Source organism: Streptomyces sp. NBC_00461 (assembly GCF_036013935.1).
Lineage (GTDB): Bacteria > Actinomycetota > Actinomycetes > Streptomycetales > Streptomycetaceae > Streptomyces.
The window spans coordinates 4,952,218-5,009,888 of the sequence record NZ_CP107902.1; the positions used below are offsets into that span (position 1 = coordinate 4,952,218).

The 57,671-nt window shown below is 67.6% G+C and carries 50 protein-coding genes (2 of these 50 only partly in view); 29 read left to right on the forward strand and 21 right to left on the reverse strand.

Annotation, left to right across the window (positions count from 1 at the left end; genetic code table 11):
* From OG870_RS23250 to OG870_RS23270, 5 genes are all read left to right on the forward strand, one after another.
* Nucleotides 1–54 carry the 3' end of a phage holin family protein gene (locus tag OG870_RS23250; protein WP_266517687.1) on the forward strand. 324 nt of this gene lie to the left of the window's left edge, so 54 of the gene's 378 nt are visible here — the last part of the coding sequence; its start codon lies off the left edge, out of view; its stop codon occupies nt 52–54.
* Between the two features lie 7 nt (nt 55–61).
* Nucleotides 62–553, forward strand: coding sequence for a low molecular weight protein-tyrosine-phosphatase (locus OG870_RS23255; RefSeq protein ID WP_266517690.1), 492 nt, complete (start codon nt 62–64; stop codon nt 551–553).
* A complete protein-coding gene (locus OG870_RS23260) occupies nt 550–1,701 on the forward strand; it encodes a cystathionine gamma-lyase (protein ID WP_266583134.1) in 1,152 nt (383 codons plus the stop codon). The genes OG870_RS23255 and OG870_RS23260 overlap by 4 nt, the downstream gene beginning before the upstream one ends.
* 240 nt (nt 1,702–1,941) lie before the next feature.
* Entirely contained in the window at nt 1,942–2,847 is a 906-nt protein-coding gene (locus tag OG870_RS23265) for a LysR family transcriptional regulator (RefSeq protein ID WP_266517696.1), read from the forward strand.
* 88 nt (nt 2,848–2,935) lie between these two features.
* Entirely contained in the window at nt 2,936–3,418 is a 483-nt protein-coding gene (locus OG870_RS23270) for an NUDIX domain-containing protein (protein WP_266517699.1), read from the forward strand.
* Between the two features lie 11 nt (nt 3,419–3,429).
* Here OG870_RS23270 and OG870_RS23275 read toward each other — a convergent pair whose 3' ends face one another.
* Complete coding sequence (locus tag OG870_RS23275) at nt 3,430–4,881, reverse strand: globin domain-containing protein (protein ID WP_266583132.1); 1,452 nt, start codon at nt 4,879–4,881, stop codon at nt 3,430–3,432.
* A 284-nt stretch (nt 4,882–5,165) separates the two neighbouring features.
* Nucleotides 5,166–5,798, reverse strand: a complete 633-nt coding sequence (locus tag OG870_RS23280) for an HAD family hydrolase (RefSeq protein ID WP_266583130.1) — start codon at nt 5,796–5,798, stop codon at nt 5,166–5,168.
* Nucleotides 5,799–5,994: 196 nt separating this feature from the next.
* On the opposite strand from OG870_RS23280, the gene OG870_RS23285 reads away from it, so the two are divergent.
* Together OG870_RS23285 and OG870_RS23290 are read left to right on the forward strand one after the other, a co-directional pair.
* Nucleotides 5,995–6,861, forward strand: a complete 867-nt coding sequence (locus OG870_RS23285) for a GNAT family N-acetyltransferase (RefSeq protein WP_266583128.1) — start codon at nt 5,995–5,997, stop codon at nt 6,859–6,861.
* 39 nt (nt 6,862–6,900) lie between these two features.
* Nucleotides 6,901–7,353, forward strand: a complete 453-nt coding sequence (locus OG870_RS23290; RefSeq protein ID WP_266583126.1) for a GNAT family N-acetyltransferase — start codon at nt 6,901–6,903, stop codon at nt 7,351–7,353.
* A gap of 59 nt (nt 7,354–7,412) precedes the next feature.
* On the opposite strand, the gene OG870_RS23295 is transcribed toward OG870_RS23290, so the two are convergent.
* From OG870_RS23295 to dnaB, 3 genes are all read right to left on the reverse strand, one after another.
* Nucleotides 7,413–8,798, reverse strand: coding sequence for a serine hydrolase domain-containing protein (locus tag OG870_RS23295; RefSeq protein WP_266583124.1), 1,386 nt, complete (start codon nt 8,796–8,798; stop codon nt 7,413–7,415).
* Between the two features lie 199 nt (nt 8,799–8,997).
* The gene (locus OG870_RS23300; protein WP_266583122.1) at nt 8,998–9,831 is read right to left on the reverse strand and encodes a PIG-L family deacetylase; all 834 of its coding nucleotides are present in this window, start codon (nt 9,829–9,831) and stop codon (nt 8,998–9,000) included.
* A gap of 324 nt (nt 9,832–10,155) precedes the next feature.
* Nucleotides 10,156–11,634, reverse strand: a complete 1,479-nt coding sequence (gene dnaB / locus OG870_RS23305) for a replicative DNA helicase (protein WP_266517722.1) — start codon at nt 11,632–11,634, stop codon at nt 10,156–10,158.
* Between the two features lie 452 nt (nt 11,635–12,086).
* Between dnaB and OG870_RS23310 the strand changes: the two genes are divergently transcribed.
* Nucleotides 12,087–13,433 (forward strand): MATE family efflux transporter, encoded by a 1,347-nt coding sequence (locus tag OG870_RS23310; RefSeq protein ID WP_405624597.1) that lies wholly within the window; start codon nt 12,087–12,089, stop codon nt 13,431–13,433.
* 128 nt (nt 13,434–13,561) lie between these two features.
* Here OG870_RS23310 and rplI read toward each other — a convergent pair whose 3' ends face one another.
* From rplI to rpsF, 4 genes are all read right to left on the reverse strand, one after another.
* Nucleotides 13,562–14,008 (reverse strand): 50S ribosomal protein L9, encoded by a 447-nt coding sequence (gene rplI / locus OG870_RS23315; protein WP_266517732.1) that lies wholly within the window; start codon nt 14,006–14,008, stop codon nt 13,562–13,564.
* 18 nt (nt 14,009–14,026) lie between these two features.
* Complete coding sequence (gene rpsR, locus OG870_RS23320) at nt 14,027–14,263, reverse strand: 30S ribosomal protein S18 (RefSeq protein WP_003949403.1); 237 nt, start codon at nt 14,261–14,263, stop codon at nt 14,027–14,029.
* A 44-nt stretch (nt 14,264–14,307) separates the two neighbouring features.
* Nucleotides 14,308–14,907 carry a single-stranded DNA-binding protein gene (locus OG870_RS23325; protein WP_266517734.1) on the reverse strand — a complete coding sequence of 200 codons (600 nt, stop codon included), beginning with the start codon at nt 14,905–14,907 and terminating at the stop codon, nt 14,308–14,310.
* A gap of 78 nt (nt 14,908–14,985) precedes the next feature.
* Nucleotides 14,986–15,276 (reverse strand): 30S ribosomal protein S6, encoded by a 291-nt coding sequence (gene rpsF, locus OG870_RS23330; protein ID WP_073787253.1) that lies wholly within the window; start codon nt 15,274–15,276, stop codon nt 14,986–14,988.
* A gap of 286 nt (nt 15,277–15,562) precedes the next feature.
* Here rpsF and OG870_RS23335 point away from each other — a divergent pair, with 286 nt between their 5' ends.
* The 3 genes from OG870_RS23335 to OG870_RS23345 all read left to right on the forward strand — a co-directional run bounded on the left by OG870_RS23335 (nt 15,563) and on the right by OG870_RS23345 (nt 18,311).
* The gene (locus OG870_RS23335) at nt 15,563–15,877 is read left to right on the forward strand and encodes a hypothetical protein (protein ID WP_266517738.1); all 315 of its coding nucleotides are present in this window, start codon (nt 15,563–15,565) and stop codon (nt 15,875–15,877) included.
* A gap of 179 nt (nt 15,878–16,056) precedes the next feature.
* Nucleotides 16,057–17,178, forward strand: coding sequence for a peptidoglycan bridge formation glycyltransferase FemX (gene femX, locus OG870_RS23340; protein WP_266517741.1), 1,122 nt, complete (start codon nt 16,057–16,059; stop codon nt 17,176–17,178).
* A 101-nt stretch (nt 17,179–17,279) separates the two neighbouring features.
* Nucleotides 17,280–18,311, forward strand: a complete 1,032-nt coding sequence (locus OG870_RS23345; RefSeq protein WP_266517743.1) for an alanine racemase — start codon at nt 17,280–17,282, stop codon at nt 18,309–18,311.
* 116 nt (nt 18,312–18,427) lie between these two features.
* Here OG870_RS23345 and OG870_RS23350 read toward each other — a convergent pair whose 3' ends face one another.
* Together OG870_RS23350 and OG870_RS23355 are read right to left on the reverse strand one after the other, a co-directional pair.
* On the reverse strand, nt 18,428–19,936 hold the full coding sequence (locus OG870_RS23350; protein WP_266517746.1) for a glycosyltransferase family 87 protein: 1,509 nt from the start codon (nt 19,934–19,936) through the stop codon (nt 18,428–18,430).
* 131 nt (nt 19,937–20,067) lie between these two features.
* Entirely contained in the window at nt 20,068–22,731 is a 2,664-nt protein-coding gene (locus tag OG870_RS23355) for a transglycosylase domain-containing protein (RefSeq protein ID WP_266583120.1), read from the reverse strand.
* A gap of 353 nt (nt 22,732–23,084) precedes the next feature.
* Between OG870_RS23355 and OG870_RS23360 the strand changes: the two genes are divergently transcribed.
* From OG870_RS23360 to OG870_RS23375, 4 genes are all read left to right on the forward strand, one after another.
* Nucleotides 23,085–23,768, forward strand: coding sequence for a PadR family transcriptional regulator (locus OG870_RS23360; protein ID WP_266583118.1), 684 nt, complete (start codon nt 23,085–23,087; stop codon nt 23,766–23,768).
* A gap of 44 nt (nt 23,769–23,812) precedes the next feature.
* On the forward strand, nt 23,813–24,895 hold the full coding sequence (locus OG870_RS23365; RefSeq protein ID WP_266583116.1) for an inositol-3-phosphate synthase: 1,083 nt from the start codon (nt 23,813–23,815) through the stop codon (nt 24,893–24,895).
* Nucleotides 24,896–24,982: 87 nt separating this feature from the next.
* On the forward strand, nt 24,983–26,245 hold the full coding sequence (locus OG870_RS23370) for an MFS transporter (RefSeq protein ID WP_266517758.1): 1,263 nt from the start codon (nt 24,983–24,985) through the stop codon (nt 26,243–26,245).
* Nucleotides 26,246–26,373: 128 nt separating this feature from the next.
* The gene (locus OG870_RS23375) at nt 26,374–26,895 is read left to right on the forward strand and encodes an LppU/SCO3897 family protein (protein WP_266517761.1); all 522 of its coding nucleotides are present in this window, start codon (nt 26,374–26,376) and stop codon (nt 26,893–26,895) included.
* Nucleotides 26,896–26,991: 96 nt separating this feature from the next.
* Here OG870_RS23375 and OG870_RS23380 read toward each other — a convergent pair whose 3' ends face one another.
* Nucleotides 26,992–28,434 (reverse strand): CCA tRNA nucleotidyltransferase, encoded by a 1,443-nt coding sequence (locus OG870_RS23380; RefSeq protein WP_266583114.1) that lies wholly within the window; start codon nt 28,432–28,434, stop codon nt 26,992–26,994.
* 258 nt (nt 28,435–28,692) lie between these two features.
* Here OG870_RS23380 and OG870_RS23385 point away from each other — a divergent pair, with 258 nt between their 5' ends.
* From OG870_RS23385 to trxA, 7 genes are all read left to right on the forward strand, one after another.
* Nucleotides 28,693–31,083 carry a DUF6049 family protein gene (locus tag OG870_RS23385; RefSeq protein WP_266583112.1) on the forward strand — a complete coding sequence of 797 codons (2,391 nt, stop codon included), beginning with the start codon at nt 28,693–28,695 and terminating at the stop codon, nt 31,081–31,083.
* A gap of 45 nt (nt 31,084–31,128) precedes the next feature.
* Complete coding sequence (gene murJ, locus OG870_RS23390) at nt 31,129–33,402, forward strand: murein biosynthesis integral membrane protein MurJ (RefSeq protein WP_266517770.1); 2,274 nt, start codon at nt 31,129–31,131, stop codon at nt 33,400–33,402.
* A gap of 137 nt (nt 33,403–33,539) precedes the next feature.
* On the forward strand, nt 33,540–35,240 hold the full coding sequence (locus OG870_RS23395; RefSeq protein ID WP_266517773.1) for a serine/threonine protein kinase: 1,701 nt from the start codon (nt 33,540–33,542) through the stop codon (nt 35,238–35,240).
* A gap of 195 nt (nt 35,241–35,435) precedes the next feature.
* Nucleotides 35,436–36,158 carry an RNA polymerase sigma factor SigM gene (gene sigM / locus OG870_RS23400; RefSeq protein ID WP_266517775.1) on the forward strand — a complete coding sequence of 241 codons (723 nt, stop codon included), beginning with the start codon at nt 35,436–35,438 and terminating at the stop codon, nt 36,156–36,158.
* Nucleotides 36,155–37,081 carry an anti-sigma factor family protein gene (locus OG870_RS23405; protein ID WP_266583111.1) on the forward strand — a complete coding sequence of 309 codons (927 nt, stop codon included), beginning with the start codon at nt 36,155–36,157 and terminating at the stop codon, nt 37,079–37,081. Before sigM ends, OG870_RS23405 begins: the two co-directional genes overlap by 4 nt.
* Before the next feature lie 168 nt (nt 37,082–37,249).
* On the forward strand, nt 37,250–38,218 hold the full coding sequence (gene trxB, locus OG870_RS23410; RefSeq protein WP_266517780.1) for a thioredoxin-disulfide reductase: 969 nt from the start codon (nt 37,250–37,252) through the stop codon (nt 38,216–38,218).
* 41 nt (nt 38,219–38,259) lie between these two features.
* Nucleotides 38,260–38,592, forward strand: a complete 333-nt coding sequence (trxA, locus tag OG870_RS23415) for a thioredoxin (protein WP_103545205.1) — start codon at nt 38,260–38,262, stop codon at nt 38,590–38,592.
* 94 nt (nt 38,593–38,686) lie between these two features.
* On the opposite strand, the gene OG870_RS23420 is transcribed toward trxA, so the two are convergent.
* The 9 genes from OG870_RS23420 to rpmH form a co-directional block, all read right to left on the reverse strand.
* Nucleotides 38,687–39,304, reverse strand: coding sequence for a GNAT family N-acetyltransferase (locus OG870_RS23420; protein ID WP_266517784.1), 618 nt, complete (start codon nt 39,302–39,304; stop codon nt 38,687–38,689).
* Between the two features lie 329 nt (nt 39,305–39,633).
* A complete protein-coding gene (locus tag OG870_RS23425) occupies nt 39,634–40,734 on the reverse strand; it encodes a ParB/RepB/Spo0J family partition protein (protein WP_266517786.1) in 1,101 nt (366 codons plus the stop codon).
* Nucleotides 40,731–41,804: a ParA family protein gene (locus tag OG870_RS23430; RefSeq protein ID WP_323179426.1), complete on the reverse strand. Its 1,074-nt coding sequence runs from the start codon at nt 41,802–41,804 to the stop codon at nt 40,731–40,733. Before OG870_RS23430 ends, OG870_RS23425 begins: the two co-directional genes overlap by 4 nt.
* 301 nt (nt 41,805–42,105) lie before the next feature.
* Entirely contained in the window at nt 42,106–42,822 is a 717-nt protein-coding gene (gene rsmG / locus OG870_RS23435; RefSeq protein ID WP_266517789.1) for a 16S rRNA (guanine(527)-N(7))-methyltransferase RsmG, read from the reverse strand.
* A 118-nt stretch (nt 42,823–42,940) separates the two neighbouring features.
* The gene (locus OG870_RS23440) at nt 42,941–43,453 is read right to left on the reverse strand and encodes a Jag family protein (protein ID WP_266517791.1); all 513 of its coding nucleotides are present in this window, start codon (nt 43,451–43,453) and stop codon (nt 42,941–42,943) included.
* A gap of 15 nt (nt 43,454–43,468) precedes the next feature.
* Nucleotides 43,469–44,749, reverse strand: a complete 1,281-nt coding sequence (gene yidC, locus OG870_RS23445) for a membrane protein insertase YidC (protein ID WP_266517793.1) — start codon at nt 44,747–44,749, stop codon at nt 43,469–43,471.
* A 3-nt stretch (nt 44,750–44,752) separates the two neighbouring features.
* Complete coding sequence (gene yidD, locus OG870_RS23450) at nt 44,753–45,106, reverse strand: membrane protein insertion efficiency factor YidD (RefSeq protein WP_266517796.1); 354 nt, start codon at nt 45,104–45,106, stop codon at nt 44,753–44,755.
* Nucleotides 45,103–45,474 (reverse strand): ribonuclease P protein component, encoded by a 372-nt coding sequence (rnpA, locus tag OG870_RS23455; protein ID WP_266583108.1) that lies wholly within the window; start codon nt 45,472–45,474, stop codon nt 45,103–45,105. The genes yidD and rnpA overlap by 4 nt, the downstream gene beginning before the upstream one ends.
* Before the next feature lie 21 nt (nt 45,475–45,495).
* A complete protein-coding gene (gene rpmH / locus OG870_RS23460) occupies nt 45,496–45,633 on the reverse strand; it encodes a 50S ribosomal protein L34 (protein WP_005482975.1) in 138 nt (45 codons plus the stop codon).
* Nucleotides 45,634–46,017: 384 nt separating this feature from the next.
* On the opposite strand from rpmH, the gene dnaA reads away from it, so the two are divergent.
* The 7 genes from dnaA to gyrA all read left to right on the forward strand — a co-directional run.
* A complete protein-coding gene (dnaA, locus tag OG870_RS23465; protein ID WP_323179349.1) occupies nt 46,018–47,970 on the forward strand; it encodes a chromosomal replication initiator protein DnaA in 1,953 nt (650 codons plus the stop codon).
* A gap of 891 nt (nt 47,971–48,861) precedes the next feature.
* A complete protein-coding gene (gene dnaN / locus OG870_RS23470; RefSeq protein WP_266520453.1) occupies nt 48,862–49,992 on the forward strand; it encodes a DNA polymerase III subunit beta in 1,131 nt (376 codons plus the stop codon).
* 176 nt (nt 49,993–50,168) lie between these two features.
* Nucleotides 50,169–51,044: a phosphogluconate dehydrogenase (NAD(+)-dependent, decarboxylating) gene (gene gnd / locus OG870_RS23475; RefSeq protein WP_266517801.1), complete on the forward strand. Its 876-nt coding sequence runs from the start codon at nt 50,169–50,171 to the stop codon at nt 51,042–51,044.
* Nucleotides 51,045–51,126: 82 nt separating this feature from the next.
* Nucleotides 51,127–52,248 carry a DNA replication/repair protein RecF gene (recF, locus tag OG870_RS23480; protein ID WP_266583102.1) on the forward strand — a complete coding sequence of 374 codons (1,122 nt, stop codon included), beginning with the start codon at nt 51,127–51,129 and terminating at the stop codon, nt 52,246–52,248.
* Nucleotides 52,245–52,787 (forward strand): DUF721 domain-containing protein, encoded by a 543-nt coding sequence (locus tag OG870_RS23485; RefSeq protein ID WP_266583100.1) that lies wholly within the window; start codon nt 52,245–52,247, stop codon nt 52,785–52,787. The genes recF and OG870_RS23485 overlap by 4 nt, the downstream gene beginning before the upstream one ends.
* A gap of 390 nt (nt 52,788–53,177) precedes the next feature.
* Nucleotides 53,178–55,262 (forward strand): DNA topoisomerase (ATP-hydrolyzing) subunit B, encoded by a 2,085-nt coding sequence (gene gyrB, locus OG870_RS23490; RefSeq protein WP_266517810.1) that lies wholly within the window; start codon nt 53,178–53,180, stop codon nt 55,260–55,262.
* A 42-nt stretch (nt 55,263–55,304) separates the two neighbouring features.
* Nucleotides 55,305–57,671, forward strand: the 5' portion of a protein-coding gene (gyrA, locus tag OG870_RS23495) for a DNA gyrase subunit A (RefSeq protein ID WP_266517813.1). It continues 228 nt past the right edge of the window; the window shows 2,367 of its 2,595 coding nt (coding positions 1–2,367); the start codon lies at nt 55,305–55,307; the stop codon falls past the right edge of the window.

The window sequence follows — 57,671 nt, forward strand, 5'->3', positions numbered from 1 at the left end:
ATCATCTCCATTGTGTCCTGGGCGCTGCACGTCGTCCTGCCCGACGAGGACTGAGCACGCGATGAGCTACCGCGTCTGCTTCGTCTGCACCGGCAACATCTGCCGCTCCCCGATGGCCGAGTCCGTCTTCCGCGCCCGCATCGCGGACGCCGGGCTCGGCGGCCTCGTCGAGGTCGACAGCGCCGGCACGGGCGGCTGGCACGAGGGCGACGGCGCCGACCCGCGCACCGTCGCCGTCCTGGAGGAGAGCGGCTACGACAGCGGTCACTCGGCGCGTCAGTTCAAGCCGTCCTGGTTCTCCCGCCTCGACCTCGTCATCGCCCTCGACTCCGGCCACCTCAGGGCCCTGCGCCATCTCGCGCCCACCCAGGAGGACGCGGCCAAGGTGCGGTTGCTTCGCTCCTACGACCCCGCGGCGGGCGACGACCTCGACGTACCGGACCCGTACTACGGGGGCCTGGACGGATTCGAGGAGTGCCTTGAGATGGTGGAGACGGCGAGCGAGGGCCTCCTCGCCGCGGTACGCGAGCAAGTGGAAGGACGGGCGGCATGAGTGATTCCGCTACGGACAGGCCGTCGGGCGACGGGGACGGCACACGCGCGGTACGGGCCGGCCTGCCCGAGGCGGTCAAGAACGAACCGACCCTGCCCGGACCGGTGTTCGCCGCCCATTTCCACCTGCCGGGCGACGTCGACGGCCCGTACACCTACGGTCGCGACGACAACCCCACTTGGACGCTGCTGGAGCGCGCCGTGGGCGAGCTGGAGGCGCCGGGGCGGGACGACGTGGAGACCCTCACGTTCGCCTCCGGCATGGCCGCCATCTCGTCCGTGCTGTTCTCCCAGCTCCGCGCCGGCGACACGGTCGTGCTGCCCGGCGACGGCTACCAGGTGCTGCCCCTGGTGCGTGCGCAGCTGGAGGCGTACGGCATAGAGGTGCGCACGGTGCCGACCGGCGGGGACGCCCAGCTCGAAGTCCTCGACGGCGCACGGCTGCTGTGGCTCGAGACGCCCTCGAACCCCGGTCTCGACGTGTGCGACGTGCGACGCCTCGCCGAGGCGGCACACGCGCGCGGTGCGCTCGTCGCCGTCGACAACACCCTTGCGACGCCCCTCGGGCAGCGTCCGCTGGAGCTCGGTGCCGACTTCTCCGTGGCCAGCGGCACCAAGCAGCTCACCGGGCACGGCGACGTGCTGCTCGGCTACGTGGTCGGCCGCGACGCCGAGGCCATGGCCGCCGTACGCCGCTGGCGCAAGATCGTCGGTGCGATCCCCGGGCCCATGGAGGCCTGGCTCGCGCACCGTTCGATCGCCACGCTCCAGCTGCGCGTCGACCGGCAGTGCGCGACGGCTCTCACCGTCGCCGAGGCGCTACGGGAGCGGCCCGAGGTGACCGGGCTGCGCTACCCGGGGCTGCCCGACGACCCCTCGCACAAGATCGCCTCGCAGCAGATGCGTCGCTACGGGTGCGTGGTCTCCTTCACGCTGCCCACGCGCACGCGTGCCGACCGTTTCCTCGATGCCCTGCGGCTCGTGGACGACGCGACGAGCTTCGGCGGTGTGCGGTCCACGGCCGAGCGGCGCGGGCGCTGGGGCGGGGACGCCGTGCCGGAGGGCTTCATTCGCTTCTCGGTCGGCGCCGAGGATCCCGAGGACCTGGTGGCGGATGTGCTCCGCGCGCTGGACGAGTCGGCTCAATGACCGTCGCGGGGCCTACTTCACGGACGCCCTGCCGGTGACCTGGTACGCCCAACGGACGGTCCGAGCCTCCCCCCTCGTGGCTCGGACCGTCCTCGGTTCCGCGCGCTAAGAACCGCGCGAACAAGGCTAGTTGACTCTGTGTCAGTGTCCAATCACAGTAGCGACAGCGACCTATCGACTTATTTATAGTTGGACCCTGCCCGGGGACCGGGAGAAGGGCAGCGAAGGGGTGGGCACGCCATGGATCTGGCCTTGCTGCGCACTTTTGTGACGGTGCACCGGGCCGGCTCCTTCACCCGCGCCGCCGCGCTGCTCGGCCTGTCTCAGCCGGCCGTGACCTCGCAGATCCGCACGCTGGAGCGACAGCTGGGCCGCCCCCTGTTCCTGCGACAGGCTCGCGGTGTGACCCCGACGACGATCGGGGACGAACTCGCGCACAAGGCCGCGCCGCATCTCGACGCCCTGGTGGAGATCGCCGAGACCGGCCTGGACGACGAGTCCTCCTTACGCACGCTGCATCTCGCCGGTCCCCCCGAGTTCACGGCTGAACGGGCGTTGCCGGCCCTCACCGAGCTGACCGGCGAGGACGGCCAGGGCTTCGCGCTGCGCGCCTCATTCGGGAATGCCGAGGAGGCTCTGGAGGGGCTGTCCGCCGGGCATCACGATCTGGCCATCAGTACGGCCCGTCCGCGCGGTGCTCTGCTGACGGCGACTCCGCTGTGCGACGAAGAGCACGTCCTCGTGGCCGCCCCTCACCGGGCCGAACAGATCGGCCATGGGAAGCCGCACCGCAAGGGAGCGCCGGCCCTGGAGGACGTGCCCGTGATCGAGGTGCACGAGTCCCTGCCCTTCGTCTCCCGCTACTGGGCCTCGGTCTTCGACTCCCGCCCGGCCGCCCCCGGCACGGTCATCGTTCCGGACCTGCGCGCGGTCCTCGCCTGTGCCGTCGCGGGCGCGGGGCTCGCGGTACTGCCCCGCTATCTGTGCGGGGAAGCGCTGGAACGCGGAGACGTCGTCGCCCTGCACAATCCCGCGGTGCCCCCTCTGCGGACGTACTTCCTCGTGGTGCGCACCGGCACCCTTGCGATGCCGCACATCGCACGGGCTCACGAATGGCTGCTGCGAGCGGCAACCGACTGGTGCTGACCAGGGCTTTTCCAGCAGTCACGGGGAGATGTCGGCCGGTGACGCCCCGCGATGTTTCACGTGGAACCAACCGGGCCACATTTCCCCCATGACGGTCCGACCCGTGGTCAAGCGCACCGCTCGTGCTGTTCTGCTCGAGGGCGACAACCTGATCCTGATCAAGCGCACCAAGCCAGGTGTCGATCCCTACTGGGTCACTCCCGGTGGCGGGGTCGAGCCCGCGGACACGACCGTCGTCGACGCCCTGCACCGCGAGGTGTACGAAGAGCTGGGCGCCAAGATCACCGATGTGGTGCCCTGCTTCGTGGACACCGTGGAGCACATCGGAGAGGACGGCGGCGCGACCGGCGTGAAGGTGCAGCACTTCTTCGTCTGCCGCCTGGAGTCCATGGACCCGTCCCTGCGACATGGCCCCGAGGTGGACGAGCCCGCCGGCGAGTACGAGATCGTACGAGTGCCGTTCACCCGCGTCGGGATCGCCTCGGTGCATCTCGTGCCACTGTCCTTGCGGCACTACTTGGACGGGAACATCGAGGGCGTGCGCGCCATGCACGCTCCTGACCTGGGGTGAGGGCCGCCGGGTCAGGGGCCGGCGACGGCGAGTTCCTCCACCGCGTCGTGCCGTATGCGTTCCGACGGGATGCCCACGTGTCTCAGGGCATCCACACCTCTGCGGATCATGCCGGGCGGGCCCGAGAGGTAGGCGTCGAACGCGTGCCACGGCCCGTACTCACGTATGGCATCCGGAAGGTGGAGGTGCGCCCGCTGGTCGATGACCGCGCGCACCGAGAGCCAGGGATGTGACTGCTGGAGTCTGAGCATCGTGTCGATCTCGTACAGGTCGTGGTCGGTACGGGCGCCGTAGAACACCTCGACCGGCCGCCACTCACCGTGCTCGGCCACGTCCTCGATCAGTGCCTTGATCGGCGCTATTCCGGTGCCGCCGCCCAGGCACAGCAGCCCGCTGTCGGTGGTGTGGTCGACGGTCATCGAACCATCCGGCGGACCCAGGCGGATGATGTCGCCTGGGCGAGCACGGTGCACCAGCGCGTTCGAGACCCAGCCCGCGGGGACGGCCTTCACATGGAACGTCAGCAGACCGTCGGACCGGGGCGCCGAGGCGAACGAGTAGTGCCGCCAGATCCGCGGCCACCACGGCGTCTCCAGGCTCGTGTACTGCCCCGCCAGGAAGGGATAGGGCTGATCGGGACGCACCGTGACGACCGCTACATCCGGGGTTCTGAGGTCGTGCGCGACGATCTCGGCGAACCACCAGGCAGGGGCGCGCAGTTCGTCAGCAGCCGCTGCGTCGATCATGATCTGCGAGATCGTCGTGTACGTCCGAACCCAGGCCGCCTCCATCTCCGCGTCCCAGATTCCGGCGGTGTACTTGCTCAAAGCGCCGATGAGGCATTCGCCGACGGCCGGATAGTGCTCGGCCCTGGTGCCGTACTTGCGGTGACCCCGTCCGAGGTTCTGCAGATAGGTGACGAGGGCCTCGCTGTTGTCGATGTGCTCGGCCGCCGTGAGCAGGGCTCTGAACAGTCGGTCCCTCTGGGTGTCCATCGCGGCGGGGAACAGTGACCGCAGGTCCGGGTGGCGGACAAAGAGCATCGCGTAGAAGTACGAGGTGACCTTGTCGGCGATCGGCGCCACCTCGGCCACGCTGCGACGGATGAGAAGGCCGTCCGGGGACACACACTCGACCCGGGCCCGGGCGTGCGGCCGCCGTGCCTGCGTTGCGGGCACGGTGGAGCGCTGGATGGGCACGCGCCGGTCGGCGGGGAAGTTCTCGACGGCGGCTGGCCCCACTGCTGGAGGCTGTGCGCCGAATTCGGCCCGTGGCGCTTCCTGTGTGCTGTTCCCCCCGTCGGGGTCCCTCGTGGTGCCGCTCTCGATCGCCTCACGCTCCTCTTCCAAGGGCGTCGCCGACTGCGTGTACGGCGTGAACCAGCCGTCGCCACCGCCGCCGGAAGTGCCGTTGTCGGCCGACGCGGTGGTCGGAGCGTCCATGGTGTGCCTCGCCTCGAACATCTTTCGGTCGGTCTGCGCACTTCCTCGGCCGGAAGTTGCCTTTCCCCCGCAGACGTCTTGCTTTCCCCGTTCCATGCCGCAGCCAATGCGGCCACATTCAACCTGGATTCACACGTGTACGGACAAGTAGGCGAGAATGTGACATTGGCCGCAGTGCTCTTCACTGCAGAATCCCATCGCGCATGGGCACCTCGGCCGTATAACCGCAAACGCGGGTCTTCGATCTCTCTGTCCCGTTACGCTGCATCGCCCAGCCCCGGTCCGCACGGGATGTCTACGCCTATTCACCTGACGTGGCGCACCAATTCATAGGCTTCCCACAGATCCCCGCCCAGGTACGAGTGGGTCGCGAGACCGGCGAGGTGGCGGTCCGCATTGACCGCGACGGAGACCGGAACCGCACCGAACAGATCTTTGTCCGACAGCGAGTCGCCATAGGCAATGCAGTCGGCCAGTTCGACACCGAAGTCCCTGCACAGCCGGCCGGCGATCTCGACCTTGGCCGCAGCGCTGAGAACTCCGGTCGGATCCACGGGCTCGGTGAACGGCACGGCGGGAAAACGGGACCCTAAAGCCGCATGCGCGCCCCAGCCGGTGAGCCGCTCCACGAAGAAAGAAGGCGAGAGCGAAACGGCGGCGCAGTAGTCGCCCACCTGCCGGATCTCCGCCCAGACCTCATGGATGCGCTCGAGCCAAGGGGCAGCTTCGAAGGCCGCCGACACATGCGCTTCGGTGAGTTCCGCCCAGAGCGCATAGACCTGCGCCGCGTACTCCGGCGGCCCTATGAGCCCCGCCGAAATCGCCTGATCGAGCGCCACCGTCTCGGCTTCCAGGCCCAGCTGCCGTGAGATCTCCACCGGCGCCGAAGTGCCCTGCAGCAGCGTGCCGTCCAGATCGAAGAGATGAAGTCTCGCCATGGGGCACGAGGCTAGTGCGGCGGCCGGCTAACTCCTCCCGCAAGACGACCGGATGCCCTGCGTTCGCCCGTGTTTCACGTGAAACACCCCACTGCTGTCCGCCCGCTGTGCACTTGCCCACGACATGGCCAAAAGCCCTTGTCTCTCACGAGAAAGAGGTGGACGGCGAGGGCACCTGTCGGACAGCCTGACCTGCGTGTCGACTCCTTCCCGTGCCCCTCTTCCCATCCGCCGTCTGACGCTTCGCGATCTCACCGCCTGCGCCGACTTGTCCGAGGACCGGGGGTGGCCACGCGAGGAGCACAAGTGGGGTTTCCTCCTCACGGCAGGGAAGGGATACGGGATCGACGACCCCGACGGCGGACTCGTGAGCGCCTGTGTCGTCACCGAGTTCGGGCCACATGGCCGGCCTGCTCTCGGAGCCATCGGGATGGTGCTGGTGGCCGAACGGCACGCCCGTCAGGGCATCGGCCGCCGGCTGATGCAACACGTCGTCTCGCTGATGGGCACCACCCCGCTGACGTTGCACGCCACCCCATACGGTCGCCCGCTCTACGAGGAACTCGGCTTCAAGGTCACCGGCCGGGCGGAGATGCTGCACGGGCACTTCACGCCCAGCGGCTCTGAGCCGGCGGTTGTCACACGCGCGGCCACCGCCGAGGACCTCACTTCGATCCTCCAGCTCGACGAAGAAGTGTTCGGTGCCGACCGCACGCCCATCATCACGCGGCTGCCCGCCTTCGCCGACCGACTGCACGTGGCCGAGGAGAACGGCCGGCTCATCGGCTACGCAGCCACCTGGCCCAACATGGAAACCCAGGTGGTGGGTCCTCTGATTGCCCGGGACACGGAGACGGCGAAGGCGCTCATCGTCTCGCTCGCCACGCACACCGACCGCCCCCTGCGCACCGACATCGACGTACGCCACGAAGAGTTGCTGGCATGGGCAAAGGAGCGGGGGCTGGCGTCCATCGCGTTCAACGCGGTCATGACGTACGGGATCCCGGAACTGCCCGGCGACTGGACCAGGCGATTCGCTCCGCTGACCGTGGCAGCGGGCTGAGCCCTGCCCCCTGAGAACGACCGTACGTAGAGTGCAGACATGGGAGATCTTGAAATAAGGGCCGCCACGGCGGACGACGTGGCCGCGATGGCCGCCCTGCTCGCCGACGACCCCTTGGGCGCCCAGCGCGAGTCACCGGACGATCTCACCCCGTACCTGTCCGCGTTGGAGCGCCTCACGTCCGACCCGAACCAGTATCTGGTCGTAGCGGTTCGGCAGGGACATGTCGTCGGGACGCTGCAGCTCACGATCATCCCCGGCCTATCGCGTCGCGGTGCCACCAGGTCGATCATCGAAGGTGTCCGGATCCACGCCGATGAACGAGGCGGCGGTCTGGGCACACGGCTCATCCAGTGGGCGGTCGACGAATCCCGGCGCCAGGGCTGCCAGTTGGCCCAGCTGACTTCCGACACCACGCGCACCGACGCCCACCGCTTCTACGAGCGGCTCGGCTTCACGGCCTCACACGTCGGGTTCAAGATCCAACTGTGAGGCCGCGAAGTGAAGCGTCATGTTTCACGTGAAACACGGCCCCGTGCGGGCAAGGGTGATCAGCCGATCCCCCGCCAGCCGTCCGGATCCACCCCACCCGGCACGGAGGCCTCCTCGTCGTACGGCTGACGCGCGAACACGAACGACCCGAGGTCCAGATGGCTCACCGTCCCGTCCGGGCGCCGTACCGCCTTCAGGGGCTCTCCGGCGTAGTAGCCCTCCAGTCCGGTCCAGGTCCCGTCACCGTTCGCCCTGAAGCGCGAGCGGCGGCCACTGCCGGACAGCGGCTCCATCGAGACACCTCCGTCGGCCGCGAGCCGCAGGGCGAACGCATGCGTTCCCCAATACCAGGGTCCGGTCAACTCCAGTACGCGCGGCGCGACTTGAGCCAGCGGCCGCCACGGATCGGGAATGCGCGGCTCGGCCTCGGCGACGATCCGTACGAGATCCGCTCCGACGGTGCCCAGCAGAGGACCGGAGGTGCAGTTGGCCAGCACCACTGCCGCGACGTCGTCCTCGACGCTGATGGTGAGGTTCGCCAGAAAGCCCGGCAGCGATCCGGAGTGCCCCACGAGCAGTCGGCCGGCCCGGTGCTGGATCTGCAGCCCCAGTCCGTACGTGGCTCCGTCCACGACGTCTGCGGCTTCGGCGGGCGCAGCGGGCGTGCGCATCTCTCTCACGGTCTCGGCACTCAGCACCCGGTCGTCGCCCTGTGCCAGGAAGACGGCAAAGCGCGCCAGGTCGGCTGCCGTGGACCAGAGCTGACCGGCAGGAGCCATCCGGCCGAGGTATTCGGCGGGTTCGGGCAGCAGGGCATCTGCCCAGGGATGCACGGCCCAGCCACCCGCATGGGGTGCCTGTGGGTGAGCGCTCGTACGGTCGAGGCCCAGAGGTTCGAGCACTTCACGCCGAAGTACTTCCTCCCACGGCGCTCCACGCAGCTTCTCAACGAGCGTGCCGAGCACGGTGTAGCCGGGGTTGGAGTAGTGGAATCGGCGGCCGACCGGATGGAGAAGAGGCTGTTCGCCCAGGACATCGGCGAGTTCGGGGCGCAGGGACCCCGGGGTGCGCTCCCACCACGGGGCGGGCGACTCCGCCGCCAATCCGCTCGTGTGGGCGAGGAGGTCGGCGATGGTCGCCTCCCCCGCGCCGGTTCCGGACACGTGCTTCTCCAACGGATCACCAAGGTCGAGTGCGCCCTCGTCGCGCAGCCGCAGCACCAGAACAGCGGTGAAGGTCTTGGTGATGGAGCCGATGCGGTACTGAACGTTCTCGTCCGGGCCATGCCCGTCCACCGAGGTCCGCGCACCGTGCCACACGGCCCGCCCACCTCTCACGACCGCCGCGACCACCGAAGGCGCACGCCCTTCGGACTGGGCCACAGCGATCCTGTGCAGCAGTGCCCGGCGCGTTCCGGGGAGCAGCTCTTCCTGAGGTGTCGTCATGGCCTCAGTCCATCCCGCAAGGCCCTCGACCGTCGAGTCAAATTCGGCGGGTCCCCGGCGGTCTGTCTTGATCGGAGCAGACCGCCGGGCTCGTGACCTGGGGCGCGGGCTGCCGGAGCGGAACTCGCGTGGACAAGCCTCCGGGTGTGTGACCCGCCCGATGCCTCCATGCGCCTTCCCGGCCGGGCGGACGGTCAGATCAGCGCAGGCCGGCGAAGAGATCGTTCTCGGGTAGGTCCGCGCCGGTGGCGTCCTGGACGCGTACGAAGGTCTCCATGCCCATCAACTCGCCGAACCTCTCCTTGCCCATCTTGAGGAAGAAGATGTTCTCGCCCTGGCTGGCGTGAGCGGCCAGCGCGTCGAACTTCTGACCGCTGAACGCGGTGGTGTCCACCCAGGTGGTGATTTCATCGTCGGGAAGGCCGATCTTGGCCATCGCGGCGGCCTCGGCGGGGTCCGGCTCCGGCATGTCCGGATGAAACTCGCGCATGATCTCACCGAACCGCTGCATGCTCGAGCGGGGCATCGTGGTCCAGTACACCTTCGGTTTCAGTGCGGTCATCTCCAGCGCCGCCATCGTGATGCGGTGGGCCTGGATGTGGTCGGGGTGGCCGTAGAAGCCGTTCTCGTCATAGGTGACGACCACATCAGGTCGGTAGTGCCGCATGAGTTCCGCGAGCTGGGCCGCGCCTTCCTGCACGGGGGTCTGCCAGAAGGATCCGGGGACGTCGTTGCTCGGCCAGCCCATCATCCCGGAGTCGGCATAGTCCAACATCTCCAGATCGCTGATCTTCAGGACGTCACAGCTCGCCTCAAGTTCTTGACGGCGCATCAGTGCGACCGCCGCCGGATCGTGGCCGGGATCGCCCGGCTTGACACCCCCCGGTCCGTCACCGCAACCGCCGTCGGTACACGTCACGAGAACCGTGCGGATGCCCTCCGCCGCGTACCTTGCGAGGACCCCTCCGGTTCCGGTGGCCTCGTCGTCGGGGTGGGCGTGTACTGCCATGAGCGTCAAGGGCCGGTCAGTCATGGAACAGTCCTCCTGCAGAAATACGTCTTGGTCCGAGTGCGCGGCGGGCGTACCGCGCTCCTGGGGCCCGGATCCTGGTGGGGCGGACGACCTTGTGGTCTCCGTGTTCCCCGCAGTGCGGCGCCGGTCCCCTCGGTCGATGCAACCGCGCCGACCGGACCGGCTGTTCCCGGCGGGGCCGCTCGGTCTTCCACGCCTCGGCGTTTCAACGCGAACGAGGTACAGGCGCGACCTGCATGTCTCAGTGCCACGTCGGATCCGACTTCCGTCCGGCGCCGACCGTGAGATTCCGACACGAAATTTCAGACCGCCCCCTGACGCAGGTCAGGTCTGCGCCATGTCCACGAAGCGCGAGTAGTGGCCCTGGAAGGCGACCGTGATCGTCGCGGTCGGGCCGTTACGGTGCTTGGCCACGATCAGGTCCGCCTCGCCCGCGCGCGGCGACTCCTTCTCGTAGGCGTCCTCACGGTGCAGCAGGATGACCATGTCGGCGTCCTGCTCGATGGAGCCGGACTCACGCAGGTCGGAGACCATCGGCTTCTTGTCGGTGCGCTGCTCGGGACCACGGTTCAGCTGGGACAGCGCGATGACCGGGAGCTCCAGCTCCTTGGCGAGGAGCTTGAGGTTACGGGACATGTCCGAGACCTCCTGCTGGCGGTTCTCGGCACGCTTGGAGCCGCCGGACTGCATCAGCTGGAGATAGTCGATGACGACCAGTCTGATGTCGTTGCGCTGCTTGAGACGCCGGCACTTGGCGCGGATCTCCATCATCGACAGGTTCGGGGAGTCGTCGATGAACAACGGTGCGGCCGACACATCCGGCATCCGGCGGGCCAGACGCGTCCAGTCCTCGTCGGTCATCGTGCCGGAACGCATGTGGTGCAGGGCGACTCGAGCCTCGGCGGACAACAGACGCATCGCGATCTCGTTGCGACCCATTTCGAGGGAGAAGATGACACTCGGCAGGTTGTGCTTGATCGATGCGGCGCGGGCGAAGTCGAGTGCGAGGGTGGACTTACCCATGGCGGGACGCGCGGCGATGACGATCATCTGACCCGGATGCAAGCCGTTGGTGAGCGAGTCGAAGTCGGTGAACCCCGTGGGCACACCGGTCATCTCCCCGGAACGGGAGCCGATCGCCTCGATCTCGTCGAGCGCACCCTCCATGATGTCGCCGAGCGGCAGGTAGTCCTCACTGGTGCGCTGCTCGGTGACCGCGTAGATCTCGGCCTGGGCGCGGTTGACGATCTCGTCGACGTCGTCGTCGGCCGCGTATCCCATCTGGGTGATACGGGTCCCGGCCTCGACCAGCCTGCGCAGGACCGCGCGCTCGTGCACGATCTCCGCGTAGTACTCGGCGTTGGCCGCCGTCGGCACGGTCTGGACGAGGGTGTGCAGATAGGACGCGCCGCCGACCTTGTTGATCTCTCCGCGTTTGGTGAGCTCGGCGGCGATCGTGATGGGGTCGGCCGGCTCGCCCTTGGCGTAGACGTCGAGGATCGCCTGGAAGATCGTCTCGTGTGCGGGTTTGTAGAAGTCGTGGCCCTTGAGGATCTCCACAACGTCGGCAATGGCGTCCTTGGACAGCAGCATGCCGCCGAGAACGGACTGCTCGGCATCCAGGTCCTGGGGCGGCACGCGCTCGAAGGATGTGCCTCCGCCGTCCCATTCGCCGCTGTCCCGGCCTCGGTCATGTTGTTCGTCTCGGCCCCGGCCCCCTTCGCCGCGGCGGCGGGAGGCAGGCAGACGATCACTTGGACCGCTGTCGGCCCAGGGGTCGTCCAAGGGCTCGGAAATGCTCACCGAGCCACCTCCTCCCGTCCGCCGACGAGCGGACCTAGCCGTGCTCTCTTTTCTACGGCACGGCACTGACAAATGAGAGGCCCAACTCCGGTTACTGCGCGTCTGTTTTGAGCTGGATTCCCTGCCGACGAACGGAGTGGGCGCCGGACCACGGTAGGCCTGCCGGCACCGTCAGCCAATCTGGTTATCCACAGGCCATGTGGACGACGGCCCGGATGCTGTGGAGAACTCCGCAAAACCTGTGCACGATGCGGTGGACAGCCCTGTGAACAAGCTCAAGCCTTTCTGACGCAACCTACTCTGACCTGCACTTTTCCCATCCACCGGCTGTGCAGAAGAAAAACTTTCCCAGTCGGACCAAGATCGCCTCGAACGACGCACGAACGAGCACACGGAGAGTCAGGAGGTAAGGGTCACAAAAGCTTTGCATCTCTTACCTGTGGACGATTAGATTGGTGCTCATGACACAGGCTCCCGTGACCTCCAGGGCCACCCGGCGGCAGCACGATCGAGAGATCGTCGCACTGGCTGTCCCGGCCTTCGGCGCACTCGTCGCCGAGCCCCTCTTTGTCATGGCCGACAGCGCAATCGTGGGGCACCTCGGCACGGCGCAACTCGCCGGACTCGGCGTCGCCTCGGCCCTCCTCATGACAGCAGTCAGCATCTTCGTCTTCCTCGCCTACGCCACTACGGCGGCCGTCGCCCGACGTGTCGGTGCGGGCGACCTCCAGGCCGCCATCCGCCAGGGAATGGATGGCATCTGGCTGGCACTCCTGCTCGGTGCTGCCGTCATCGCCGCCGTACTCCCCACGGCGCCGACCGTGGTGGAACTCTTCGGCGCCTCTGACACCGCGGCCCCCTACGCGACCGCATACCTGCGCATCTCGGCGCTCGGTATCCCGGCCATGCTCGTCGTGCTCGCCTCCACCGGTGTCCTGCGTGGCCTGCAGGACACAAAGACGCCCCTCTATGTCGCCGTCGCAGGCTTTGTCACCAACGCCGCCCTCAACGCCGGCCTCGTCTACGGCGCCGATCTCGGCATCGCCGGTTCCGCCTGGGGCACCGTCATCGCACAGTGCGGCATGGCAGCCGCCTATCTCATAGTGGTCGTCCGCGGAGCCCGCAGACACGGAGCCTCACTGCGTCCCGACGCGGCGGGGATACGGGCCTCGGCACAAGCCGGCGTCCCCCTGCTGGTCCGCACGCTCTCGCTCCGGGCGATCCTGATGATTGCCACGGCCGTCGCCGCCCGCCTCGGCGATGCCGATATCGCGGCACACCAGATCGTGCTGTCCCTGTGGAGTTTGCTTGCCTTCGCCCTTGATGCCATCGCCATCGCGGGTCAGGCCATCATCGGACGCTACCTAGGCGCAGACGACCCCGAGGGTGCCCGCCACGCCTGCCGCCGCATGGTCCAGTGGGGGATCGCGGTCGGCGGCGTACTCGGCGTACTGGTGATGATCGCCCGGCCGGTGTTCCTGCCCCTGTTCACCAACGACACCGTGGTGAAGGACGCCGCCCTGCCCGCTCTTCTCGTGGTCGCTCTCTCCCAGCCGATCTGCGGCATTGTCTTCGTCCTGGACGGGGTGCTGATGGGCGCGGGCGACGGCCCGTATCTGGCCTGGGCCATGGTGGCCACTCTGGCTGCCTTCGCCCCACTGGCGTTGCTCGTCCCGACGCTGGGTGGCGGCCTCACAGCGCTCTGGGGAGCGATGACGCTGATGATGGCGATGCGCATGCTGACCCTTTGGCTGCGGACCCGTTCGGGCCGCTGGATCGTCACAGGCGCCACCCGCTGACTGTTTCACGTGAAACCGGCGTTTCACGTGAAACATGCGCGGTGCCGTACTGAACCGGAACGCGAAGAAGGGGCGGCACCCGCGACGGGTGCCGCCCCTTCTCTCAGCAGTTCAGCCGAGCGCAGCGATCAGGCCGCGACGACCTCGATGTTGACCTTGGCGGCAACCTCGGGGTGCAGACGCACAGACGTCTCGTGGGCGCCCAGGGTCTTGATCGGCGCACCCAGCTCGATGCGGCGCTTGTCGACCTCGGGGCCACCGGAAGCCTTGATCGCCGAAGCGACGTCGGCCGGGGTGACGGAACCGAAGAGACGACCGGCGTCGCCGGAGCGGACAGCCAGACGGACCTTGACGCCCTCGAGCTGGGCCTTCACCTGGTTGGCCTGCTCGATGGTCTGGATCTCGTGAATCTTGCGAGCACGACGGATCTGCTCGACGTCCTTCTCGCCACCCTTGGTCCAGCGGATAGCGAACTTCCGCGGGATCAGGTAGTTGCGAGCGTAACCGTCCTTGACGTCGACGACGTCGCCCGCGGCACCGAGGCCGGAGACCTCGTGGGTGAGGATGATCTTCATGTTTCGGTCACCCTTCCCTTATCGCGCGGTAGACGTGTAGGGCAGCAGCGCCATCTCACGGCTGTTCTTGACGGCCGTGGCGACGTCACGCTGGTGCTGCGTGCAGTTGCCGGTCACGCGGCGGGCACGGATCTTGCCGCGGTCGGAAATGAACTTCCGCAGCATGTTCGTGTCCTTGTAGTCCACGTACGTGACCTTGTCCTTGCAGAAAGCGCAGACCTTCTTCTTAGGCTTGCGCACAGGCGGCTTCGCCATGGTGTTTCTCCTGTGTGATCAAGAAGTTTGGGTACGAACCCGCCCTAGAAGGGAGGCTCGTCCGAGTAGCCGCCGCCAGCGCTGCCGCCGGAGTTTCCACCCCAGCCGCCGCCACCGCCGCCGCCCTGGTTGCCACCGGCAGGAGTGCCGGTCGCCCACGGGTCGTCGGCGGGAGCGCCGCCGCCTTGCTGGCCGCCGCCGGAGCCACCGCCCCAGCCACCGCCACCCTGGCCGCCGCCACCGCCGCTGTAACCGCCCTGGCCCTGCTGCCCACCGCGGCCGGCGGTCTTGGTGACCTTGGCCGTGGCGTTGCGCAGGCTGGCGCCGACTTCCTCGACGTCCAGTTCGTAGACCGTGCGCTTGACGCCCTCACGGTCCTCGTAGGACCGCTGCTTCAGCCGGCCCTGCACGATGACGCGCATGCCTCGCTGGAGCGACTCCGCGACGTTCTCCGCCGCCTGACGCCAGACCGAGCAGGTCAGAAAGAGGCTTTCGCCGTCCTTCCACTCGTTCGTCTGGCGGTCGAAGGTGCGGGGAGTGGACGCGACACGGAACTTCGCGACCGCCGCACCGGAGGGGGTGAAGCGCAGCTCGGGGTCATCGACAAGATTGCCGACGACCGTGATGACGGTCTCGCCTGCCATGGGGGAACCTCTCGGCGGGTTTGCTGCTGGCTGCTTGTGCTGCTACTCGAAATCCCGAGATCAGCTGAGCTGGAGAGCTCAGTGGGTCTCGGGACGGAGGACCTTGGTCCGGAGGACCGACTCGTTCAGGTTCATCTGGCGGTCGAGCTCCTTGACGATCGCGGGCTCAGCCTGCAGATCGATGACCGAGTAGATGCCCTCGGGCTTCTTCTTGATCTCGTACGAGAGACGACGACGGCCCCAGGTGTCGACCTTCTCGACCTTGCCGTTGCCCTCACGGACGACGGAGAGGAAGTTCTCGATCAGGGGGGAGACAGCGCGCTCCTCCAGATCGGGGTCGAGGATGACCATCACCTCGTAGTGACGCATGTGGAACCCACCTCCTTTGGACTCAACGGCCACGGTCGTTCCGTGGCAGGAGGGTTGTGATGCGTACGCAACGGTATCGGCCGCCACTGACAATCGAGGGTCGGCGAGCGACATCCCTCGTCTGGCCTGGGCGGTTCCCTGGCACTGCCTGGGCAGACACCGGTGCAGAGGGTACAGAGTACCTGCACACGTGCTTCCGGTTGAAATCCGCCCGCGGTGACCGTCAGTCTGTACACATCGGGTGTGCATGGCGCTACGATGCGCCGTCTTCCGCAGGAGGTGCCCCATGGCACAGGCATTGCGACCCAACACCGCCGGAGGCCTTTTCGCCACGGACGGAAAACCCCACCCCCTCCAGGACACGCTGCTCGCGGTGACCCTGGTGCTCGGAGTGGTGGCGTTCGTGACGGGCTTCTTCCACAGCCTGCACCTGCTCAGCTCCTGGGCCGGTCTGGTAGGGATCCTCACCGGCGCGTACGGCCAGTGGATCTCGGAGACGACCCGCGAACGCTTCGGGCTCATCCTGGGCCTCGGCGCTTCTGCAGTCGGCTTCTTCCTCGGCATGGCGCATGGGGGTCTCTTCGGCGGGGTCATCAACTGACGCCAGGGACACTGTCCGCTTAACTGCACACAAAGCCCCGCGGAACGCCTTGGCGGGCCACAAGCCGGGGCGCAGGTTCCGTATGCCCAGTCGGGGCGCTCGCGAGGCGCAGTAGGCTTCGGCGCGAGAGCCGGAGCCCCTGTACCCATGGGGACACACCAGCCCGAGGAGCGCCCCGAATGAGCCTGACCCTGAGGACGATCAGCCGTGAGCAGCATCTGGCGTACATCCAGAGCCTGCCCTCGGCGAGCCACATGCAGGTTCCGGCCTGGGCCGACGTCAAGGCGGAGTGGCGCTCCGAGAGCCTCGGCTGGTTCGACGAGCGCACCGGCGAAATGGTCGGTGCGGGCCTCGTCCTCTACCGTCAGCTGCCCAAGATCAAGCGCTACCTGGCCTATCTGCCCGAGGGTCCGGTCATCAACTGGTTCGCGCCGAATCTGACCGAGTGGCTGGAACCGATGCTCGCCCACCTCAAGCAACAGGGCGCCTTCTCCGTGAAGATGGGCCCGCCGGTGATCATCCGGCGCTGGGAGGCCGGCTCCATCAAGCAGGGCATCCAGAACCCGGACGTGAAGCGGCTGCGCGACATCGAGGCCGACTTCATCGAGCCGCGCGCCTTCGAGGTCGCCGACAAGCTGCGCCGCATGGGCTGGCAGCAGGGCGAGGACGGCGGGGCCGGCTTCGGCGACGTGCAGCCCCGCTATGTCTTCCAGGTGCCGCTCGCCAATCGTTCCCTGGAAGAGGTCCACAAGAACTTCAACCAGCTGTGGCGACGCAACATCAAGAAGGCCGAGAAGGCAGGCGTCGAAGTCGTCCAGGGCGGCTATCAGGACCTCGACGAGTGGCAGCGGCTGTACGAGATCACCGCCGTGCGCGACCACTTCCGGCCTCGCCCGCTGTCGTACTTCCAACGCATGTGGACGGCCCTCAACACCGAGGACCCCAACCGGATGCGGCTGTACTTCGCACGGCACAACGGCGTGAACCTGTCGGCGGCGACCATGCTGATCGTCGGCGGTCACGTCTGGTACTCCTACGGCGCCTCCGACAACATCGGTCGTGAGGTCCGGCCCTCGAACGCGATGCAGTGGCGGATGCTGCGTGACGCCTACGCGCTCGGCGCGACCGCGTATGACCTGCGGGGCATCTCCGACTCGCTGGACGAGACGGACCACCTCTTCGGCCTGATCCAGTTCAAGGTGGGCACCGGCGGTCAGGCCGCCGAGTACCTCGGCGAGTGGGACTTCCCGTTGAACAAGCTGCTCCACAAGGCGCTCGACATCTACATGTCGCGCCGCTGAGCCCCATCGGCCCCGGCTGTTTGCTTCGATAAGTCCGACAGTTTCGTTCGCTTCCATACCTCTGATACACCGCAGCCACGAGAAAGGTTCCAGGTCCGGCCATGGCGCTCACGCTCTACGTCGACACCGCGCGCTGGCGGGCGCACCACAAGCACGTGCAGGAGCAGTTCCCGGGGCTCGTCCCGGTCTGCAAGGGCAACGGCTACGGCTTCGGACACGAGCGGCTGGCGGAGGAGGCCACCCGGATGGGTTCCGACATCCTCGCCGTCGGCACCACGTACGAGGCCGCGCGCATCAAGGACTACTTCGGCGGTGACCTGCTGGTGCTGACGCCGTACCGGCGCGGCGAGGAGCCCGTCCCGCTGCCCGACCGTGTCATCCGCTCGGTGTCCTCGGTGGACGGCGTGTACGGCCTGGTGGGCGCCCGTGTGGTTATCGAGGTGATGTCCTCGATGAAGCGGCACGGCATCAGCGCACAGGACCTGTCGCAGCTGCACTCCGCCATAGAGAACGTCCGCCTGGAGGGCTTCGCCATCCACCTGCCGCTGGACCGCACGGACGGCTCGGACGCCGTCGAAGAGGTCATCGGCTGGATGGACCACCTGCGCGCGGCTCGTCTGCCGCTGCACACGATGTTCGTCAGCCATCTCAAGGCCGATGAACTCCACCGGCTGCAGCAGCAGTTCCCGCAGACACGCTTCCGCGCCCGCATCGGCACCCGCCTGTGGCTGGGGGACCACGAGGCCACGGACTACCGCGGTGCGGTCCTGGATGTGACGCGTGTGGCCAAGGGGGACCGTTTCGGCTACCGCCAGCAGAAGGCGGCCTCCGACGGCTACCTGGTCGTCGTGGCGGGTGGTACGTCGCACGGGGTGGGCCTGGAGGCCCCGAAGGCGCTGCACGGCGTCATGCCGCGCGCCAAGGGCGTTGCCCGGGCCGGCCTCGCCACGGTGAACCGGAACCTTTCTCCGTTCGTCTGGGGCGGCAAGCAGCGCTGGTTTGCGGAACCGCCGCACATGCAGGTCTCCATCCTGTTCGTGCCGACGGACGCGCCCGAGCCGAAGGTCGGTGAGGAGTTGGTGGCTCATCTGCGGCACACCACCACGCAGTTCGACCGCATCGTCGACCGCTGAGCGACGCGACAGGCAACCGAAAAGGCCGTACACGGAATCTCTGTGTACGGCCTTTCGCACGGCATGAGTCGACGTGGAGTTCGTGGGTCGCCCACCGCCGCCTGCGCGCTGTTCGCTCAGAGCGAACTCTCTGTGGAGGAAGTCGTTCCATGACTGCCCCACTCCACCTGCGGTCCGTCGAAGTGGGCCGCGTGCCGCGGCGGATGGGCCGCCGCGCCAAGGGCGAACACGTCCTCCGCGCCGTCCAGCACACCCCCTGACGGGTCGTCGTCGCCGGCCCGCCGTACCGGGTCCCGCTCCGGCATGAGGATGTCGCGCACGACGATCACACACAGGTACAGCGTCCCCAGCAGATGTACGGCGATGGCCCAGTGGTAGCCGTCCTGCGGCAGACCCTTGTGAGCCTCTCCGCTGGTCGTGTACGCCAGGTACATCCAGATGCCCAGAAAGTACGCGATCTCGCACGCCTGCCAGATCAGGATGTCCCGCCACTTCGGCCTGGCCAGCACAGCGAGCGGCACCAGCCACAGGACGTACTGCGGCGAGTAGACCTTGTTGGTGAGGATGAACGCCGCGACGATCAGGAAGGCGAGCTGGGCGAAACGCGGTCGGCGCGGAGCGGTCATCGTGAGCACGGCAATGCCCACACAGCACAGCACCACCAGCGCCGTGGCCAGGTTGTTGACGGTGTCGGTGCTGAGCGGGTTGGTCGAGTTCTGGGCCATGATCAGCCAGAAGGACCCGAAGTCCACGCCCCGGTCGTGGCTGAACTTGTAGAACTGCGACCAGCCGTCCCAGGCGAAGAGCATCACCGGCAGGTTCACGGCGAGCCAGGCGACGACCGTGCCTCCCAGAGCCTTGCCGAAGTCCCGCCATTTGCCCGCACGCCAGCACAGCAGGAGCAGCGGGCCGAGCAAGAAGACGGGATAGAGCTTGGCGGCCGTAGCAAGCCCCAGGAGGACTCCGAAGGCGACGGAGCGCCCCCGGGACCACATCAGCATCGCCGCGGCCGTCAGAGCGACCGCCAGCAGGTCCCAGTTGATGGTCGCGGTCAGCGCGAAGGCGGGCGCCAGGGCGACCAGCAGTCCGTCCCACGGGCGCCGGGCGTGCGTGCGGGTCACGCAGACGGCGATGACGGCCGCGCACGCCATCAGCATCCCGGCGTTGACCATCCAGTACCACTGTTCCTGGTCCTGGATGCTGCCGCTGCCCGGCGTGAGCCAGGAGGCCACCTCCATGAACACACCGGTCAGGACCGGGTATTCGAGGTACGGCATGTCACCGGAGAGCTTGTCGAAGTACGGCACGAGACCGTCGGCGAAACCGCGCCCCTGATAGAGGTGCGGGATGTCCGAATAGCACGCCTTCGTGTACTGCGAGCTGGCGCCGAAGAACCAGGCGCCGTTGTAGCAGGGTGCCTTCTGGATCAGTCCGAGAGCGAACATGCCGATCGCCACGAGCACGATGACCCGGACGGGAGTCCACCAGGACGTCCCAAGCAGGGCCCGCCGCCCGAGGGGACCGCCGATCAGCTCACTGCCGGACGCGGCGACCTCATCCTCCTTGGTCGGCCGCACCGGGTCCGGCTCGTGCACGCTCGCTTGCGTCGATTCTGCGCTGGGCATGCCGCACATCCTGCCGTACGTGTCTAGGAATACGCCGGGGGCCGCCACAACCACTCAGGTGCGGCGGCCCCCGTTTCACGTGAAACATCGACATGTTTCACGTGAAACACCCTTCCCGGGCATTCTGGCAGCTAGCCGGTCGACCCTCCGAAGAGGCCACCGTTGCCGTTGCCATTGCCTCTGCTGTTACCGGTCCCTGACGTGTCCGTGGCCGTTGGCGTCGGCGTCACGCCCCCGTCGGTCCCGCCGGTGTCCGTGCCACCCGTGTCGCTGCACTGCCAGCTGAACCGGCAGGACTCACTCGACGACGGCGACGGACTCGTCAGCGTCTCACTGGGAGTGGGACTCGGGCTCGGGCTGGCTTCCTGGGTGTCACTGACGGTCGGAGTGGGAGTGGGACTCGGCACGTCGTTGACGATCTCACCGATGGGCTCTGGGGTCGGGAACGGCAGCGCCTTCTGGTCCTTCAACGCCTCTTCCATGTAGTCGTGCCAGATCTCGGACGGGAACGAAGCGCCATGGATCTTCTCCTGGCCACCGGTCCCGTACATCTCCAGGAAGGTGCGGTTCTTCTTGGTCTCGTCATCGTCGTACCGGAACATCGTGATCGACGTGGACAGCTGCGGGGTGTAGCCCACGAACCAGGCCGACTTGTTGCCGTCGGTGGTACCGGTCTTGCCGGCCACATCACGTCCGGGCAGTCGGGCGTTGGTGCCTGTGCCCTTCTCGACCACGGTCTTCAGCACGTCGGTGACGTTGTCGGCGACCTTGGGGGTGAAGGCTTCCTCGGGCTGGTCCTGGTGAGTGAAGACCGTGCCGTCCCTGCTCGTGACCCTTGAGACGGAGAAGGGGTCACGCCGTTCACCGCTGGCTGCGAAGGTTGCGTACGCACCCGCCATCCGGATCGCGCTCGGGTCGGAGATACCGATGGAGAAGGACGGGTAGTTGGTACCGGCCAGGCTGTCCTTCTTGAGACCGGCGTCCATGGCCGCTTCCTTCACCTTGTCCAGCCCGACATCCATGCCGAGTTGCACATAGGCGGAGTTCACCGACTCCCGCATCGCCTCACGCAGATCGATCTGGTACTTGGGCGGACTGCCGTACGACTCGTTGCCGTCGTTGGTCTGCAGCCACTCCTCGCCCTTCTCGTTCTTCCAGACCGTCTTGTCGTAATCCTCGATCTTGAGCTTGTTCTTGCCGCTGTACAGGCTCTTCGGCGACACCTGAGTCCGCTCGTCCTGCGCCTGCTCCGGGCCGAGGCTCCTGTCTCGCACGCCCCACTTCATCGCCGCCGCGAGGACGAACGGCTTGAACGTCGAACCGACCTGGGCGCCGGTCACGTCGGCGTTGTTCGTGAAGTGCTTGGTCGCATCCTCACCGCCGTAGATGGCCTTGATGGCGCCGGTTCTCGGGTCCACGGAGGCCCCGCCGAACTGGACGTGCGTGTCCGTCTTCGGACGTTGCTTGGGCTTGATGTTGGTCTTCTGGACGTTCTTGACGGAGGCCTCGAGCTCCTTGACCTTCTTCTTGTCGAAGGTCGTGTAGATCGAGTAGCCGCCCCGCTGCAAGTCGTTGGCGGAGATGTTCGTGTTGTTGACCAGGTACGCCTTGGCGAGGTCGACGAGGTAGCCGACCTGCCCGCTCAGCGCGTTGTTCGAGCGGGGGTTCTGCCATGCGGGAAGCGTGGTGAACTTCTTCCGATCTGCGCTGCTCAGTTTGCCGTATTCGACCATCTTGTCCAGCGTGTTCTGCATCTGCCTCAAGGCCCGCTTGCTGTTGGCCTCGGGAGTGGCCGAGCTGTCGAGCGAGGTCGCACCCGCCGGGTCGTAGTACGTGGCGCCCTTGAGCATCGCCGCCAGGAAGGCACACTGCCCCGCGTCCAGGTCGACGGCGTTCTGGTTGAAATACGCACGCGCGGCCGCCTGGATGCCGTAGGCGCCTCGTCCGTAGTAGGCCGAGTTCAGATAGCCGGCCATGATCTCGTCCTTCGATTTGGTGGCACCCACCTTGATCGAGACGAGGATCTCCTTGGCCTTCCGTGAGACGGTCTGCGACTGATCGTCCAGCATCGCGTTCTTCACGTACTGCTGGGTGATCGTCGATCCGCCCTGCGTATTGCCGCCCCTGGCCATGTTGAAGACGGCGCGGGCGATGCCCTTGGGGTCGATGCCGCTGTCGGTCTCGAAGGTCTTGTTCTCCTGCGAGATGACGGCGTACTGCATGTTCTTGGGGATCTGCGAGAGGTTGACGATCTGACGGTTCGTCTCGCCACCCGTGGCGACCATCTCGGTGTTGTCGGACCAGTAGAAGACGTTGTTCTGGGCCTTCGCCGTCTTCGCGAGGTTCGGAACACCGACCATCGCGTAGGCGATGCCCGCGACAGCCACCATGCTGCCGAAGAAGCCGATGAAGAGTCCCGTCACCAGTCTCCACGACGGCAGCCAGCGAGCGGCGCCGTACTTGCCCGCACGCGGATAGTCGATGAACCGCTTACTGGTGGGACCGGCTGCCCGTCCTCGCCCGGATGCCGGCGCGCCGCGGCGACCCCCGCGGCCGGGCTCGGTCGCTCTGCGGCGGCCGCCTCCACTTCTCTGTGCCGCGCGGCGGGCTTCGGCGCGGCCGCTGTGCGACCGCTCCTCGTCAATCGACCCCTGGCCCAGTCCGTAATCGGCTGGGGACCCGGTGGCGCCCCGCGGTGCCGCACGGCGGCCGGAGGACGAGCCGGACTGGCCGCGTCGGGCCGCGGCACGTCCGCCTCCCTGCGGCTGCGGCGGTTTGCGACGGTGCTCGCTCATCGAACGACTACTCCTCGGGCAGGCGCACCCTTGCGCGCCTGGAAACGGCGGCTGGTTTCCGGTCCCCCCGAAGTACGGATGTGGTCGATCCCTCATTCATCCGTACGGCACCCAGGACACCGACGCCCCCGTGCGTCACTCGGTTCCCGGTGGTGTGCATGGCGCACAGACTACGCACCGTCAAAACCCTCCGAGTCCCAAAGTTCACTCCAAATCGGGCAACTTGCCTCGGATGAATAAGTGATGTGATCCCGTTCACCGTCTCCCCACTTGTCCCGTCCGGAAGGCCGTTCTATCGTCGTGATGTATCGAGTCGATACATCGGAGCGAAATAAAGGCGAGGAGGCGAGCGGATGAGCCGGCGTTCCGGGATCCTTGAGTTCGCTGTACTCGGCCTGCTCCGCGAGTCCCCGATGCACGGCTACGAGCTGCGCAAGCGACTCAATACGTCACTGGGCGTGTTCCGCGCGTTCAGCTACGGGACGCTCTATCCCTGCCTCAAGACGCTGGTCGCCAACGGCTGGTTGATCGAGGAGTCGGCGCACCCACCCGAGGATGCGCTCGCCGCACCACTCACAGGGCGTCGCGCCAAGATCGTCTACCGGTTGACGGCGGACGGTAAGGAGCACTTCGAGGAACTGCTCTCGCAGACGGGCCCCGACGCGTACGAGGACGAGCACTTCGCGGCCCGGTTCGCCTTCTTCGGGCAGACGTCGCGCGACGTACGCATGCGCGTGCTCGAGGGTCGCCGCAGCCGGCTGGAGGAGCGTCTGGAGAAGATGAGCGCCTCCCTGGCGCGCACCCGGGAGCGCCTCGACGACTACACGCTTGAGCTCCAGCGCCACGGAATGGAGTCCGTGGAGCGCGAAGTGCGCTGGTTGAACGAGCTCATCGAAAGCGAGCGGGCCGGACGGGACCTGAAGGGTCCCGCCTCCGGGGGGACCGCTCAGCAGAACAACACATCTGGAGCGACGGGCGGCCTGCCCCGTCCCGGGGACACCCCTGGGACGGATACGCCCGACGACACCGCCACGTGAGAGCCCAGTCAGGGCCTCACTCGTACACACAGGGAGCAACCGGAATGGGTTCGGTTCGCGTAGCCATCGTCGGCGTGGGCAACTGCGCGGCGTCGCTGGTGCAGGGCGTCGAGTACTACAAGGACGCCGACCCGGCGTCGAAGGTCCCCGGCCTGATGCACGTGCAGTTCGGTGACTACCACGTCGGCGACGTCGAGTTCGTCGCGGCGTTCGACGTCGACGCCAAGAAGGTCGGCCTCGACCTCGCGGACGCGATCGGCGCCTCCGAGAACAACACCATCAAGATCTGCGACGTCCCGAACAAGGGCGTCCAGGTCCAGCGTGGCCACACGCTGGACGGTCTGGGCAAGTACTACCGCGAGACGATCGAGGAGTCCGCCGAGGCCCCGGTCGACGTCGTCCAGATCCTCAAGGACAAGCAGGTCGACGTCCTCGTCTGCTACCTGCCCGTCGGCTCCGAGGACGCGGCGAAGTTCTACGCCCAGTGCGCCATCGACGCCAAGGTCGCGTTCGTCAACGCTCTTCCGGTCTTCATCGCCGGCACCAAGGAGTGGGCGGACAAGTTCACCGAGGCGGGCGTCCCGATCGTCGGCGACGACATCAAGTCGCAGGTCGGCGCGACCATCACGCACCGTGTGATGGCAAAGCTGTTCGAAGACCGCGGTGTCCGTCTTGAGCGCACCATGCAGCTCAACGTCGGCGGCAACATGGACTTCAAGAACATGCTCGAGCGTGACCGCCTGGAGTCGAAGAAGATCTCGAAGACGCAGGCCGTCACCTCGCAGATCCGCGACCGTGAGCTGGGCGAGAAGAACGTCCACATCGGCCCGTCCGACTACGTCGCCTGGCTCGACGACCGCAAGTGGGCCTACGTCCGCCTCGAGGGCCGTGCCTTCGGTGACGTCCCGCTGAACCTCGAGTACAAGCTTGAGGTCTGGGACTCCCCGAACTCCGCGGGTGTCATCATCGACGCCCTGCGCGCCGCGAAGATCGCCAAGGACCGCGGCATCGGCGGCCCGATCCTCTCCGCCTCCTCGTACTTCATGAAGTCCCCGCCGGTGCAGTACTTCGACGACGAGGCCTTCGAGAACGTCGAGAAGTTCATCAAGGGTGAGGTCGAGCGCTAAGCGCTGACACAACTGCTCCTGCCAGGGCGTCGAGGGTCCCCGGGTCGCATGACCTGGGGACCCTCCCCGTATGTGAGGCTGTGCCCCATGGCCGTCGTCCGTGACCTGCGCACCCTTCTGCGCTTCGCGAACTTCCGGCGCCTGCTCGCCGTACGCCTGCTCTCCCAGGGCGCCGACGGCGTCTACCAGGTCGCGCTCGCCGCCTACGTCGTCTTCTCGCCGGAGAAACAGACCTCGCCCGCCGCGATCGCCTCCGCGATGGCGGTCCTGCTGCTCCCGTACTCGCTGGTGGGCCCCTTCGCCGGTGTCCTCCTGGACCGCTGGCGCCGACGCCAGGTCTTCCTCTACGGCAACCTGCTGCGGGCCGTGATGGCCTCGACGACGGCCGTCCTGATCCTCGGCCACGTCCCGGACTGGCTCTTCTACGCCTCCGCGTTGTCCGTCACTGCGGTCAACCGCTTCGTTCTCGCGGGGCTGTCCGCAGCGCTTCCGCGCGTGGTCGACGCCGAGCGCCTCGTGATGGCCAACTCCCTCTCCCCGACCGCCGGCACGCTCGCCGCGACCGCCGGCGGCGGCCTCGCCTTCGTCGTACGGCTGGTCGTGTCCGACTCCGACGCCGCCGTGGTGCTGCTCGGCGCCGTCCTGTACCTGTGCGCGGGACTCGCGTCGCTCAGCCTCGCGCCCGAACAACTGGGGCCGGACCCCGAGTTGGTGCGCCCCAAGCTGGCAGCGACGCTCTCCGGCACCGCCCGCGACCTCACGGCAGCCCTTCGCCACCTCGCCGCACCCCCACGCCGAGAGGCCGCCTGGGCGCTCCTCACGATGACCCTGATGCGGTTCTGCTACGGCGCCCTGCTCGTCATGCTGCTGATGCTGTGCCGGTACGCCTTCTCCTCGAACGCGGACGACGGACTGCGCCTGCTGGGGCTGGCATTGGGGACGTCGGCCGCAGGCTTCTTCGCCGCGGCCGTGATGACGCCCTGGGCCGCGGGCCGGCTGGGGCCAGGCCGCTGGATAGTCGTCTGCGCCGCGGCGGCCGCCGTCCTGGAGCCCGCCCTCGGTCTCCCGTTCGCCCCCGCCCCGATGCTGGCCGCCACCTTCGTCCTAGGTCTGACCACCCAGGGCGCGAAGATCGCGACGGACACGGTCGTGCAGTCCTCGGTGGACGACGGCTTCCGAGGCCGGATCTTCTCCATCTACGACGTCCTCTTCAACATCGCCTTCGTCGGCGCCGCCGCGGTGGCCGCGTTGATGCTGCCGCCGGATGGCCGTTCCGTGCCGCTGGTGGTCACAGTCGCCGTTATCTACGGGGCAGTTGCTGCAGCTATGGCCCGCTTTGAACGCCAGTAAGTGTCACATCAACGGCACAGAGTCCCCCGGGGCTACAGAGATGTCAGTGGCGCCCGGTAACTTACGTGCGTCTTACTCGCCTCTTATGTGCGCCATATCGCCATGCCTGCTTCTAGGGGGATCCCCAAGTGACTACTCCGCCGCCCCAGGGCCAGAATCCGTTCGCGCAGGGCCAGCAGCCCTACGGCCAGCCCCAGGGCCAGGCACCGTACCCGCCCCAGGGCGCCTACCCGCAGCAGCCGGGTCAGCCCGGGTTCCCCCCGCAGGGTGCGGCGCCGTACGCCCCGGTTCCGCCGCAGCCCAGCCGTAAGCCGAGCTTCAAGACGATCAAGAACATCGTCATCGTCGCTGTGGTGGCCTGTGTTGCCATCGGCGGTTACATAGCCAGCCGCGATGACGCCAACACCGCGAAGGTCGGCGACTGCATGCACCGCGGTAACACCAGTGACAGCGACCCGGACCTCGAGGTCGTCGACTGCAGCTCTGCGAAGGCGCAGTTTGTGGTGCTGGCCAAGATCAAGGGCTCGTACACCACCGAGATCGAGACCTCGACCAAGTGCGAGGCCGCGGCCAAGGACTTCAAGTACACCTACACGGAGAGCGGCGACAGCAGCGACTTCCTGCTCTGCCTGAAGGACTACACCAAGTAGGACCGATGAACTGAGGGGCGGTGTTTCACGTGAAACACCGCCCCTCACCGCGCCCGAGGTCATGTTTCACGTGAAACATGACCTTGTTTCACACCCTCAGCCCTGCTCGGCCCACCACTCCTTGAGAGCGGCCACCGCGGCCTCATGCTCCATCGGGCCGTTCTCCAGCCGCAGTTCCAGCATCTGCTTGTACGCGTTGCCGATGACCGGGCCGGGACCGATGCCCAGGATCTCCATGATCTGGTTGCCGTCCAGATCCGGGCGGATCGCGTCCAGCTCCTCCTGCTCCTGGAGTTGAGCAATGCGCTCCTCCAGACCGTCGTACGCACGCGACAGAGCCGCCGCCTTGCGCTTGTTCCGCGTCGTGCAGTCCGAGCGGGTCAGCTTGTGCAGGCGGTCGAGGAGCGGGCCGGCGTCACGGACGTAGCGGCGGACCGCCGAGTCCGTCCACTCCCCGGTGCCGTAGCCGTGGAAACGCAGGTGGAGTTCGACCAGACGTGAGACGTCCTTCACCAGTTCGTTGGAGTACTTGAGCGCCGTCATGCGCTTCTTGGTCATCTTCGCGCCGACCACCTCGTGGTGGTGGAACGAGACCCGGCCGTCCTGCTCGAAACGGCGCGTGCGCGGCTTGCCGATGTCGTGCAGCAGCGCGGCCAGTCGGAGGGTCAGGTCGGCGCCGTCCTTCTCCAGCTCGATCGCCTGCTCCAGAACGATCAGTGAGTGTTCGTAGACGTCCTTGTGCCGGTGGTGCTCGTCGCGCTCCAACCGCAGGGCCGGCAGTTCGGGCAGCACATGCTCGGCAAGCCCACTGTCGACGAGCAGCGTCAGACCCTTGCGTGGGTTCCCGGAGAGAACGAGCTTGTTGAGTTCGTCCCGTACCCGCTCGGCCGAGACGATCTCGATGCGTTCCGCCATCTCCGTCATGGCCGTCACGACCTCGGGAGCCACCTCGAAATCGAGCTGTGCGGCGAAGCGTGCGGCCCTCATCATCCGCAGTGGGTCGTCGGAGAAGGACGCTTCAGGAGTGCCCGGGGTACGCAGCACCCGCGCAACGAGGTCGTCCCGTCCGCCGTGCGGATCGATGAACTTCTTCTCCGGAAGCGCCACGGCCATCGCGTTGACGGTGAAGTCACGCCGGACGAGGTCCTCCTCGATGGAGTCGCCGTACGACACCTCGGGCTTGCGCGAGGTCCGGTCGTAGGCCTCCGACCGGTAGGTCGTGACCTCGATCTGGTAGCCGTCCTTCTGGGCGCCCACGGTGCCGAAGGCGATGCCGACCTCCCACAAGGCGTCCGCCCAGGGCCGGACGATCTTGAGGACGTCCTCGGGGCGTGCGTCGGTCGTGAAGTCGAGGTCGTTGCCGAGCCGGCCAAGCAGCGCATCCCGGACCGAGCCGCCGACGAGGGCGAGCGAGAATCCCGCCTCCTGGAAACGGCGGGCGAGGTCGTCGGCGACAGGGGCGACCCGCAGCGGTTCGCTCGGCACGCGGTGCGGCTCCTGACTCAGGGCGCTGAGGTTGGCTTCGTTGACGTTCGGCACAACAGAAGAGGGTACGTGGCCCGGACGACCGAGAGCGCCTCCATTAAACGTGCACGGACACCTCCCTCGATACAGGCACAAGGCCTGCTCTTGAGGCGTACGGTGGCGCTCCTCTTTATTCACACACATACAGGACACCTCGACCCTGTCTCCCGATCTTGTGGAGCGGTCCGCGGCACTTCCCTTCAGCGCGCATCGTTACCATGCGTGGACGCACATTCCGACGACCACTGACGACGACGAGGGACGGGCGAGCGCGTGGCCGAGGCGGCAGACTTCCAGGGGACGCATCCCTCACCTGCCCGCCGCTGGTTGCGGCGCACGGGAGCACTGCTCGCGGGGGCGCCTCTGCTGGCCGGCCTCCTCCAGTTGCCCTCCGCCGCTTCCGCGGATGCGGCCGGACAGTTCCCGTCGCAGGACGCTTCCGACACGGGCTCGGTATCCGTCGCCCTCGACTCGCTCAGCCCCGACGTCCTCACGGACGGGGACGCGCTGACCGTGTCGGGCACGGTGACCAACAACGGCAAGCAGACGGTCACCGGTGCCCACGTGGGACTGAGCGTGGGTCCCAAGCTGAACACGCGCTCTGACGTCCAGGACACCGCACAGCGCAGTGACAGCGTCCAGGGCTCGACAGGCCCGGAGGTCGGCGGCAAGTACGTCGAGAAGTTCTCCAAGCTCACCCCTGGGGTCGCCGAGCCCTTCAGCATCACGGTGCCGGTCGACAAGCTGGACCTCGGCGGCGACGGGGTCTACCAGCTCGCCGTCTCGCTGTCCGGCCAGACGTCCGCACAGCCGTGGGACAAGCTCCTGGGCATCGAGCGGACCTTCCTGCCGTGGCAGCCCGACGAGGCCGACACGAAGACGAAGACGACGTTCCTGTGGCCGCTGGTCTCCACCGTCCACATGACGGCGGAGACGGGATCGAACGAACAGCAGACGCCGGTCTTCCTCAACGACGACCTCGCCAAGGAGATCGCCCCGGGCGGCCGCCTCGACGAGATGCTGTCCCTGGGCAAGGACCTCGACGTCACCTGGGTGATCGACCCGGACCTGCTGGCCTCCGTTGACGCGATGACCCGCAGCTATCGTGTCCGGACCGACAACGGCAGCACCACGGCGGGCACCCACCAGGCTGTCGCCAAGCAGTGGCTCGGCGAGCTGCAGCAGGCTGTGGCCGACAAGGAGGTCGTGGCCCTGCCCTTCGCCGACCCGGACCTTGCCTCCCTCGCCCACAACGGCACGAGCGTCAGCGGCTCGCTGAGCCACCTCAAAGAGGCCACCGACGTCGTCGCCAACACCGTGGAGCCGATCCTTCACGTGAAGGCGAACACCGACTTCGCCTGGCCCGTGGAAGGCGCCGTCGACCCGTCCATCATCAAGGTCGCCACCTCCGCCGGCGCCGACAAGGTGATCGCGCGCAGCGACAGCCTCCAGGAGACCGCGGGCCTGCCCTACACCCCCTCCGCGGCCCGCCCGATCGGCGGCGGCACCACCGCGGTCGTCGCGGACTCCCGCCTGTCGACGGTCTTCCAGGGGGATCTGACGAAGGCCTCCGCCAGCACGCTGGCCGTTCAGCAGTTCCTCGCCCAGAGCCTGACGCTCGACAAGCAGACGAACAAACAGCGCAGCATTGTCGTCGCCCCGCAGCGGATGCCCACGACGCGCCAGGCCCAGGCGATGGCCGCGGCGCTCACGGCCCTCCAGGGCAGCAACTGGTCGGAGAGCCAGGACCTCGCCTCGACCGCCAAGGCCAAGCCCGACCCCGGTGCCACCACGGCGGTGCCGTCGACGTCCGCGTACCCCCCCTCGCTGCGCAAGCAGGAGCTGCCGCGCTCGGCCTTCGATGCGATCGCGACCACCCAGGACAAGCTCGACAACTTCCAGGTGATCCTCTCTGACGAGTCCCGGGTGGTGACCCCCTTCGGACGGGCCATCAACCGCGGGATGTCCACGTCGTGGCGGGGCCGCCCGGCCGGTGCGGAGAGCTTCCGCATCAACGTGGAGAACCACCTCACCGAGCTGACCAGCCAGGTCAAGCTGATCGACAAGTCCGACACGAAGCTCTCCGGACGTAGCGCCACGATCCCTGTGACGGTGCAGAACAACCTGGTGCAGGGCGTCGAGCACCTGACGCTGCGTCTCACCTCGACGAGCCCCACCCGGCTCCAGATCGGCGGCGACGCCTACCAGGAGCAGCCCGTCACGGTCTCCGGCGGGCACAGTCAGACGGTGAAGTTCACCACGTCGGCCAAGGCCAACGGCCAGGCCACGGTGGTCGCCCAGCTGTACACGCAGGACGGCCAGGAGTACGGCGATGCCGTCACCTTCGACGTCAAGGTCACCGAGTTCACGGCCACCGTGATGCTGGTCATCGGCGGCGGCTTCCTCCTGCTCGTGCTTGCCGGCTTCCGGATGTACACACAGCGCAAGCGGGCGGCACGTGAAGCCGAGGAGGACGGTCCCGGCGAGGCGGGTGGCGAGCCCGAAGACGGGCCCAAGAACCCCGAGGGCCCTGCAGACCATCTCAAGGAGGAGTCCGGCACTGACGCCCGGGCAGACGACCCTGAGCAGCCGAGTGACCCGACACCGGACACCGCACCGGAAAGCGCCGACCCGTCCGGCACGGGTGAGAGAGTGGACCGTTGAGGATGTCGTGGCCGGTGGGCCCGGGACGATGAGGTGGGGTAAACCATGAACGCGCCGTACGACGGTGACCGCGGCCAGGCCGCGGGCAGCTCGGGCCCCCCCGAGGGCCCGCCGCCCGAGCACGGCCAGGTGCAGCCGCAGGCCCCCGCCGACATGTACCTCCAGGACGCCTACGACCAGGACCCCTACCGGGCGCAGGACCTCTCCGCCCAGGATCCGGTCGCGGAGGCCCTCTACGACCGCGCGGCGCACCCCCCACCGCCCCCGGGCACCTACCAGCCGCAGCAGCCGCTGTACGGCCGGCCGCCCCAGTCTCCGTACGCCCCAGACCCGCGTGTGTGGGCCCAGACCCCGGCGCCGGAGCCGGGTGGCCCGAACCAGTACCTGCCGTACGGTGACGACCCCCGTACGACCCAGTACGTGGGCGTCGACGACCTGGTCACCCAGGCCGGCGAGGAGCGCCACGAGCCGGACGCCTTCGCGCACCTCTTCCGGGACCAGCAGCAGGGCGGACACCTGGCGTCCGATCCCCCGTCGGTGCCCGGCCCGGCAGCCGCCCCGGGCGGGCCGTCACCGGCGCCGCAGTACCAGGCTCCGTCGGCTCCCGCGCCCACGGCGGACGAGACCCTCAACCTCGGCGCCATGCCCGCCGCTGCCCCGGCGTCCTCCCAGGCCACGGCGAAGAAGGGCGGGCGAGCCACGGGCCTGCTCAAGTCCAGTGCTGTCATGGCCGCGGGCACGATGGTCTCCCGCCTCACGGGTTTCATCCGCTCCGCACTGATCGTCTCGGCACTGGGCGTCGGCCTGCTCGGTGACACCTTCCAGGTCGCCTACCAGCTGCCGACGATGATCTACATCCTCACCGTCGGCGGCGGTCTCAACTCCGTCTTCGTACCCCAGCTGGTGCGCGCGATGAAGGAGGACGAGGACGGCGGCGAGGCCTTCGCCAACCGGCTGCTGACCCTGGTCATGGTGGCGCTGGGCGGCCTCACGGTGCTCGCGGTCCTCGGCGCCCCGCTCCTGATCCGTCTGCTGTCCGACTCGGTCGCCCGCGACCCGGCGGCCAACGAAGTCGGCGTCACCTTCGTCCGCTACTTCCTGCCCTCGATCTTCTTCATGGGCGTCCACGTGGTGATGGGACAGATCCTCAATGCCCGCGGCAAGTTCGGCGCGATGATGTGGACCCCGGTCCTGAACAACATCGTCATCATCGTGACGCTGGGCATGTTCATCTGGGTGTACGGCACCGCAGCGGACTCCGGCATGAAGGTCACGAACATTCCGCCGGAGGGCCAGCGGCTCCTCGGCATCGGCGTCCTGCTCGGCCTTGTCGTCCAGGCCCTGGCGATGATCCCGTACCTGCGCGAGACCGGGTTCCGGCTGCGACTGCGCTTCGACTGGCGGGGCCACGGCCTCGGCAAGGCCGTGACGCTCGCCAAGTGGACCGTCCTGTTCGTGCTCGCCAACCAGGCCGGCGCGATCGTCGTCTCGCAGCTGTCCACGTCGGCCGGCAAGGCGTCGCCCGTCGACGGCACCGGCTTCGCCGCCTACGCCAATGCCCAGCTGATCTGGGGCCTTCCGCAGGCCATCATCACCGTCTCTCTGATGGCCGCCCTGCTGCCGCGCATCTCGCGCTCGGCGGCGGAGGGCGACGGCGGCGCCGTCCGCGACGACATCTCCCAGGGCCTGCGCACCACGGCCGTCGCCATCGTGCCGATCGCCTTCGGCTTCCTGGCTCTCGGCATCCCGATGTGCACGCTGATCTTCGGCTCCTCGGGCATCAGTGAGGCCACGAACATGGGCTTCATGCTGATGGCCTTCGCCCTCGGCCTGATCCCGTACTCCGTGCAGTACGTGGTCCTGCGCGCGTTCTACGCCTACGAGGACACCCGCACGCCCTTCTACAACACGGTCATCGTGGCCGCCGTCAACGCAGGCGCCTCGGTGCTGTGTTACTTCGTGCTGCCGCCCCGCTGGGCCGTGGCAGGCATGGCCGCCTCGTACGGTCTCGCCTACGCGATCGGCGTCGGAGTCGCCTGGAACCGGCTGCGCAAGCGGCTGGGCGGCGACCTGGACGGCGCCCGCGTCCTGCGCACTTACGCACGGCTCGGCATCGCCTCGGTGCCGGCGGCGCTGCTCAGCGGCGCGGCCTGCTACGAGATCGGCCACACGCTCGGCCAGGGCGTTGTCGGATCCCTCGCGGCCCTCCTGGCCGGCGGAGTCGTTCTGCTCGGGATCTTCTTCGTAGCCGCCCGCAAGATGCGCATCGAGGAGCTGAACTCACTGGTCGGCATGGTCCGCGGACGTCTGGGGCGCTGACGCGGGGGTACGCGCACAACCATCGTCCGCCGCCGTGTGTCGTGCATAGCGGCGGACTGTGGGCACAATTGGTTTGGCGTCGGACGGCGCGCACGGATGTCGGTCGGCGCGCATTGAATGGGGAGGCAGGAACGACGGTGGCGGAACGGAGCACGGCTGCCGTCGACGTGGCAGACAACAGCGGCGACAAGCCGCTGACCGCGGAGGCGGACCAGTCCACGGCCGACGGGGTGGCCCAGAACCGGGAGCGGGACACGGAGATCGACGAGGCACAGGGGAGTGGCGGGACCGAGGGTCCCGAGAAGGCCTCAGCACCCGAGCTGCACAGCGGCCACAAACTGGCCAGACGGTACCGGCTCGAAGAATGCGTCACCCGTCTGGACGGATTCAGCAGCTGGCGCGCCGTGGACGAGAAGCTTCGCCGCGCCGTCGGCGTTCACCTCCTGCCCGCGGACCATTCGCGGGCACGTTCGGTGCTGGCCGCGGCACGTTCGTCGGCGCTCCTCGGTGATCCCCGATTCGTCCAGGTACTCGACGCCGTCGAGGAGAACGACCTGGTCTACGTCGTGCACGAGTGGCTGCCCGACGCCGTCGAGCTGACCACTCTGCTCGCCTCCGGTCCGCTGGAGCCGCACGACGCCTACCAGATGGTCAGTCAGATCGCCTCCGCGATGGCTGCCGCGCACCGCGAGGGTCTGGCCCACCTGCGCCTGAACCCCAACGCCGTGCTGCGCTCCTCCAGCGGCCAGTGGCGTATCCGCGGCCTCGCCGTCAACGCCGCGCTGCGCGGCATCAGTTCGGACACCCCGCAGCGCACCGACACGGAGTCCGTCGGCGCGCTCCTGTACGCCGGGCTCACTCAGCGCTGGCCGTACGAGAACGACGCGTACGGCCTGTCGGGGCTGCCCAAGGACGTCGGCCTGATCGCGCCCGACCAGGTGCGGGCGGGCGTCCACCGCGGTCTGTCCGAGCTCTCCATGCGCGCACTCGCCAACGACGGGGCGACTGCCTCCCGTCACGAGTCGCCGTGCACGACGCCCGAGGAACTGGTGAAGGCCGTCGGCGAGATGCCCCGTATCCGCCCGCCGGAGCCCTCGTTCACCGCGCCCCCGGAGTACCAGCGCACCACGTACCAACAGGGCACGTACGGCCGCCCGGCACCCCACCGCGGCGCCACCCAGCCGGTCCCGACTCCTCCGGCACCACTGCAGAGCCGCACAGGCAAGGCCCTGAAGTGGGCCGTCTCGGCCCTCCTCATCGCCGCCCTGGGCCTGGGCAGCTGGCAGCTCGCGGACGCCCTCATGGACAGCAGCAACAAGTCGGACGACACGAACAAGACGCAGACGACGGATGGGGGAGACAAGGGCGGCACGAACCAGCCGCCCGGCGGCAAGCCCATCACCGTCAAGCGGGCCTTTGACTTCGACCCGTTCGGCGACCAGTCCGAGAAGCCCTCGGACATAGGGAAGGCTTACGACAACACCACGGCCACGTACTGGCAGACGGACTACTACCTGAGCGCGAACTTCGGCAACCTTAAGTCGGGCGTCGGTATCATCCTCGACCTCGGCAAGGTCCAGCAGGTCGGGAAGGTGACTGTCTCTTTCGTGGGAGACACTTCGGTCGAACTCCGCAGCGCGAGCGCCGACGCGGGCGCTAAGCCGGTGACCTTCTCCTCCTACACCAAGGTCGCCTCGGGCTCAGGGACCACTGTGGAACTCAAGCCCGGCAAGTCCGTCAAGTCTCGATACCTCTTGGTGTGGCTGACCAAGCTGCCTCTGCAAGTCGACGATGGGCAATGGCGCGCCAGAGTGGCCGACATCAAGGTGACCAGCTGAGGGAAGGGGCCACGAGGTCGTTTCTGCGAGTCCCGTCCTGCCACATCTACAACGAATCGGGCAGCGCCCTCGATGTGCGCAGCGGGACGACGAAGCCCTTCTCACCTGCCTGGGACGATCCGCCTGACGATCAGAGAACGGTGATCTGTGCCAGGCACTACCCTCGGATAGCAACGGCGGGAGGGAGGGCAACAGTTGGACGAGACCGCGAGCGATTCCGTCAGCGACCATGATCTCCTCACCCGTCATGTCGCCGGCGACCCGGACGCCTTCGGTGAGCTTGTGCGGCGTCATCGTGATCGCCTGTGGGCGGTGGCCCTGCGGACGCTGGGAGACCGCGAGGAGGCCGCTGACGCCGTTCAGGACGCCCTTGTGTCGGCCTATCGGGCCGCCCACACCTTCCGGGGACAGTCGGCCGTCACGACGTGGCTGCACCGGATCACGGTGAACGCCTGCCTGGACCGCGCACGCAAGGCCGCCTCACGCAAGACCTCGCCGGTCGACGACACCGAGCGGCTGGAGCAGCTGCTGGAGCCGCACGAGGAGGCATCGGCTCCCGCGGAGCGCAACGACCTGCACCGTCAGCTGCTGGAAGCCCTCGGCACCCTCCCGCCCGACCAGCGCGCCGCCCTCGTCCTCGTCGACATGCAGGGGTACCCGGTCGCCGAAGCCGCGCACCTCCTCGACGTCCCGACCGGCACGGTGAAGAGCCGCTGCGCCCGTGGCAGAGCCAGACTCCTACCGCTCCTCACTCATCTGCGGCCGGAAAACTCCGGTGGCGCAAAGGAACGGAGTGAGAGGCGGAACCGGACGCAGGGGACATCCGTCCCACCGGCAGCGGGACCGCCGACCGACGGTTCACGCGATACCGGGCCGAGTGATTCAGCTGCAGTGAAGGGCGGAGGTGGGCGAGCGTGACATCCACGACGGACATGGCCGGACACCCGGACGTCGCCGAAATCTCCGACCTCACCGAGGGGCTGCTTCCAGCGTCCCGGACCGCCGACATACGACGGCACCTGGACGAGTGCGAACTCTGCGCGGACGTCCACATGTCCCTGGAGGAGATCCGAGGGCTGCTGGGCTCGATGCCGGGCCCGACACGCATGCCCGCCGATGTCGCCGGCCGGATCGACGCCGCGCTCGCTGCTGAGGCACTGCTGAACGCGACCTCACCCGCTGCCACTGACACCCCGACACTCGTCAGCTCTTCCCGTTCCATGAACGACACCGGCGACGGCCACGACAGCCCGGATGTTTCACGTGAAACATCGGCAACGGCGAACCGGCCCGCAGGACACGCCCGGGCCTCCACCACCGGACCGGGCCGCAAGGAACGCAAGCGGGGCGGACGCCGCAGGGTCGCCATCCTGGGCACCGTCTTCACGGTCGCCGCACTGGGCTTGGGTTCCGTCCTCCTGGCATCGCTGAACGATGGAAAGTCGCCCACTTCTCAGGCCCAGGGCCGGGAGTCCACCGGCGCGGACACCTTCTCAGAGGCCAAGCTGGGGAATCAGGTCGCCGGTCTCCTCAAGAGCAAGGACTCAGACAGCCGCTCCCATGCTCCCCACAGCCTCGGCGTGGAGGGCGGTTCCAACCAGCCCAAGATCTTCAAAGAGCCCACGGTCCCGGACTGTGTTCGTAAGGGCATCGGACGCACCGACCCGGCGCTCGCCATGAAGCAAGGGACCTACGAGGGGACGGACGTGCTGCTCGTGGTCATGTCCGACGCTTCCGCGAGTTCCAGGGTGACCGCGTACATCGTGGATTCGACCTGTGTGAGTCATCCGTCGTCCGCCAAGGCGAAGGTTCTCCTGAAGCACTCCTACAACCGTCCCTGAGCGCACACGCTTCGCCTCCGCTCTGCGTGGTATCCCGTACGGTGTCGCGTCTCCGTGTGCCCGGACACAGCGGGAATGCGCGCCCCTTAGGATCCGTTGGGTGGGGTGAGAGTTCTCAGAGGGCTCCCACCGGACCTACGACGCAGTCCAGAGACGAGGAACCAAGCCGTGAGCGACGTCCGTAACGTGATCATCATCGGCTCCGGGCCCGCCGGCTACACGGCGGCGCTCTACACCGCGCGCGCGTCGCTGAAGCCGCTGGTCTTCGAGGGCGCCGTCACCGCCGGTGGCGCGCTCATGAACACCACCGACGTGGAGAACTTCCCGGGCTTCCAGGACGGCATCATGGGCCCCGAGCTCATGGACAACATGCGTGCCCAGGCCGAGCGCTTCGGCGCCGAACTCGTCCCGGACGATGTCGTCTCCGTCGACCTTACCGGTGAGATCAAGACCGTCACCGACACCGCCGGCACCGTACACAAGGCGAAGGCCGTCATCGTCACCACCGGCTCCCAGCACCGCAAGCTCGGTCTGCCGAACGAGGACGCGCTCTCCGGGCGCGGAGTCTCCTGGTGCGCCACGTGTGACGGCTTCTTCTTCAAGGGCCAGGACATCGCCGTGATCGGCGGCGGCGACACCGCGATGGAGGAGGCCACCTTCCTCTCCCGCTTCGCCAAGTCCGTGACGATCGTCCACCGCCGGGACACGCTGCGCGCCTCCAAGGCGATGCAGGAGCGTGCCTTTGCCGACCCGAAGATCAAGTTCGTATGGGACAGCGAGGTCGCCGAGATCCAGGGCGACCCCAAGCTCTCAGGTCTGAAGCTGCGCAACCTCAAGACCGGCGAGCTCTCGGACCTGGCGGTCACCGGGCTGTTCATCGCGATCGGCCACGACCCGCGCACCGAACTCTTCAAGGGCCAGCTCGACCTGGACGAGGAGGGCTACCTCAAGGTCGCCTCCCCCTCGACCCACACCAACCTGACGGGTGTGTTCGCCGCCGGCGACGTCGTCGACCACACCTACCGCCAGGCGATCACCGCGGCCGGCACCGGCTGCTCCTCCGCTCTCGACGCCGAGCGCTACCTCGCCGCCCTCGCGGACGAGGAGCAGGCGGAGCCCGAGAAGACCTCTGTCTGACCCCCATCCGCCCCACGCACCAACCAGTTAAGGAGCCCGCCGTGGCCGGCACCCTGAAGAACGTGACCGACGACTCCTTCGAGCAGGACGTCCTCAAGAGCGACAAGCCCGTCCTGGTGGACTTCTGGGCCGCCTGGTGCGGTCCGTGCCGCCAGATCGCTCCGTCCCTCGAAGCAATCGCCTCTGAGTACGGCGACAAGATCGAGGTCGTCAAGCTCAACATCGACGAAAACCCGGGTACGGCCGCAAAGTACGGCGTCATGTCCATCCCGACGCTGAACGTCTACCAGGGCGGCGAGGTCGCCAAGACCATCGTCGGTGCGAAGCCGAAGGCCGCGATCGTCCGCGATCTCGAGGACTTCATCGCCGAGTAGTCGGCGAAGCCGCCGAGCCGACGGCACATGTTTCACGTGAAACACGGATGGGCCAACCCTGAAGGGTTGGCCCATCCGCTTGTCCGGACGTCCGTCACAGCGGCCGCAACACCGGCTCCTTCTGCACAGCCCCCAGCAGCCGGTCGAGCGCCATCTCCACGTCTTCCTTCCAGGAGAGCGTCGTCCGCAGCTCCAGCCTCAGGCGTGGGTAAGTCGGGTGCGGGCGGACCGTCTTGAATCCCACGGCCAGGAGATGATCGGCCGGCAGGACACACGCGGGTTCTTTCCACCGCGCGTCCCCAAAGGCCTCGATCGCCTTGAAGCCCCGTCGCAGCAGATCCTTGGCGACCGTCTGGACCATGACGCGCCCGAGTCCCTGCCCCTGGTAGCCGGGCATCATGAACGCAGTGATCAGCTGGACCGCGTCCGGCGAGATCGGACTCGTGGGGAACGCCGTCGACCGGGGAACGTAGGCCGGAGGGGCGTAGAGCACGAAGCCCACCGGCACGTCGTCGACGTAGACAACCCGGCCGCAGGATCCCCAGTCCAGCAGGACCGCCGAGATCCACGCTTCCTTCTCCAGCGCGGGCGTGCCCGCCCTTACCGCGGCTTCGCCGCTGACGGGGTCCAACTCCCAGAAGACACACGCGCGACAGCGCTTGGGAAGGTCCTGAAGGTTGTCCAGCGTGAGCGGTACGAGCCGACGCCCCATGAAGGCTGTTCCTCGCTTCCTTCGCCCGCTGCGTCACGGGCGGCTGTCAGAGCACTCCGCTCTCTGAGGAGGCTGCCGACGAAGCCGCCGACCGCGCCCAGACCCAGGCCTGCCCTCACCAGTCCGGTGCGGCTCATCGTTCGCATGGCCGCTGCCTCCCTCTCAGAGGTACTGCCAGGTGGATGCGCCATACCCGAACGCATCGTATCCACGAAGCGATTGCATCGATACTGCCTGAAAGCAAAGAGCAGGCCGTGTTCCGGTACACACCGGACACGGCCCGCTCTGTCGGCCCACCGGGCGAAACCGCCCTGTCGGCCATCAACTCTCTAGGCCTCGTCGTCCTCGGAGTCATCGTCCAGAAGGCTCTTCTGCAGGACCGGGCCCTCGCCGGGAGCCAGGCTGCTGAGGATCCGCTCAAGGTCCTCCATGGAGGCGAACTCGACGGTGATCTTGCCCTTCTTCTGCCCCAGATCGACCTTCACCCGCGTCTCGAACCGGTCCGAGAGACGGCCCGCGAGGTCGCTCAGCGCCGGGGAGACGAGGGCGCCTGCCCGTGGACCCTTTGAGCGCTGGGTCGTCTGCGGACGCGAGCCCATGAGGGTCACGATCTCCTCGACGGCCCGCACGGACAGCCCCTCGGCCACGATCCGGTGGGCCAGCCTGTCCTGCTCCTCCGAGTCCTCGACGGAGAGCAGTGCCCTCGCATGACCGGCGGAGAGGACCCCCGCGGCCACCCGACGCTGAACCGCTGGCGACAGCTTCAGCAGACGCAGGGTGTTGGAAACCTGCGGGCGGGAGCGTCCGATGCGGTCGGCCAGCTGGTCGTGCGTGCAGTTGAAGTCCTTGAGGAGCTGGTCGTACGCGGCAGCCTCTTCCAGAGGGTTCAGCTGCGCCCGGTGCAGGTTCTCCAGGAGCGCGTCCAGGAGGAGCTTCTCGTCCTCCGTGGCCCGCACGATCGCCGGGATCGCCTCAAGGCCAGCTTCACGGCAGGCCCGCCAGCGACGCTCACCCATGATGAGCTCATACCGGGCCGGGCCCGACTGCCGTACGACGACCGGTTGGAGGAGACCGACCTCCTTGATGGAGGTGACGAGTTCCTGCAGCGCGTCCTCGTCGAACACCTCACGCGGCTGGCGGGAGTTCGGCGTGATGGAGTCGAGGGGGAGCTCCGCGAAGTAGGCGCCCACGGGAGGCGCAGGCACCTCCAGGGAGCCGTTCAGCGTCGGCTCGTCCGTTTCATGTGAAACAGGCGGCAGCGTGGCCACCTTCGCCGCGGCAATCCCGCGGTCGGTCGTCAGCACCGGGACCGCCGACGGCGACGCAGAACTCGCGCCCCCCATCGCGGCCGGGGCCGGCGTCTTCTCCGTGGGTGCAGCCGGGATCAGTGCGCCGAGACCACGGCCCAAACCCCTCCGTCGCTCGCTCACTGAAGCCCCTCCACCATGCTCGGGTCGCTCTGGGCACCGATGTGGGCATGCGGCGCTTCGTATGTCACGCCGACACCCTTCAGTGCGATTTCTCGTGCCGCCTCAAGATAGGACAGCGCACCGCTCGAACCCGGATCGTAGGTCAGCACCGTCTGCCCATAACTCGGCGCCTCGGAGATTCGGACCGACCGGGGAATGCTCGTTCGCAGCACCTCGTCGCCGAAGTGGCTGCGTACCTCGTCCGCGACCTGGGACGCGAGACGTGTCCGGCCGTCGTACATGGTGAGGAGGATCGTCGAAACGTGCAGCGTGGGGTTGAGGTGGCCCCGCACCAAGTCGACGTTCCGCAGCAGCTGTCCCAGTCCTTCCAGCGCGTAGTACTCGCACTGGATCGGGATGAGGACCTCCGCGCCGGCCACCAACGCGTTGACCGTCAGCAGGCCGAGCGAAGGAGGGCAGTCGATCAGAATGTAATCCAGCGGCTGCTCATAGGCCTGAATGGCTCGCTCCAGCCGGCTCTCCCGCGCCACTAGGGACACCAGCTCGATCTCCGCACCGGCGAGATCGATCGTGGCGGGGGCGCAGAAGAGGCCCTCGACATCGAGGACTGGCTGGACGACCTCCGCGAGAGGCCTGCTCTCGACCAGAACGTCGTAGATGGACGGGACTTCGGCGTGATGGTCGATTCCCAGAGCGGTGGATGCGTTGCCCTGTGGGTCGAGGTCGATCACCAGGACGCGGGCGCCGTGCAGGGCCAGGGAGGCGGCAAGGTTGACGGTCGTCGTCGTCTTGCCGACACCGCCCTTCTGGTTGGCAACGACCATGACGCGCGTCTGCTCAGGCCGTGGCAGGCCCTCGCCGGCGCGGCCCAGAGCTTCCACGGCCAGTTGGGCAGCACGACCGATCGGAGTGTCGTCCATCGGAGGCGGTGTTTCACGTGAAACATCCGCCCCCATCGACTCGGTACGGGGACCGGGGACCGGATCGGTCATCGGTCCCGCGATGTTGGCGTCGGACCGCAACGATTCACTCTCCTCGACTTCAGGCTCGCAATGAACAGAGCCTCCCATGCCTTCGGGGTCGTGAACCAGTGAGGCCTGTTCTTCTGTGGAGAAATCCACCTCTGTGGACAACTCCGTGCCCCCCACGGGGGACCGAGCACTGTTGGGTACGGGTGCCTCTCCGAGCGAGCCGAGAGGCTTACGGTCGCGGGGTTCGGCCGCGGCCCGGCCGCGGCTGATGATGCCGTGCAGCAGTGAGCGACGTTTCACGTGAAACACGATGCACAGCAGCAGTGGCCGAACTGCCGCGACACTCCGGCGTGCGTAGGTTTGGCAGCTTGTGTGGAGTACGTCTCGTCGTCAGGGTGGATCAGCGACGACGCCGTACTCGCTCTGTGCGAGCGGCTTTGGCCTTCTTCGCCGCGAAGCGCACACCCCCGGGGCTCTCGCCGACCTCGACCCGCACAACAGTGGACAGGGGATCCACCACGCCCTCACCCACATGCAGGATCGAGGTCTCCACGGCGCCGAGCTTGCTCAGCGCCGTGGACGCGCTCTTGAGCTCCTCCTCAGCGGTGTCCCCCTTGAGCGCGAGCATCTCGCCGTACGGCCTCAGCAGTGGGATGCCCCACGTGGCCAGTCGGTCCAGCGGGGCCACGGCCCGTGCCGTCACGACATGGACCGGCGGTACCTTGCCCATGACCTCCTCGGCACGACCCCGGACCACGGTCACATGGTCCAGGCCCAGCAGCTCGACGACCTCGGTGAGGAAGTTCGTACGCCGCAGCAGAGGCTCCAGGAGCGTGATCTTGAGGTCCTCACGGACCAGCGCCAGAGGGATGCCCGGCAGGCCGGCACCCGAGCCGACGTCGCACACCGTCACCCCCTCGGGCACGACCTCGGAGAGCACCGCGCAATTGAGCAGGTGCCGCTCCCAGAGGCGAGGCACTTCGCGTGGGCCGATGAGACCGCGCTGCACACCCGCCTCAGCGAGCAGCTCCGCATAGCGGACCGCGTCCGCGAAGCGATCGCCGAACACCTCACGCGCCTGCTCGGGCGCAGGGGGAAGCTCCGCTGCCTCCGTCACGGGGACCGTCCTTCCGTACCGCTTCAGCGCACCGGGCGCCGACCAACAGAACTATCAGGCTGACAAAGTCCGGCCCCGCCTGCGCTACAGACGGGGCCGGAGGAACGTAACGGACCGATCAGGCCGGGAGCACGACGACGAAGCGCTGCGGCTCCTCGCCCTCCGACTCGCTGCGCAGGCCCGCGGCCTTGACCGCGTCGTGCACGACCTTGCGCTCGAACGGGGTCATCGGCTTCATCTTCACCGGCTCGCCGGTGTTCCTGACTTCGGCGGCCGCCTTCGCACCAAGCTCGGAGAGTTCGGCGCGCTTCTTGGCGCGGTAGCCGCCGATGTCCAGCATCAGCCGGCTGCGGTCCCCGGTCTCCCGGTGCACGGCGAGGCGCGTGAGTTCCTGGAGCGCCTCAAGCACCTCACCGTCACGGCCGACCAGCTTCTGCAGGTCTCGGCCGCCCGCGTCGCTGATGATCGAGACAGCGGCGCGGTCGGCCTCGACGTCCATGTCGATGTCGCCGTCGAGATCGGCGATGTCCAGCAGACCCTCAAGGTAGTCCGCTGCGATCTCGCCCTCCTGCTCCAGGCGGGTCAGGGTGTCTGCACCCTCGACAGCGGCGGAGGTGGTGCCTTCCGTCACGGGATGGGCTCCTTCTTACTTCTTGGACGGGGACTTGGGGCGCTGCGGGCCCTTGCGCTGCCCGGACTGAGCCTTGCTGCGGGTGCCGCTGCCGGTCCTCGGCTCGGGCTTCTTGGCAGCGGCGGGGGGCTGGGCGTCCTCCGGCTCGTCGGACTTGCTCAACGACGTCTTCGGCTCGGCTTCGCCGGCCGCCTTGGGGCCGGACTGCCGCTGGGCCTTGGTCTGCCGCTTGGGCTGCTGGCGCTTGGGAGCGGCGGCGGTGCCGGTCGTCGGCACACCGTCCTCGGTCTGGGCGGCGGCAGCGCTGTCGCTCTGCATCACTGTGCCGTCGGTCTGGGCGGCGAGACCGGCCTTGTTCAGCGAGTTGATGAACTTGCGCTCGAACTCGTTGCGGTCACGGCCCTTGGTGACGATCGCCTTGATGATGGTGCGCTCACTGCGCTTGCGGGCCTTGCCGTGCTGCGTGACGTGCTTGGTCAGACGCTCCAGATAGGCGGCCTGCGCCTTGGAACCCGGGGTCGGGTTGTTGTGGATCACATACATCTGCTGGCCCATGGTCCACACGTTGGTGGTCAGCCAGTAGACGAGGACACCGACCGGGAAGTTGATGCCGAAGACGGCGAACATGACCGGGAAGACGTACATCAGCATCTTCTGCTGCTGCATGAACGGCGTCTTCACCGTCGTGTCGACGTTCTTCGTCATCAGCTGGCGCTGCGTGTAGAACTGCGACGCCGACATCAGGACGATCATGATCGCGGTGACGACACGGACGTCAGTCAGCGTGGCACCGAGCTGGGCGACCTTGTCGGCGCTGTCCGTGAACTTCGCGGCCAGGGGGGCACCGAAGATGTGTGCCTTACGAGCGCTGGCGAGCAGCGAATCGTCGATGACGCCGATCGTCTTGCCCGTCGCGATGCCGTTGAGCACGTGATAGAGGGCGAAGAAGAACGGCGACTGCGCCAGGATGGGAAGGCACGAGGAGAGCGGGTTGGTGCCCGTCTCCTTGTACAGCTTCATCATCTCTTCGGACTGGCGCTGCTTGTCGTTCTTGTAGCGCTCCTGGATCTTCTTCATCTCGGGCTGCAGCGTCTGCATCGCCCGGGTCGACTTGATCTGCTTCACGAAGAGCGGGATCAGGCAGATACGGATGAGGATCACCAGGGACACGATGGACAGGCCCCAGGCCCAGCCCGTGTCGGGACCGAAGATCTTCCCGTACATCGAGTGGAACTGGACGATGACCCATGAAACGGGTGTCGTGATGAAGCTGAAGAGGCTGGCAATCGTGTCCACTAATCATGCTCCTTGGGCATGGGACGGAGTCTCTGCGGCCGGGCTCGAAGGAAGGTTCTCCTCGGTGGCCGTTTCGGCGGCGGAGGGCCCGCCCCTGCGTGCGCGCCACGCATCGCGCAGCATTTCGTGCCACCGCGGGCGCTTGCGCGGTGGGACATGGTCCACACCGCCGAGCGACCACGGATTGCACCGCAGGATGCGCCAGGCGGTGAGCGCCGTGCCTTTGATCGCACCGTGCCGGTCGATGGCCGTGTACCCATAGTGGGAGCACGACGGGTAGTACTTGCACACCGGCCCGAGCAGCGGACTGATGGTCCACTGGTACAGCTTGATCAGAGCCAGCAGCGGGTACTTCATCGTGCGCCCCCTCCCAGCAACCGCTCAATGGCGGCATCCAGGTCTTGGGCCAGTTGTGCATGGTCGGCGTCACCCGCACCGGGTAGCGCTCGTACGACTACCAGGCTACCGGGGGGCAACAGGGCGACTCGGTCCCGCATCAGGTGGCGCAGTCTGCGCTTGACCTTGTTGCGTATCACCGCACCGCCCACTGCTTTGCTCACGACGAAACCCGCACGCGTCGGGGGAGCGCTCTCCCCAGGCGCGTGCGGGTCCGTGGCACCGCTACGAAGATGGACGACGAGGGACGGGCGTCCGGCCCGGCGCCCTCGTCGTACTGCGGTCGCGAAGTCCTCGCGCCGCCTCAGCCGGTTCTCGGTGGGCAGCACGACGGCATGACCTGACCGGGATCAGGCGGACAGGCTCGCGCGACCCTTGCTGCGGCGGTTCGCCAAAATCGCGCGACCGGCACGGGTACGCATCCGCAGGCGGAAGCCGTGGGTCTTGGCGCGACGACGGTTGTTCGGCTGGAAGGTGCGCTTGCTCACTCGGGGGCTCCAGAAATCAATCGGTAGTGGCGGGGTGCCGTCTTAGCTGTCACCGTGCGCCCACGAGTAGCTCGCGTTAACGCCCGAGTGCACCGCTTCCCGATCACCTGACGCGATCTGTGCCCATCGGAGGCAGGCGGCAGCAGCCATCGACAACTCGACCTGGTTACGGTACGCGGGGCTACGCCATCCGGTCAAACCAGCGGTCACTGAGAGACACTATCCACAGCCTGGGGACAACAACTTGAACCGCACCCGTCGCCCTGACTACCGTGGCTGAACCCCGGTTCGTTCCCTTGACCCCTTGTTTTGGCTCGACCCCCTTTGAATCCCGACCCGTCCCACAACCACACGTTCGTGGGACCCCGTGAGAGAGCGTGCCCTGTGGCTGACGTGCCTGCCGATCTTGCCGCAGTGTGGCCACGAGTACTGGAGCAACTTCTCGGCGAGGGCCGGGGGCAGGGTGTGGAGACCAAGGACGAGCACTGGATCCGGCGATGCCAGCCGCTCGCGCTGGTCGCCGACACCGCCCTGCTCGCCGTACCGAACGAATTCGCGAAGGGCGTGCTCGAGGGCCGCCTCGCTCCGATCGTCAGCGAGACGCTGAGCCGCGAGTGCGGCCGCCCGATCCGTATCGCGATCACCGTCGACGACTCCGCTGGCGAGCCCCCCGCCCCGCCGGCGCCGCCGATCCGCCCCCAGTCCCGCTACGAGGAGCCCGAGCTCCCCTCCGGGCAGTACGACGGCTACGGCCGCCACCGCGCGGACGACCGCCGCACGGGCCGCGGCGAGCAGCTTCCCGGTGCACCCGGCGACCAGCTCCCCACTCCCCGCCCGGCCTACCCCTCGGAGTACCAGCGCCCCGAGCCCGGCGCCTGGCCGCGCCCGCCGCAGGACGAGTACCGGTCGCAGGACGAGTACAGCTGGCAGCAGCAGCGCCTCGGCTTCCCCGAACGGGACCCCTACGCGTCGCCGCAGCAAGACTCGTACGGATCCTCGGCACAGGACTCGTACGCCCCGCCCTCCCAGGACTACCGTCCGCAGTCGATGGAGCGCCCGTCGTACGAGGCACAGCGACCCGATTACGACCAGCAGCGCCCCGACTACGATCAGCCGCGTCCGGACTACGACCAGCCCCGCCCCGATTACGACCAGCGCGACGCCCGCCGGGAGCTGCCCAAGCAGTCGTCCGGTTCCGGGCACGTCCACCGCGGCGGTCCGGTCGGCTCCGCGCTGCCTGCCTCCAGCGGTGCCCCCGGCCCGCTGGCCGCGAAGCCCGCGCCGGCGACCGGGCCCGGTGAACCAACGGCACGCCTGAACCCGAAGTACCTCTTCGACACGTTCGTCATCGGCGCCTCCAACCGCTTCGCGCACGCCGCCGCAGTCGCCGTCGCGGAGGCACCGGCGAAGGCGTACAACCCCCTGTTCATCTATGGGGAGTCGGGGCTCGGCAAGACGCACCTGCTGCACGCGATCGGGCACTACGCGCGCAGTCTCTACCCCGGCACGCGCGTGCGGTATGTGAGCTCGGAGGAGTTCACCAACGAGTTCATCAACTCGATCCGCGACGGCAAGGGCGACAGCTTCCGCAAGCGCTACCGCGAGATGGACATCCTGCTCGTCGACGACATCCAGTTCCTCGCGGACAAGGAGTCGACGCAGGAGGAGTTCTTCCACACCTTCAACACGCTCCACAACGCGAACAAGCAGATCGTGCTCTCCAGCGACCGGCCGCCGAAGCAGCTGGTCACGCTGGAGGACCGGCTGCGGAACCGTTTCGAGTGGGGTCTGATCACCGACGTCCAGCCGCCCGAGCTGGAGACACGTATCGCCATCCTCCGTAAGAAGGCGGTGCAGGAACAGCTCAACGCCCCGCCGGAGGTCCTGGAGTTCATCGCCTCCCGTATCTCGCGCAACATCCGCGAGCTGGAGGGGGCGCTGATCCGGGTGACGGCGTTCGCGTCGCTCAACCGGCAGCCGGTGGACCTGGGCCTCACGGAGATCGTCCTCAAGGACCTGATCCCCGGCGGCGAGGACTCGGCCCCCGAGATCACCTCGACCGCCATCATGAGCGCGACCGCCGACTACTTCGGCCTCACCGTCGAGGACCTGTGCGGCACCTCGCGCGGCCGCGCGCTCGTCACGGCCCGCCAGATCGCCATGTACCTGTGCCGCGAGCTCACGGACCTCTCGCTGCCGAAGATCGGCGCGCTGTTCGGCGGTCGCGACCACACGACGGTGATGCACGCGGACCGCAAGATCCGCAATCTGATGGCGGAGCGGCGCTCCATCTACAACCAGGTGACCGAGCTGACGAACCGCATCAAGAACGGCTGACAGCCGCCGACATACGCCGCCGAGGGCGCCCCGGGACGACTCCCGAGGGCGCCCTCCGCCGTTTCACGGGCACATCGCGGCCGGCCGCTGCCGTGCGTCCGGACGCCTGCTGTTCGATTAGCGGCCGGGTTACGGCCACTCTCCACAGATTGGGAGACTTTCTTCCGTCCACATGCTGGGGACCGCGGAGTTGTCCAGATCGCGATCCACAGGAGAACTGCTGAAGAACCATCAAGGCAGGTCAAGTGGCTGTGGATTGGTGGACGAAGGATCTCCACAGACTGTGGACAGACGAATGATCCACAAGCTGTGCACGAAGTTGTCCACCGACAACCCACAGGCAGGGCCCGGTTGTCCCCAGCGATCACGGGTTTCTCCACATCACTGTCCACTGTTCGGCAACGTGACGCGCCTGATCACCGTGTCGAGTGAAAGCCGTCACACGAAGGTGCCGGGTTGCCCTGTGGGAAACGTGGGTAAAGCTGGGGACGGCCCTGGGGAGAACTCGCCCCAGGCTGTGCACGGGGTGTGCAGAACTTTCCGTTCTCCACAGAACCCCGGAGTTGTCCACCGCCTCCGCCCACAGGGCCAGTGGACAAAATCTCGCCTCTGAGCTGGGAAAACAGGGTTATCCACGGTTTCCACAGCCCCTACTACTACTCCCAACTAGAAAGAGCGAGAAGTTCGTTTCGAAGGGGGTCCTGTGCACAACTCGCTGTCCGGCTCCCGACTGCCCCTCGTCACGACTTGACCCCGAGAGGCACCTACTGTCAGTGCCGTGCGTCAGACTGGTCCCCGGTGGTCCTTCCCTCCCCAGGGACCGACGACACCGAGACAGACGACGAAGCCAGGCAGGCCGAGAAGCGCCGGCAACAGCAGGAGGCGGCAACAGTGAAGATCCGGGTGGAACGCGACGTACTCGCGGAGGCAGTGGCCTGGGCGGCACGCAGCCTCCCGGCCCGTCCGCCGGCGCCTGTCCTCGCCGGCCTCCTGCTGAAGGCCGAGGACGGCGCGCTGAGCCTCTCCAGCTTCGACTACGAGGTCTCCGCACGCGTGTCGGTGGAGGCTGAGGTCGAGGAGGAGGGCACGGTCCTCGTCTCCGGCCGCCTGCTCGCCGACATCTGCCGCGCTCTTCCCAACCGGCCGGTGGAGATTTCCACAGACGGTGTACGAGCGACCGTGGTCTGCGGCTCCTCGCGGTTCACACTCCACACGCTGCCTGTGGAGGAGTACCCGGCGCTGCCGCAGATGCCGAGTGCGACGGGCACCGTCCCCGGTGAGGTCTTCGCCTCCGCCGCCGCCCAGGTGGCCATCGCCGCGGGCCGCGACGACACGCTGCCGGTGCTGACCGGTGTGCGCATCGAGATCGAGGGCGACACCGTCACCCTGGCATCCACCGACCGCTACCGCTTCGCGGTCCGTGAGTTCCTGTGGAAGCCGGAGAACCCCGAGGCGTCCGCGGTCGCCCTGGTGCCCGCCAAGACGCTCCTGGACACCGCCAAGGCCCTCACGAGCGGCGACAGCGTCATCCTGGCGCTGTCCGGCTCGGGCGCGGGCGAGGGTCTGATCGGTTTCGAGGGCGCGGGCCGCCGTACGACCACGCGTCTGCTCGAAGGCGACCTGCCGAAGTACCGCTCGCTGTTCCCGACGGAGTTCAACTCCGTCGCCGTGATCGAGACCGCCCCCTTCGTGGAGGCCGTCAAGCGCGTGGCCCTGGTCGCCGAGCGCAACACCCCGGTGCGACTCAGCTTCGAGCAGGGCGTGCTGATCCTGGAGGCCGGTTCCAGCGACGACGCACAGGCTGTGGAAAGGGTCGACGCCCAGCTGGAGGGCGACGACGTCTCGATCGCCTTCAACCCGACCTTCCTGCTGGACGGCCTGAGCGCCATCGACTCCCCGGTGGCCCAGCTCTCCTTCACGACGTCCACCAAGCCCGCGCTGCTGAGCGGCAAGCCGGCGCTGGACGCGGAGGCGGACGAGGCCTACAAGTACCTGATCATGCCGGTGCGGCTGAGCGGCTGAGGCGCGGGGAGCTGTCCCCAGGCCGTGGAGAGGACTTCCATGCCTGGGGAAAACCCGCAGGTGGGGCCGTACGTTTGAGCGCGTATGCCCACAGGTGTGCGTGAGCGCCCGGGTCTAGGCTCGGACGTGGGTACGAACGTGCCTCACACGCCACACAGCAACCTAAGGAACAACTGATGGAGCTCGGTCTCGTCGGCCTCGGCAAGATGGGCGGCAACATGCGCGAGCGGATCCGCCGCGCCGGCCACACCGTCGTCGGATACGACCGCAACCCGGACCTTGCCGATGTCCACAGCCTGTCTGAGCTTGTGGGCAAGCTCAGCGGCCCGCGCGTGGTCTGGGTGATGGTCCCGGCCGGTGCCCCCACCCAGTCGACCGTCGACGAACTGGCCGAGCTGCTGGAGCCGGGCGACGTCGTCGTGGACGGCGGCAACTCCCGCTGGACGGACGACGAGAGGCACGCCGAGGAGCTGGCGGCCAAGGGCATCGGCTTCGTCGACTGCGGCGTCTCCGGCGGCGTCTGGGGCCTGGAGAACGGCTACGCGCTGATGTACGGCGGCGACGCGGAGAACGTCGCCAAGGTGCAGCCGGTCTTCGACGCCCTCAAGCCCGAGGGGAAGTTCGGTGCCGTGCACGCCGGCAAGGTCGGCGCGGGCCACTTCGCGAAGATGGTCCACAACGGCATCGAGTACGCGATGATGCAGGCCTACGCCGAGGGCTGGGAACTGCTGGAGAAGGTCGACTCGGTCACGGATGTGCGCGAGGTCTTCCGGTCCTGGCAGGAGGGCACCGTCATCCGCTCCTGGCTGCTGGACCTCGCGGTGAACGCCCTCGACGAGGACGAGCACCTCGACAAGCTGAAGGGTTTTGCACAGGACTCCGGCGAGGGACGCTGGACTGTGGAAGCCGCCATAGACAACGCCGTACCGCTGCCCGCGATCACGGCCTCGCTCTTCGCGCGGTTCGCGTCGCGCCAGGACGACTCGCCGCAGATGAAGATGATCGCGGCACTGCGCAACCAGTTCGGCGGCCACGCCGTAGAGACGAAGTAGTCCACAGGACGAGAAGAAATCCACAGATCCACAGGCCGTTCGGCCACGGATCCACAACGCTGGGGGAGGTCGGCGAACGACCATGCACGTCACGCATCTGTCGCTGGCCGACTTCCGCTCGTACGCCCGGGTCGAGGTTCCACTCGACCCGGGCGTCACCGCCTTCGTCGGGCCCAACGGGCAGGGCAAGACCAACCTGGTCGAGGCCGTCGGCTATCTCGCCACCCTCGGCAGCCACCGCGTCGCCTCCGACGCCCCGCTGGTCCGCATGGGCGCCGACCGCGCGGTCATCCGGGCGCAGGTCAAGCAGGGCGAGAGGCAGCAGCTGGTCGAGCTGGAGCTGAACCCCGGCAAGTCCAACCGGGCCCGCATCAACAGGTCCTCGCAGGTCAGACCACGTGACGTGCTGGGCATCGTACGGACTGTCCTGTTCGCGCCCGAGGATCTCTCCCTGGTCAAGGGCGACCCGGGCGAGCGGCGTCGCTTTCTCGACGAGCTGATCACCGCGCGCTCCCCGCGCATGGCCGGGGTGCGCTCCGACTACGAGCGGGTCCTGAAGCAGCGCAACACGCTCCTCAAGTCGGCCGCGCTGGCCCGCCGCCACGGCGGCCGGTCCATGGACCTGTCCACGCTCGACGTCTGGGACCAGCATCTCGCGCGCGTGGGTGCCGAGTTGCTGGCTCAGCGGCTCGACCTGATTGCCACGATCCAGCCGCTGGCCGACAAGGCGTACGAGCAGCTGGCGCCGGGCGGCGGGCCGATCGCCCTCGACTACAAGCCGTCCGCCCCCGGCGAGGCCCACACCCGCGAGGACCTCTACGCGCAGCTGATGGCGGCCCTCGCCGAAGCACGCAAGCAGGAGATCGAGCGGGGCGTCACCCTCGTAGGGCCCCATCGGGACGATCTGCTTCTCAAACTCGGTCAGTTGCCCGCCAAGGGGTACGCGTCCCACGGTGAATCCTGGTCGTATGCGCTGGCGCTGCGCCTCGCCTCCTACGACCTGCTGCGGGCCGAGGGCAACGAGCCTGTGCTCGTCCTCGACGACGTCTTCGCCGAGCTCGACACCCGCCGCCGCGAGCGGCTCGCTGAACTGGTCGCGCCCGGTGAGCAGGTGCTGGTGACCGCCGCCGTCGACGACGACGTGCCGCACGTGCTGACCGGGACGCGGTACTCCGTGTCGGACGGGACGGTGGAGCGCGCATGACGAACCAGGAGCCCGCCTCCGGGAAGAACGAGAAGACCCCCGAGCCGTCCGGTGTCGACCTCGCGCGCGTGGCGCTCAGGGCGGCGAAGGAACAGGCACGCGCGCGTGGGGACGCGGCGCAGCAGAAGAAGCAGGCGCGGCGCGGCGGCCTGCGCTCCGGCGCGCGCGCCGACGGGCGCGACCCGATGGCGCTCGGTGCTGCGATCAACCGGCTCATCACCGAGCGCGGTTGGGAGACCCCGGCGGCGGTGGGCGGGGTGATGGGCCGCTGGCCGCAGATGGTGGGCGAGGACGTGGCCAAGCACTGTGTGCCGGACACGTACGACGAGGACGAGCGGGTGCTCGTCGTGCGCTGTGACTCCACGGCCTGGGCGACGAATCTGCGCCTGCTCGCCCCGACGCTCGTCGCCCGGCTCAACGAGGATCTCGGGCACGGCGCAGTGAAGATGATCAAGGTGAACGGCCCCAGCGGCCCCGCTCGCCGCTACGGTCCCCTGCGCGCCCCCGGAAGCACGGGCCCCGGCGACACATACGGGTGACAGACCTCACATCCGCAGGCCGTCGGCGGTCTCGTCGCAGCGCCGGCGGCCGCTTTGTCGTACCACCGTACGCGGTGGCGAATCGCTACCTGACTCCCAAGTAGCCATGGGTTGACAGCTGGAAGCGCTGAGTGCCGCTGTGAGCCTCTTGGAGCCCCGTTCCGTATATGGGGACCCGGCAGATGCCGGTTGAGGGCGCCACATGCGGACTCAGGTACCGGCAAACCCCCATCACTGTCGGCGCTACCGGTAGACTGGAAGCTAATCCCGCCCCACTTGTGGGGACCGTCCGGGAAAAGCTGAGCAACGCTGAACAAGGCTTACCAACGCAACATGCCGCAGCCGCTCCGGCAACCCTCCCCCGGAGGGGGGACCCCCAGAGCCTGGCTCGTGCTGTGCCAGAAAGGGCGCTTCGTGGCCGATTCCGGCAACCCCAACGAGAACATCCCGTCCACCGACGCCGGCGAGAACAGCGTGGTGACCTCGTCGAACGGCGAGGTCACCGCCTCGTACGACGCCAGCGCCATCACCGTCCTCGAGGGCCTGGACGCGGTCCGCAAGCGACCCGGTATGTACATCGGCTCGACCGGCGAGCGCGGACTGCACCACCTTGTGTACGAGGTCGTCGACAACTCGGTCGACGAGGCGCTGGCCGGTCACGCGGACACCATCGACGTCACGATCCTCGCCGACGGCGGCGTACGCGTCGTCGACAACGGCCGTGGCATCCCGGTCGGCATCGTCGCCTCCGAGGGCAAGCCGGCACTCGAGGTCGTGCTGACCGTGCTGCACGCGGGCGGCAAGTTCGGCGGCGGCGGCTACGCGGTCTCCGGTGGTCTGCACGGCGTGGGCGTCTCGGTCGTGAACGCGCTGTCCGCGAAGGTCGCCGTCGAGGTCAGGACCGACGGTCACCGCTGGACGCAGGACTACAAGATGGGCGTCCCCACAGCGCCGCTCGTCAAGCACGAGGCCACCGAGGAGACCGGCACGTCGGTCACCTTCTGGGCCGACCCCGACATCTTCGAGACCACCGAGTACTCCTTCGAGACGCTCTCGCGGCGCTTCCAGGAGATGGCGTTCCTCAACAAGGGTTTGACGATCAAACTCACTGACGAGCGCGAGTCCGCGAAGGCCACCGCCGGTGCGGACGAGGCGGGTGCGGACGAGAAGGACGAGGTCAAGACCGTCACGTACCACTACGAGGGCGGCATCGTCGACTTCGTGAAGTACCTCAACTCCCGCAAGGGAGAGGCGGTGCACCCGACGGTGATCGACCTTGAGGCGGAGGACAAGGAGAAGAGCCTCTCCCTCGAAGTCGCCATGCAGTGGAACAGCGGGTACAGCGAGGGCGTGTACTCCTTCGCCAACATCATCCACACGCACGAGGGCGGCACGCACGAAGAGGGCTTCCGCGCGGCGCTCACGAACCTCATCAACAAGTACGCGCGCGACAAGAAGCTGCTGCGTGAGAAGGACGACAACCTCACGGGCGACGACATCCGCGAGGGTCTGACCGCGATCATCTCGGTGAAGCTGAGCGAGCCGCAGTTCGAGGGCCAGACGAAGACCAAGCTGGGCAACACGGAGGCGAAGACCTTCGTCCAGAAGGCGGTCTACGAGCACCTCAACGACTGGTTGGACCGCAACCCGAACGAGGCCGCGGACATCATCCGCAAGGGCATCCAGGCGGCCACCGCGCGCGTGGCGGCCCGCAAGGCCCGCGACCTGACGCGTCGTAAGGGCCTGCTGGAGTCGGCTTCCCTGCCGGGCAAGCTCTCCGACTGCCAGTCGAACGACCCCACCAAGTGCGAGATCTTCATCGTCGAGGGTGACTCCGCCGGCGGTTCGGCCAAGTCCGGCCGCAACCCGCAGTACCAGGCGATCCTCCCGATCCGAGGAAAGATCCTCAACGTCGAGAAGGCGCGGATCGACAAGATCCTGCAGAACCAGGAGATCCAGGCGCTGATCTCGGCCTTCGGCACCGGAGTCCACGAGGACTTCGGCATCGAGAAGCTGCGCTATCACAAGATCATCCTGATGGCGGACGCCGACGTCGACGGCCAGCACATCAACACCCTGCTGCTGACCTTCCTGTTCCGCTTCATGCGGCCGCTGGTCGAGGCCGGCCACGTGTTCCTGTCGCGTCCCCCGCTGTACAAGATCAAGTGGGGCCGGGACGAGGTCGAGTACGCGTACTCCGACCGCGAGCGCGACGCACTGGTCGAGATGGGCCGCCAGCGCGGCAAGCGCATCAAGGAGGACTCGATCCAGCGCTTCAAGGGTCTCGGCGAGATGAACGCCGAGGAGCTGCGCATCACGACCATGGACCAGGAGCACCGCGTCCTCGGCCAGGTCACCCTCGACGACGCCGCCCAGGCCGACGACCTGTTCTCGGTCCTGATGGGCGAGGACGTCGAGGCCCGCCGCCAGTTCATCCAGCGCAACGCCAAGGACGTCCGGTTCCTCGACATCTGAGTCGGTCTCAGCTGACCGCACCAGAAAGGATCTTCACCAGCAATGGCCGACGAGAACACTCCCGTCACCCCTGAAGAGGGCGGCGACGTCGTGATGCGCATCGAGCCCGTCGGGCTCGAGACGGAGATGCAGCGCTCGTACCTGGACTACGCGATGTCCGTCATCGTGTCCCGTGCGCTGCCCGACGTCCGCGACGGCCTCAAGCCCGTCCACCGCCGCGTCCTGTACGCCATGTACGACGGCGGCTACCGCCCCGAGCGCGGTTTCTACAAGTGCGCCCGTGTCGTCGGCGACGTCATGGGCAGCTACCACCCGCACGGCGACTCCTCGATCTACGACGCGCTGGTCCGCCTCGCGCAGCCGTGGTCGATGCGGATGCCGCTGGTGGACTCCAACGGCAACTTCGGCTCCCCGGGCAACGACCCGGCCGCCGCCATGCGCTACACCGAGTGCAAGATGGCGCCGCTGTCGATGGAGATGGTCCGTGACATCGACGAGGAAACCGTCGACTTCATGGACAACTACGACGGCCGCTCCCAGGAGCCGACCGTCCTGCCCGCGCGCTTCCCGAACCTGCTGATCAACGGCTCGGCCGGTATCGCGGTCGGCATGGCCACCAACATCCCGTCGCACAACCTGCGCGAGGTCGCGGCCGGCGCCCAGTGGTGCCTGGAGAACCCCGAGGCCTCGCACGAGGAGCTCCTGGACGCGCTGATCGAGCGCATCAAGGGCCCCGACTTCCCGACCGGCGCGCTGGTGGTGGGCCGCAAGGGCATCGAGGAGGCGTACCGCACGGGCCGCGGCTCGATCACCATGCGGGCGGTCGTCGAGGTCGAGGAGATCCAGAACCGCCAGTGCCTGGTGGTCACGGAGCTGCCCTACCAGGTCAACCCCGACAACCTCGCGCAGAAGATCGCCGACCTGGTGAAGGACGGCAAGGTCGGCGGCATCGCGGACGTCCGCGACGAGACGTCCTCGCGCACCGGCCAGCGACTCGTGATCGTGCTCAAGCGTGACGCGGTCGCCAAGGTCGTACTGAACAACCTCTACAAGCACACGGACCTGCAGACGAACTTCGGCGCCAACATGCTGGCGCTCGTCGACGGTGTCCCGCGCACGCTCTCCCTGGACGCGTTCATCCGCCACTGGGTGACGCACCAGATCGAGGTCATCGTCCGCCGGACGAAGTTCCGGCTGCGCAAGGCCGAGGAGCGGGCGCACATCCTGCGCGGTCTGCTGAAGGCCCTGGACGCCATCGACGAGGTCATCGCGCTGATCCGGCGCAGCGACACCGTCGAGATCGCGCGCGGCGGCCTGATGGACCTCCTGGAGATCGACGAGATCCAGGCGAACGCCATCCTCGAGATGCAGCTGCGCCGCCTGGCCGCCCTGGAGCGCCAGAAGATCGTCCAGGAGCACGACGAACTCCAGGCGAAGATCAACGAGTACAACGAGATCCTCGCCTCCCCGGTCCGCCAGCGCGGCATCGTGAGCGAGGAACTCGCCGCGATCGTCGAGAAGTACGGCGACGACCGCAAGACGATGCTGGTGCCCTTCGACGGCGACATGTCCATGGAGGACCTGATCGCCGAAGAGGACATCGTCGTCACCATCACGCGCGGCGGCTACATCAAGCGCACCAAGACGGAGGACTACCGCTCGCAGAAGCGGGGCGGCAAGGGCGTACGCGGCACGAAGCTGAAGCAGGACGACATCGTCGATCACTTCTTCGTGTCGACCACGCACCACTGGCTGCTGTTCTTCACCAACAAGGGCCGCGTCTACCGCGCGAAGGCGTACGAGCTTCCGGATGCCGGCCGTGACGCGCGCGGTCAGCACGTCGCGAACCTCCTCGCCTTCCAGCCGGACGAGGCGATCGCCGAGATCCTCGCGATCCGCGACTACGAGGCGACGCCGTACCTGGTCCTCGCCACCAAGGGCGGCCTGGTCAAGAAGACGCCTCTGAAGGATTACGATTCGCCGCGCGCCGGTGGCGTCATCGCGATCAACCTGCGGGAGACGGACGACGGTTCCGACGACGAACTGATCGGAGCCGAGCTCGTTTCGGCCGATGACGATCTGCTTCTGATCAGCAAGAAGGCACAGTCGATCAGGTTCACCGCCACGGACGAGAGCCTGCGGCCCATGGGCCGGGCCACCTCGGGTGTCAAGGGCATGAGTTTCCGCGAGGGCGATGAACTTCTGTCGATGAATGTTGTTCGACCCGGTACGTTCGTGTTCACTGCCACAGACGGCGGGTACGCGAAGCGGACCGCCGTCGACGAGTACCGCGTCCAGGGTCGCGGCGGCCTCGGTATCAAGGCCGCCAAGATCGTGGAGGACCGCGGTTCGCTGGTCGGCGCGCTGGTGGTCGAGGAGACCGACGAAATCCTCGCCATCTCGCTGTCG

Coding starts and splice junctions, on each gene's coding strand:
- OG870_RS23255 (WP_266517690.1), top strand. CDS start 62: ATGAGCTACCGCGTCTGCTTCGTCTGCACCGGCAACATCTGCCGCTCC.
- OG870_RS23260 (WP_266583134.1), top strand. CDS start 550: ATGAGTGATTCCGCTACGGACAGGCCGTCGGGCGACGGGGACGGCACA.
- OG870_RS23265 (WP_266517696.1), top strand. CDS start 1,942: ATGGATCTGGCCTTGCTGCGCACTTTTGTGACGGTGCACCGGGCCGGC.
- OG870_RS23270 (WP_266517699.1), top strand. CDS start 2,936: ATGACGGTCCGACCCGTGGTCAAGCGCACCGCTCGTGCTGTTCTGCTC.
- OG870_RS23275 (WP_266583132.1), bottom strand. CDS start 4,881: ATGTTCGAGGCGAGGCACACCATGGACGCTCCGACCACCGCGTCGGCC.
- OG870_RS23280 (WP_266583130.1), bottom strand. CDS start 5,798: ATGGCGAGACTTCATCTCTTCGATCTGGACGGCACGCTGCTGCAGGGC.
- OG870_RS23290 (WP_266583126.1), top strand. CDS start 6,901: ATGGGAGATCTTGAAATAAGGGCCGCCACGGCGGACGACGTGGCCGCG.
- OG870_RS23295 (WP_266583124.1), bottom strand. CDS start 8,798: ATGACGACACCTCAGGAAGAGCTGCTCCCCGGAACGCGCCGGGCACTG.
- OG870_RS23300 (WP_266583122.1), bottom strand. CDS start 9,831: ATGACTGACCGGCCCTTGACGCTCATGGCAGTACACGCCCACCCCGAC.
- rplI (WP_266517732.1), bottom strand. CDS start 14,008: ATGAAGATCATCCTCACCCACGAGGTCTCCGGCCTCGGTGCCGCGGGC.
- rpsR (WP_003949403.1), bottom strand. CDS start 14,263: ATGGCGAAGCCGCCTGTGCGCAAGCCTAAGAAGAAGGTCTGCGCTTTC.
- OG870_RS23325 (WP_266517734.1), bottom strand. CDS start 14,907: ATGGCAGGCGAGACCGTCATCACGGTCGTCGGCAATCTTGTCGATGAC.
- rpsF (WP_073787253.1), bottom strand. CDS start 15,276: ATGCGTCACTACGAGGTGATGGTCATCCTCGACCCCGATCTGGAGGAG.
- OG870_RS23335 (WP_266517738.1), top strand. CDS start 15,563: ATGGCACAGGCATTGCGACCCAACACCGCCGGAGGCCTTTTCGCCACG.
- femX (WP_266517741.1), top strand. CDS start 16,057: ATGAGCCTGACCCTGAGGACGATCAGCCGTGAGCAGCATCTGGCGTAC.
- OG870_RS23345 (WP_266517743.1), top strand. CDS start 17,280: ATGGCGCTCACGCTCTACGTCGACACCGCGCGCTGGCGGGCGCACCAC.
- OG870_RS23350 (WP_266517746.1), bottom strand. CDS start 19,936: ATGCCCAGCGCAGAATCGACGCAAGCGAGCGTGCACGAGCCGGACCCG.
- OG870_RS23355 (WP_266583120.1), bottom strand. CDS start 22,731: ATGAGCGAGCACCGTCGCAAACCGCCGCAGCCGCAGGGAGGCGGACGT.
- OG870_RS23360 (WP_266583118.1), top strand. CDS start 23,085: ATGAGCCGGCGTTCCGGGATCCTTGAGTTCGCTGTACTCGGCCTGCTC.
- OG870_RS23365 (WP_266583116.1), top strand. CDS start 23,813: ATGGGTTCGGTTCGCGTAGCCATCGTCGGCGTGGGCAACTGCGCGGCG.
- OG870_RS23370 (WP_266517758.1), top strand. CDS start 24,983: ATGGCCGTCGTCCGTGACCTGCGCACCCTTCTGCGCTTCGCGAACTTC.
- murJ (WP_266517770.1), top strand. CDS start 31,129: ATGAACGCGCCGTACGACGGTGACCGCGGCCAGGCCGCGGGCAGCTCG.
- OG870_RS23420 (WP_266517784.1), bottom strand. CDS start 39,304: ATGGGGCGTCGGCTCGTACCGCTCACGCTGGACAACCTTCAGGACCTT.
- OG870_RS23430 (WP_323179426.1), bottom strand. CDS start 41,804: ATGGGAGGCTCTGTTCATTGCGAGCCTGAAGTCGAGGAGAGTGAATCG.
- yidD (WP_266517796.1), bottom strand. CDS start 45,106: ATGAAGTACCCGCTGCTGGCTCTGATCAAGCTGTACCAGTGGACCATC.
- gnd (WP_266517801.1), top strand. CDS start 50,169: ATGGAGCTCGGTCTCGTCGGCCTCGGCAAGATGGGCGGCAACATGCGC.
- recF (WP_266583102.1), top strand. CDS start 51,127: ATGCACGTCACGCATCTGTCGCTGGCCGACTTCCGCTCGTACGCCCGG.
- OG870_RS23485 (WP_266583100.1), top strand. CDS start 52,245: ATGACGAACCAGGAGCCCGCCTCCGGGAAGAACGAGAAGACCCCCGAG.